Annotated in this window: 53 protein-coding genes (2 of these 53 running past the window's edge); 14 read left to right on the forward strand and 39 right to left on the reverse strand. The window is 33.5% G+C overall.

Translation table 11 applies throughout. The features are described from left to right. The 3 genes from IPO86_00875 to IPO86_00885 form a co-directional block, all read right to left on the reverse strand. Window positions 1-7, reverse strand: the beginning of a protein-coding gene (locus IPO86_00875; GenBank protein ID MBK9726648.1) for a Fic family protein. The gene continues 524 nt to the left of window position 1, outside the view; 7 of the gene's 531 nt are visible here — the first part of the coding sequence; its start codon is at window positions 5-7; its stop codon lies beyond the left edge, outside the window. Between the two features lie 242 nt (window positions 8-249). Next, entirely contained in the window at window positions 250-1830 is a 1581-nt protein-coding gene (locus tag IPO86_00880) for a peptide chain release factor 3 (GenBank protein MBK9726649.1), read from the reverse strand. Between the two features lie 29 nt (window positions 1831-1859). Beyond that, window positions 1860-2390 (reverse strand): putative metal-dependent hydrolase, encoded by a 531-nt coding sequence (locus tag IPO86_00885; GenBank protein MBK9726650.1) that lies wholly within the window; start codon window positions 2388-2390, stop codon window positions 1860-1862. A gap of 464 nt (window positions 2391-2854) precedes the next feature. Between IPO86_00885 and IPO86_00890 the strand changes: the two genes are divergently transcribed. After that, window positions 2855-3808 carry an OmpA family protein gene (locus IPO86_00890; protein MBK9726651.1) on the forward strand — a complete coding sequence of 318 codons (954 nt, stop codon included), beginning with the start codon at window positions 2855-2857 and terminating at the stop codon, window positions 3806-3808. 89 nt (window positions 3809-3897) lie between these two features. Here IPO86_00890 and IPO86_00895 read toward each other — a convergent pair whose 3' ends face one another. Next, complete coding sequence (locus IPO86_00895) at window positions 3898-4335, reverse strand: hypothetical protein (protein MBK9726652.1); 438 nt, start codon at window positions 4333-4335, stop codon at window positions 3898-3900. Between the two features lie 260 nt (window positions 4336-4595). Here IPO86_00895 and IPO86_00900 point away from each other — a divergent pair, with 260 nt between their 5' ends. From IPO86_00900 to IPO86_00925, 6 genes are all read left to right on the forward strand, one after another. Then, window positions 4596-7007: a cbb3-type cytochrome c oxidase subunit I gene (locus IPO86_00900; protein MBK9726653.1), complete on the forward strand. Its 2412-nt coding sequence runs from the start codon at window positions 4596-4598 to the stop codon at window positions 7005-7007. 349 nt (window positions 7008-7356) lie between these two features. Next, window positions 7357-7788 (forward strand): Rrf2 family transcriptional regulator, encoded by a 432-nt coding sequence (locus IPO86_00905; protein MBK9726654.1) that lies wholly within the window; start codon window positions 7357-7359, stop codon window positions 7786-7788. A gap of 243 nt (window positions 7789-8031) precedes the next feature. After that, window positions 8032-10134, forward strand: coding sequence for a ribonucleoside triphosphate reductase (locus tag IPO86_00910; GenBank protein ID MBK9726655.1), 2103 nt, complete (start codon window positions 8032-8034; stop codon window positions 10132-10134). A 1-nt stretch (window position 10135) separates the two neighbouring features. Beyond that, the gene (locus IPO86_00915; GenBank protein MBK9726656.1) at window positions 10136-10303 is read left to right on the forward strand and encodes a hypothetical protein; all 168 of its coding nucleotides are present in this window, start codon (window positions 10136-10138) and stop codon (window positions 10301-10303) included. Then, window positions 10296-10973: an anaerobic ribonucleoside-triphosphate reductase activating protein gene (locus IPO86_00920; protein MBK9726657.1), complete on the forward strand. Its 678-nt coding sequence runs from the start codon at window positions 10296-10298 to the stop codon at window positions 10971-10973. Before IPO86_00915 ends, IPO86_00920 begins: the two co-directional genes overlap by 8 nt. A 154-nt stretch (window positions 10974-11127) precedes the next feature. Further along, window positions 11128-12516 carry a vanadium-dependent haloperoxidase gene (locus IPO86_00925; protein ID MBK9726658.1) on the forward strand — a complete coding sequence of 463 codons (1389 nt, stop codon included), beginning with the start codon at window positions 11128-11130 and terminating at the stop codon, window positions 12514-12516. 560 nt (window positions 12517-13076) lie between these two features. Here IPO86_00925 and IPO86_00930 read toward each other — a convergent pair. From IPO86_00930 to IPO86_00945, 4 genes are all read right to left on the reverse strand, one after another. Next, the gene (locus IPO86_00930) at window positions 13077-13685 is read right to left on the reverse strand and encodes a hypothetical protein (GenBank protein ID MBK9726659.1); all 609 of its coding nucleotides are present in this window, start codon (window positions 13683-13685) and stop codon (window positions 13077-13079) included. 18 nt (window positions 13686-13703) lie between these two features. Further along, on the reverse strand, window positions 13704-14585 hold the full coding sequence (locus IPO86_00935; GenBank protein ID MBK9726660.1) for a hypothetical protein: 882 nt from the start codon (window positions 14583-14585) through the stop codon (window positions 13704-13706). Between the two features lie 242 nt (window positions 14586-14827). Further along, window positions 14828-15913 carry a site-2 protease family protein gene (locus IPO86_00940; GenBank protein MBK9726661.1) on the reverse strand — a complete coding sequence of 362 codons (1086 nt, stop codon included), beginning with the start codon at window positions 15911-15913 and terminating at the stop codon, window positions 14828-14830. Window positions 15914-15921: 8 nt separating this feature from the next. After that, window positions 15922-17091 (reverse strand): acyl-CoA dehydrogenase, encoded by a 1170-nt coding sequence (locus tag IPO86_00945; GenBank protein ID MBK9726662.1) that lies wholly within the window; start codon window positions 17089-17091, stop codon window positions 15922-15924. 408 nt (window positions 17092-17499) lie between these two features. Between IPO86_00945 and IPO86_00950 the strand changes: the two genes are divergently transcribed. Continuing rightward, window positions 17500-18072 (forward strand): hypothetical protein, encoded by a 573-nt coding sequence (locus tag IPO86_00950; GenBank protein MBK9726663.1) that lies wholly within the window; start codon window positions 17500-17502, stop codon window positions 18070-18072. Between the two features lie 116 nt (window positions 18073-18188). Here IPO86_00950 and IPO86_00955 read toward each other — a convergent pair whose 3' ends face one another. The 25 genes from IPO86_00955 to IPO86_01075 all read right to left on the reverse strand — a co-directional run bounded on the left by IPO86_00955 (window position 18189) and on the right by IPO86_01075 (window position 44212). After that, a complete protein-coding gene (locus IPO86_00955; GenBank protein MBK9726664.1) occupies window positions 18189-19307 on the reverse strand; it encodes a patatin-like phospholipase family protein in 1119 nt (372 codons plus the stop codon). Window positions 19308-19316: 9 nt separating this feature from the next. Then, window positions 19317-19934, reverse strand: coding sequence for a DUF3575 domain-containing protein (locus IPO86_00960; protein ID MBK9726665.1), 618 nt, complete (start codon window positions 19932-19934; stop codon window positions 19317-19319). Window positions 19935-19939: 5 nt separating this feature from the next. Then, a complete protein-coding gene (locus tag IPO86_00965) occupies window positions 19940-21580 on the reverse strand; it encodes a toll/interleukin-1 receptor domain-containing protein (GenBank protein MBK9726666.1) in 1641 nt (546 codons plus the stop codon). Window positions 21581-21676: 96 nt separating this feature from the next. Continuing rightward, a complete protein-coding gene (gene ric, locus IPO86_00970; protein ID MBK9726667.1) occupies window positions 21677-22402 on the reverse strand; it encodes an iron-sulfur cluster repair di-iron protein in 726 nt (241 codons plus the stop codon). Window positions 22403-22466: 64 nt separating this feature from the next. Further along, window positions 22467-23180, reverse strand: coding sequence for a sulfite exporter TauE/SafE family protein (locus tag IPO86_00975; protein MBK9726668.1), 714 nt, complete (start codon window positions 23178-23180; stop codon window positions 22467-22469). Continuing rightward, window positions 23177-23620 carry a FixH family protein gene (locus IPO86_00980; GenBank protein ID MBK9726669.1) on the reverse strand — a complete coding sequence of 148 codons (444 nt, stop codon included), beginning with the start codon at window positions 23618-23620 and terminating at the stop codon, window positions 23177-23179. The genes IPO86_00975 and IPO86_00980 overlap by 4 nt, the downstream gene beginning before the upstream one ends. A 6-nt stretch (window positions 23621-23626) precedes the next feature. Then, window positions 23627-25030, reverse strand: coding sequence for a cytochrome c oxidase accessory protein CcoG (gene ccoG / locus IPO86_00985; GenBank protein MBK9726670.1), 1404 nt, complete (start codon window positions 25028-25030; stop codon window positions 23627-23629). 8 nt (window positions 25031-25038) lie between these two features. Then, window positions 25039-26181 (reverse strand): c-type cytochrome, encoded by a 1143-nt coding sequence (locus IPO86_00990; protein ID MBK9726671.1) that lies wholly within the window; start codon window positions 26179-26181, stop codon window positions 25039-25041. A 5-nt stretch (window positions 26182-26186) separates the two neighbouring features. Then, window positions 26187-26357: a CcoQ/FixQ family Cbb3-type cytochrome c oxidase assembly chaperone gene (locus IPO86_00995; protein ID MBK9726672.1), complete on the reverse strand. Its 171-nt coding sequence runs from the start codon at window positions 26355-26357 to the stop codon at window positions 26187-26189. A gap of 6 nt (window positions 26358-26363) precedes the next feature. Next, window positions 26364-28487: a cytochrome-c oxidase, cbb3-type subunit I gene (ccoN, locus tag IPO86_01000; GenBank protein ID MBK9726673.1), complete on the reverse strand. Its 2124-nt coding sequence runs from the start codon at window positions 28485-28487 to the stop codon at window positions 26364-26366. Next, window positions 28484-28645, reverse strand: coding sequence for a cbb3-type cytochrome oxidase assembly protein CcoS (ccoS, locus tag IPO86_01005; GenBank protein ID MBK9726674.1), 162 nt, complete (start codon window positions 28643-28645; stop codon window positions 28484-28486). The genes ccoN and ccoS overlap by 4 nt, the downstream gene beginning before the upstream one ends. 52 nt (window positions 28646-28697) lie before the next feature. After that, window positions 28698-31133, reverse strand: a complete 2436-nt coding sequence (locus tag IPO86_01010; GenBank protein ID MBK9726675.1) for a heavy metal translocating P-type ATPase metal-binding domain-containing protein — start codon at window positions 31131-31133, stop codon at window positions 28698-28700. Between the two features lie 405 nt (window positions 31134-31538). Then, a complete protein-coding gene (locus IPO86_01015) occupies window positions 31539-32606 on the reverse strand; it encodes a PrsW family intramembrane metalloprotease (GenBank protein MBK9726676.1) in 1068 nt (355 codons plus the stop codon). Between the two features lie 58 nt (window positions 32607-32664). Further along, a complete protein-coding gene (locus IPO86_01020; GenBank protein ID MBK9726677.1) occupies window positions 32665-33057 on the reverse strand; it encodes a hypothetical protein in 393 nt (130 codons plus the stop codon). 88 nt (window positions 33058-33145) lie between these two features. Further along, window positions 33146-34420, reverse strand: coding sequence for an MFS transporter (locus IPO86_01025; protein ID MBK9726678.1), 1275 nt, complete (start codon window positions 34418-34420; stop codon window positions 33146-33148). Continuing rightward, window positions 34404-34733, reverse strand: coding sequence for a DUF4286 family protein (locus IPO86_01030; protein ID MBK9726679.1), 330 nt, complete (start codon window positions 34731-34733; stop codon window positions 34404-34406). Before IPO86_01030 ends, IPO86_01025 begins: the two co-directional genes overlap by 17 nt. A 119-nt stretch (window positions 34734-34852) precedes the next feature. Next, window positions 34853-36436 carry a protein BatD gene (locus IPO86_01035; GenBank protein ID MBK9726680.1) on the reverse strand — a complete coding sequence of 528 codons (1584 nt, stop codon included), beginning with the start codon at window positions 36434-36436 and terminating at the stop codon, window positions 34853-34855. Window positions 36437-36468: 32 nt separating this feature from the next. Then, complete coding sequence (locus tag IPO86_01040) at window positions 36469-36942, reverse strand: BatD family protein (protein ID MBK9726681.1); 474 nt, start codon at window positions 36940-36942, stop codon at window positions 36469-36471. Window positions 36943-36958: 16 nt separating this feature from the next. After that, on the reverse strand, window positions 36959-37702 hold the full coding sequence (locus IPO86_01045; GenBank protein ID MBK9726682.1) for a tetratricopeptide repeat protein: 744 nt from the start codon (window positions 37700-37702) through the stop codon (window positions 36959-36961). Next, window positions 37692-38684 carry a VWA domain-containing protein gene (locus tag IPO86_01050; GenBank protein MBK9726683.1) on the reverse strand — a complete coding sequence of 331 codons (993 nt, stop codon included), beginning with the start codon at window positions 38682-38684 and terminating at the stop codon, window positions 37692-37694. Before IPO86_01050 ends, IPO86_01045 begins: the two co-directional genes overlap by 11 nt. Before the next feature lies 1 nt (window position 38685). Then, window positions 38686-39696, reverse strand: coding sequence for a VWA domain-containing protein (locus IPO86_01055; protein ID MBK9726684.1), 1011 nt, complete (start codon window positions 39694-39696; stop codon window positions 38686-38688). Next, window positions 39693-40976, reverse strand: coding sequence for a hypothetical protein (locus IPO86_01060; GenBank protein ID MBK9726685.1), 1284 nt, complete (start codon window positions 40974-40976; stop codon window positions 39693-39695). Before IPO86_01060 ends, IPO86_01055 begins: the two co-directional genes overlap by 4 nt. A gap of 31 nt (window positions 40977-41007) precedes the next feature. After that, complete coding sequence (locus IPO86_01065) at window positions 41008-41874, reverse strand: DUF58 domain-containing protein (GenBank protein ID MBK9726686.1); 867 nt, start codon at window positions 41872-41874, stop codon at window positions 41008-41010. Window position 41875: 1 nt separating this feature from the next. Next, a complete protein-coding gene (locus tag IPO86_01070) occupies window positions 41876-43204 on the reverse strand; it encodes a hypothetical protein (GenBank protein ID MBK9726687.1) in 1329 nt (442 codons plus the stop codon). Window positions 43205-43213: 9 nt separating this feature from the next. Beyond that, window positions 43214-44212, reverse strand: coding sequence for an AAA family ATPase (locus IPO86_01075; GenBank protein MBK9726688.1), 999 nt, complete (start codon window positions 44210-44212; stop codon window positions 43214-43216). Between the two features lie 102 nt (window positions 44213-44314). On the opposite strand from IPO86_01075, the gene IPO86_01080 reads away from it, so the two are divergent. Further along, entirely contained in the window at window positions 44315-44995 is a 681-nt protein-coding gene (locus IPO86_01080; GenBank protein MBK9726689.1) for a hypothetical protein, read from the forward strand. A 159-nt stretch (window positions 44996-45154) separates the two neighbouring features. Here IPO86_01080 and IPO86_01085 read toward each other — a convergent pair whose 3' ends face one another. Beyond that, on the reverse strand, window positions 45155-45799 hold the full coding sequence (locus IPO86_01085) for a DUF937 domain-containing protein (GenBank protein ID MBK9726690.1): 645 nt from the start codon (window positions 45797-45799) through the stop codon (window positions 45155-45157). A gap of 152 nt (window positions 45800-45951) precedes the next feature. Between IPO86_01085 and IPO86_01090 the strand changes: the two genes are divergently transcribed. The 5 genes from IPO86_01090 to IPO86_01110 all read left to right on the forward strand — a co-directional run bounded on the left by IPO86_01090 (window position 45952) and on the right by IPO86_01110 (window position 51208). Further along, window positions 45952-46605, forward strand: a complete 654-nt coding sequence (locus IPO86_01090) for an NAD(P)-binding domain-containing protein (protein ID MBK9726691.1) — start codon at window positions 45952-45954, stop codon at window positions 46603-46605. Between the two features lie 363 nt (window positions 46606-46968). Then, window positions 46969-48273: a hypothetical protein gene (locus tag IPO86_01095; GenBank protein ID MBK9726692.1), complete on the forward strand. Its 1305-nt coding sequence runs from the start codon at window positions 46969-46971 to the stop codon at window positions 48271-48273. 294 nt (window positions 48274-48567) lie between these two features. Beyond that, on the forward strand, window positions 48568-50001 hold the full coding sequence (gene asnS, locus IPO86_01100) for an asparagine--tRNA ligase (protein MBK9726693.1): 1434 nt from the start codon (window positions 48568-48570) through the stop codon (window positions 49999-50001). Window positions 50002-50019: 18 nt separating this feature from the next. Then, window positions 50020-50607, forward strand: a complete 588-nt coding sequence (locus tag IPO86_01105) for an OmpH family outer membrane protein (GenBank protein ID MBK9726694.1) — start codon at window positions 50020-50022, stop codon at window positions 50605-50607. A 19-nt stretch (window positions 50608-50626) separates the two neighbouring features. Beyond that, the gene (locus tag IPO86_01110) at window positions 50627-51208 is read left to right on the forward strand and encodes a DUF1211 domain-containing protein (GenBank protein ID MBK9726695.1); all 582 of its coding nucleotides are present in this window, start codon (window positions 50627-50629) and stop codon (window positions 51206-51208) included. 342 nt (window positions 51209-51550) lie between these two features. Here the strand turns inward: IPO86_01110 and IPO86_01115 are convergent, their stop codons facing one another. The 5 genes from IPO86_01115 to IPO86_01135 form a co-directional block, all read right to left on the reverse strand. After that, window positions 51551-52474 carry a TerC family protein gene (locus IPO86_01115; protein MBK9726696.1) on the reverse strand — a complete coding sequence of 308 codons (924 nt, stop codon included), beginning with the start codon at window positions 52472-52474 and terminating at the stop codon, window positions 51551-51553. 230 nt (window positions 52475-52704) lie between these two features. After that, window positions 52705-55113, reverse strand: a complete 2409-nt coding sequence (locus IPO86_01120) for a TonB-dependent receptor (GenBank protein MBK9726697.1) — start codon at window positions 55111-55113, stop codon at window positions 52705-52707. An 84-nt stretch (window positions 55114-55197) separates the two neighbouring features. Beyond that, window positions 55198-55731, reverse strand: coding sequence for a hypothetical protein (locus tag IPO86_01125; GenBank protein MBK9726698.1), 534 nt, complete (start codon window positions 55729-55731; stop codon window positions 55198-55200). Between the two features lie 644 nt (window positions 55732-56375). Continuing rightward, on the reverse strand, window positions 56376-57449 hold the full coding sequence (locus IPO86_01130) for a class I fructose-bisphosphate aldolase (protein ID MBK9726699.1): 1074 nt from the start codon (window positions 57447-57449) through the stop codon (window positions 56376-56378). A gap of 159 nt (window positions 57450-57608) precedes the next feature. Next, on the reverse strand, window positions 57609-57671 hold the 3' portion of the coding sequence (locus IPO86_01135) for a DUF4920 domain-containing protein (GenBank protein MBK9726700.1). 372 nt of this gene lie beyond the right edge of the window; only the last 63 of its 435 coding nucleotides appear in the window; its start codon lies off the right edge, out of view; it ends in the stop codon at window positions 57609-57611.

A 57671-nucleotide genomic window follows, 5' to 3' on the forward strand; every position in this document is an offset into this window, starting at 1 on the left:
CATTCATGATCTTATTTTTTGCGAATTTCTGTTAATAAAAAAATATTAAAATGGCGATTCGTTCAGTGGTTACAATTCAGTTCGTTTCTTTGTATTCAATTCAGGTCTTCTTAAATTAATAAAAAACAAAAAATAAATTATAACTCCTTAAAACACATAACAAGAAAAATATAATTAAATAAGCTTTATTCAAATCTGGTCGATTCTAAAAATCTCTTTTTTAGATTTAAAATCTTTATTTCAGAATCCTTAAAATTCCGAACTCATATGAAATTTTAAATCTGGAAAATTCTCTTGTACTAATTTTAAAGTCCATGCAGATTCTGCCAGAAAAATTAATTTCCCATCCTTATCACGGGCAAGATCCTTCTTTCTTCTGGTAATAAATTCATCTAATTTTTTTACATCTGCACATTCAACCCAGAGGGCTTTATGTAAATTAATAGGATCATAATTGCAAGCCGCATTGTATTCATGCTCCATCCGGTATTGGATTACATCAAACTGCAAAGCTCCCACAACACCTATTATTTTTCGCTGACTGTCTTCTTTTATAAACATTTGAGCTACCCCTTCATCCATAAGCTGATCCAAGCCTTTTGCAAATTGTTTAAATTTTGAAGGATCTGCATTGTTTACATATCTGAATATTTCTGGTGAAAATCGAGGAATTCCTTTAAAATGTAATGATTCTCCCTCTGTTAAAGAATCACCGATTTTGAAATTTCCACTATCAAATAAACCAACTACATCTCCAGGATAAGCCTCTTCAACAACTTCTTTTCTGGCCGCCATAAAAGAAGTCGGATTGGAAAATTTTAATTGTCTGTTAAGTCTGACATGAAAGTAATTGGTATTTCGCTTAAATACGCCTGAACAAATTCTAAAAAAAGCGATTCGATCCCGGTGTTTCGGATCCATATTTGCATGAATCTTAAATACAAATCCACTTAATTTTTGTTCTTCTGGTTGAACAATTCGTTCTTCTGTTTCTCGATATAAAGGCTCTGGTGCAATTTCAACAAAACAATCCAATAATTCCCGCACACCAAAATTATTGACAGCCGAACCGTAGAAAACCGGACAAATTTTTCCAGATAAATAATCTTCTCTATGAAATGCTGGATAGACAGATTCTACGGTATGAATTTCATCTAATAATTGGTGGTGAGGCCTGGCTCCAATGATTTGTTCCAGTTTAGGATCTTTAAGATCATGAATTGAAATTACTTCTTCCGTGTCTTGTTTGCCATGTGGTTTAAAGTGAATGATTTTTTTTTCATATAAACTGTAAACACCTTGGAAGCTCTGACCCATACCAATTGGCCAGGAAAGTGGGGTCACTCTTAAATTAAGTTTTGTTTCAATTTCATCCAACAAGTCAAAAGCATCTTTGCCTTCTCTGTCAAGTTTATTAATAAAAACGATGATTGGAGTATGACGCATTCTACAAACTTGAACCAATTTTTCAGTTTGCTCTTCAACCCCTTTTGCTACATCAATTACCACAATAACACTATCAACCGCTGTTAAAGTTCGGAAAGTGTCTTCAGCAAAATCTTTATGGCCGGGCGTATCCAAGATATTAATTTGTAAATTCCGATAAGGAAACGCCATGACACTGGTTGCTACTGAAATTCCTCTTTGTCGTTCGATTTCCATAAAGTCGGAAGTCGCATGTTTCTTTATTTTATTGGATTTAACAGCACCAGCCGTTTGAATTGCACCCCCAAATAAAAGTAATTTTTCAGTAAGTGTAGTTTTTCCCGCATCTGGATGAGACACGATACCAAAGGTTCTTCTTTTTTTTAATTCTAATATAAAACTCATGAGGTCGCAAAAATAACTTTATTGCAGGATTAATATGGATTCGTTACAGCATTTCGAATATGTGCAAGATGATGCCGACCATGCCATGAATACATACCAATAGATTCTTGTAAAGTTATAAATCGTTGATGTTCAGGATGATAATAGCATTTCTCCAAATCTGAATTTGAAACTGAATCTAAAAAAACCGCCCATCTTTGATGTAGTGCTACAATCAAATCTAATGAAATTTGCAATGGAAGCCGCTTCACATCTTCTAATTCTGCCCAGGAAGCTTCCAAATATGGATTTATGGTAGGTTGATGCTGTGTCACTGTTAATTTATGCCTGATATAACCATTTACATGACTATCTGCTATATGGTGGATTATCTGCTGAATAGTCCAGGAATCAGGCCTATACTTATTATTATAGACCGATTCGTCCATCTTTTGGACCATTTCTTTCAATAGATATGGGAGTTTTTGAATGTCTTCGATCCATTTTTGAATGTCCTCCTGTTTATAAATTAATTGTGATTTCCATTGTCCAATAGGGTACTTTAATAATTCCTGGTCCATTATGATGTCTAATTTTATCAAAAATAAGCATTCACTTGGCAGGAATTTATTCTTTCAAAGACAATAACAAATGATTTAGGAATTCCAACGCTTAGCCTATTAAATTTGTGGCATAAATTGTCTGTCGTAAAATTATTACTATGCAAGCATTAGATTCAATAAAAGCGTTCATTTCCAGGGAATTAATCTTAAAACTAAGTTCTTATTTGGGAGAATCAGAATTTGCATGTTCCAAAGCCTTTGATGCCTCGGTTTCTAGTTTATTGTTAGCATTAAGCGGTGTTGGAGAAAACAAAGAGGATTTAATGGCAGCCTGGGAAATTATTCATAAAGAAGACAATCCAATTGAATTATTGGATCACTTAGAAGATTTATTTCAAGGAAAATCAGCCTATAGCATGCCTGGACATGCAGGATCAAATGTATTAAATCAATTATACGGTGGCAATAACAAACTGCTACAAATGCTCTCTGATTATGCAGGTTTTACAAAATCAAATGCTGCCTCAAAATTAGTATCTGTTGTATCCCCTTTTGTTATTTCTTTTCTAAAGAAAAAAATGCAAACGGATCATTTAAAACAAACTGAATTAGTTCAATGGGTAGCAGCATCTAAAAATGATCTGGAAAATGCACTCCCCTATGGATGGTCTGGTCTTTTAGGCATTTCAATCGGTAATCAGGAAACTAAATCAAAATCTATACATATATCAGAACCTAGTTATTCAGAACAAAAAAATTGGTGGATATGGGTAATTGGGGTGATTGCATTAATAGCCGGATTATGGTTTTTGATGAAAGGTTGTAATAAATCTGAATTAATGGATCGCGCAAATAATGCGATTGAAGGCGTTGCAGCCGTAGTTGATTCTGCAAAAATAAAGGCAGAGCTCGCTACTAAATCGGCAATTGAAATGATGGACTCATCTGCTATCGAATTTAAAAAGCGCTGGTATTCTTTAGGATCCTTGATAAATGTTAAACTTGGTAATATTGAATTAAAACTTCCAGAAAAAGGAGTTGAATTAAAATTATTAGAATGGCTTCAAAATACGAGTTCGGTAGTTGATAAAAACACCTGGTTCAATTTTGATCGAATTTTATTTGAAACTGGTAGTGCGCAATTGAACGCTATATCAAATGAACAAATATCCAATATTGCAGGTATTTTAAAAGCAATGCCAAATGTTGAATTTAAAATTGGCGGTTACACCGATAATACTGGAGATACAAAAGCGAATATCCAATTATCTCAAGAGCGGGCAAATGCAGTAATGCAAGCTCTTATTGATTTAGGAATCCCCAGCAATCGCTTAACTGCTGAAGGATATGGACCGGAACATCCAGTTGCTGATAATGGTACTGCAGAAGGTAGAGAACAAAACAGACGAGTCGCAATTCGGGTTACGAAAAAGTAAATTTTGATTCTTAAATTAGTATCCTAAAATTGAATATCTACTTTTTCTATGGGTACAATATGCAAAATAGTAAACTGGCAATATTTAATTTATTCAATAAATAATTTATTTGAATATATGATTTTCCCAAGCTTTGTTATACGCATCAAACAAAATTGATTCCTATATTTTTCTAAATTTAAAACGAATTCTGGAGAAAATATCTCCTCACTTAAAAGCAATTTACCTTGCAAATTATAAATTTGGAGATTGATGTAAGCATGGTTTACTTGATATTGCTCGATGTGTAAAATTCCAGCACACGGATTAGGATAAACATGAAGGAACTGTTTGATTTCTGGATTACTCAAGGAGGTGGTAAGATCCTGATACTTTAATAAATACGCTCTGTTTGGAATAGCATAATCCGAAATACCTAAAATTCCAACAGCATAACAATTCCCTTTTGAATCTATTTCCAAACCATATGAAGCACTGCCTTCATTGTGAAGAAAGGTTTTTTCTTCCCAAATTTGGTTTCCTTGCAAATCGATTTTTTAAAAAACCTATTGAATTCTATTTTTTTGAAGACCATCACTCAATTTTTTTATAGCAAAAGTGATACAATTATAATCCTTATATATATGATTTATAGATTTATACATATAATTTTTTATTAAATGTATAAAATAAATCATAAAAATTGTACAATCATTCACATTTAAGATAAATTTGCCTTTAATTATTTAAGATAATTTTGTCTTAAATAAAGCATTCACATGGTTTATTCATCTTAAACATTTACACAATGCAATCAACAGATCAAAATGACCAAAATGGACACAACGGAGCCTCAGGTACAAAGAATATTAATTATATTATGAATACTAAAAACTGGAAAGGGCCCCTGCTATTTATTCTGATCATCAGTCTCTTGGGAGTCGGTATGATTGGATTTCAAACCTACGTGGATGCACCCCCAATGAGTGGATTTAAAGATTCCCAAGGTAAAATTATTATAGACCAAAAAACCATTGAACGGGGACAAGAAGTATTTCATAAAAAAGCCTTAATGGAATATGGTAGTTTTTTTGGGGATGGTGCACAAAGAGGTCCGGATTTCACTGCAGAAGCATTGCACTTGATGACCGGTTATATGAATACATTCTATTTAGATGAAATCAAAATCAAAACAAATACGGAACCTGAAGAATATCAAATTATACAAATCCAGGAAAAAGTAAAAGCGGAATTAAAACAAAATAATTATAACGTTCAAGACAAGCTGGTCAAACTTTCTACTGCACAAATTTTTGCACTCGATCAAATAAAAAAATATTACACTGATCTATTTATAGACAAAAATAAAGGTGAAGGATTCCCCCCAAAAGATTACATAAGTAGCCGGGATGAAACAGCAGATTTAGCATCCTTTTTTTATTGGGGCGCATGGGTTTGCGTAACACAAAGACCCGGAACTCTTTATAGTTATACACACAATTGGCCTTTTGATCCGAGTGCAGGCAATACGCCTACTTCACCCGTAATTCTTTGGAGCGTTTTAGGCCTTCTAGCATTTGTATTGGCTTGCGGTATTGTACTCTATTTTATAGGACAGTATAATCAACTTCCAAATAAATTTTTTAAACCTGCAAAAAGAGATTTATTTACTATGCGGAGAGTTGATTCATTTAAACCGACTCCAAGTCAAAAGGCAACATATAAATTTTTTTTTGTAGCAATCCTACTATTCTTTTTACAAGTATCAAGCGGGTTAATTACGATCAATGATTTCATTAATTGGTTGAACTATTTAGGTATTAATATTTCTGGTAATGTTCCCGTTACGATTTCTAGAAGTTGGCATTTGATGCTTTCATTATATTGGATTTCAACTTGCTGGATTGCTTCTTCAATTTTTATTCTTCCCATTTTATCAAAGCAGGAGATTGTAGGACAACTCAAATGGATCAACACGCTGTTTGTTTTACTTTTTATTTTGGTGGGCGGTTCTTTAACCGGAATGGTTTTAGGGCCACTAGGCATATTAGGAAAATGGTGGTACTATCTTGGTCACCAAGGCTGGGAATTTGTTGATTTTGGAAAGCTCTTTCAGATTTTGTTAATGGTTATTTTTATACTCTGGGGTGTAATTGTTTATCACGGAATTAAGCCAGCTTTTATTAAAGGTGAACCATGGAATCTTCCCAATTGGATCATGTACTCAGTAATTGGAATTCCATTACTATTTCTATCTGGATTTGTTGCAAGGCCTGAGACGAACTTCGTTATTGCGGATTTCTGGAGATGGATGGTCATACACATGTGGGTTGAAGCCTTCTTTGAAGTATTCATTACCGTAATTGTAAGTTATCTCATGGTCCTTATGGGATTGGTAAGTCGGCAAGCGGCAATCCGGGTTGTATACTTTGCAACAATCCTATTTCTAGGAACTGGTTTGCTTGGAATATCTCACAACTTTTATTGGAACGCAAAACCTGTTGCAACAATGGCACTTGGAAGTGTTTTTTCTACACTTCAATTCGTACCGTTAATTCTTTTAACTGTAGAAGCCTGGAGGTTTAAAAATATGCCTAAAATTGCTGTCGGGGATATAGGAATTAACCAGTTAAATAATTTTGGATTTCCGGAGGTTTTCAAATTCCTAGTTGCTGTTAATTTCTGGAATTTTTTTGGTGCCGGTGTTTTAGGAATTATCATTAATTTACCTATAATGAATTATTTCGAACACGGAACTTATCTAACCGTCAACCATGCACATGCTGCATTAATGGGCGTTTATGGTAATATTTCACTTGCAGCTTTGCTATTTGCTTCACGTCTAATGATTAAAAATATTCAATGGAATGAACAAATCGTAAATTTTTCATTCTGGTCAATTAATATCGGACTTATGCTAATGGTTGTGCTAGATCTTTTTCCTGCTGGCGCTATACAGTTTAAAAATGTGGTTGAACAAGGACTTTGGTTTGGACGATCATCGAAATTTATAGATCATGGAATTTTTAATTCTTTGACTTGGCTAAGAGGTATAGGAGCGACCGTTTTCTTTGTAGGAGGCGTTATCCCACTTACATGGTTCATTGTTAGCCGTATCTATTCTTTAAAAACAAATGCATTAGATATCGATGAAATGGATAGACAAATAACGGAGGAGAATAATACAAAAATTGAATTAGAAGGAAATGCTATAATCTAAAATGATCAAACAAAACATTTTGAAATAAATGTTACCCCGAAACTATTTTCCAGGATTTCAAACAAACGCAGTAGAAATCAATTTTGAAGTGTTCAGTGTTAGATGTCTAAAATACTAAATTCGGATCAGGAATCAGTATTCCATTTAATATTTTGCAAAAGCTGGATACTTTCAAAATTGTACTAATTTCTTGAAAATAATAAATCCAATTATTACAAATAATTGGATAACCATGCTCAGTAAATATATAACAGAATCTGCTTTGTATTAAATTATTTTACTGATAAATAATACAAATTAAATAAATTTCATATATTTGAGTGTTATTACTCTTAAATTAAGTATTTACATGCGTGCTCTTTCAAAATCGACAATATATTGCTTACGAGCATTGATCTATGTTGCATCAAAAAATGAGCAGGAAAATTATGTAAATATTGGCGAGATCTCTGAAGAATTGAATATTTCATTTCATTTTTTAACAAAAACGTTTCAAATCCTTACAAAAAAAGGATTGCTAGAATCTCATAGGGGACCCCATGGGGGAGTTATGTTGAAAAAACCAATAAAAGATATTTATTTGATTGAAATCGTTCATATTTTAGAAGGTGAAGATTTTTTCGAGAAATGCCTTCTTGGATTACCAGGATGCGGCTCCAATGAACCTTGTCCGGTTCATGGATTTTGGAAAAACGTAAAAGGATCCCTTCAAAAAGAATTTGAAGAAACTTCACTAGCCCATTTATCGAAAGGAATTAAAACAAAAAAAATGAGAATTTAAACACGCAAACTTTTTTTAACATTATTTAAGATAATTTTGTCTTAATTGTAGCATTCATTACTTAAATTCAATTTTCTTAAAACTATTAGAATGAAAAATTCACACAAACAAGACTCTTTAATACAATATCTTATTTCATGCATATCTGAAGTCCATGTTAACCAAAAATTTCCAAAAATGAGAATGCTCTGCTTAAAAAAAATAGGATGTAATTAAGTTCACTCAATTCATAAAAAACCCAATATGGACCGTATTGTGATCAAACGAAATGGAGAATATCAAACTTTCCTTCCCTATAAAATAGAGGACGCTCTCCTAAAAGCATTTCAAGGACAACACAAAAAAATAGATTCAATATTAATTAATACTATATTTTTAAAACTAGCCGAAAAAGAAATTTGGTCTGTTGAAGAAATTCAAGATATCATAGAAAAAGAACTCTATAATAGAAACCATTTCCAAACTATGCGTGCCTTTATGCTGCATCGGCATACTCGAAAATTACAACGAGAACATATTCAAGGTTTAAACGAAGACACAACATATATTGATTGCTCCCAAACCATTGAAGAATATATATATCAAAAAGACTGGAGAATAAATGCAAATGCAAATACTTCTTATTCAAGTGCTGGACTTATTAATAATGTAGCTGGAAAAATTATTGCAAATTATTGGTTAGATAAAGTGTATTCCAAAGAAGAAGCGTATGCACATCGCAATGGTGATTTACATATACATGATTTGGATTGTCTCACTGGTTATTGCGCAGGCTGGAGCCTGCGAATGCTTTTAAACGATGGTTTTAATGGAGTCCGAGGAAGAGTTGAAAGTCGCGCTCCATCCCATTTTAGAGAAGCTTTGGGGCAGATGGCTAATTTTCTAGGAATCCTGCAAAGCGAATGGGCGGGTGCTCAAGCATTTAGTTCTTTTGATACGTATCTAGCACCTTATGTTTTTAAAGATGCTCTTTCCTTTGATGAGATTTTAAAAGCAGTCCGCAGTTTTATTTATAACTTGAATGTTCCTGCACGTTGGGGACAATCCCCTTTTACAAATATAACCCTGGATTGGGTTGTACCAGAAGACTTGAAAGAACAGACTCCCAATAGAAATAACAGGCACTTATTCGAAAATATTGAAAATAAGGATTTGCTTTCTACAGCACAATCCAGGGGTGTAAATCAATTGACAGACTTGTGCTACAAGCATTTTCAAAAGGAAATGAACGCCATTAATAAAGCGTATTACACGGTAATGACCGAAGGAGATGCGAATGGACAACCCTTTACATTTCCAATTCCAACGGTAAATATTACAGAAGCGTTTGACTGGTATGGAGAAAATACAGATTTATTATTTGCGAATACCGCCAAAATTGGTACTTCCTACTTTCAAAACTTTATAGGAAGCCAATACACCTATGATGATCAAGGTACTAAAATTGAAAATCCAGATGCCTATAAACCGAATGCAATTCGAAGCATGTGTTGCCGCTTGCAATTAGATCTTAGAGAATTACTAAAACGAGGCAATGGTCTTTTCGGAAGCGCTGAAATGACCGGAAGTATCGGCGTCGTTACGATCAATATGGCAAGATTAGGATATCTTTATAATGGTGATCTAAATAGCTTAATGGCTCGTTTGGATGATTTGCTCCAACTTGCTAAATCGAGTCTAGAAAAAAAACGGTCGTTTATTCAAGAACTTTTTGATCGTGGACTATTCCCTTACACGAAAAGATATCTTCCTCATTTTAGGAATCACTTTTCAACCATTGGAGTAAATGGAATTAATGAAATGATTCGAAATTACTCAAAAGATGAATTGAATATTGCTGACGAGAAGGGGATAGAAATAGCATTAAACATACTGCAATATATCCGTAAAAAAATTATACAATTTCAAGAAGAAACCGGCAATCTATACAACCTTGAAGCCACTCCCGCAGAAGGTACTACCTATAGATTTGCCAAAGAAGACAAAAAACGATTTATAAATATTATTCAGGCCGGACAAAATGAAAACATATATTATACAAATAGTTCTCAGATTCCGGTAAATTTCACGGAAGATCCTTTTGAAGCCTTGATACTTCAAGATGAATTACAATGCAAATATACAGGTGGAACCGTTTTGCATTTGTACATGAAGGAAAAAATCAGCTCACCGGAAGCATGTAGAAACCTTATAAGAAAAGTAATTTCTAATTTTAGATTGCCCTATATTACAATTACGCCTACATTCAGTATTTGTAAAAATCACGGGTATTTAAATGGAGAACATGAATACTGTCCTGCATGTGATGAAATCCTATTAAGGTCAATTACCAATAAATTAAACTAAAATGGAAAATAAACAACAACAGATTTTGGAAAACCATGACGATCAACGTACAAAATGTCTTGTATTCACGCGGGTAATGGGATATCATCGACCCGTCGAAAGTTTCAATATAGGTAAAAAAGGAGAACATAAAGAACGCTTATCATTCATTGAAAGCAAATGTGAGTAAGGCAATTTATCATATTACTCCGTTTACACTTTTAGACTATCCAGATAAAACGGCTTGCATTGTTTGGTTTGCTGGATGCAATATGCGCTGTAGATATTGCTACAATATTGATATCGTGAAAGGAAAAGGTAATTTAGAATATGATAAGGCAATTGCATTTATTAACTCCAGAAAAAACTTATTAGATGGTGTAGTATTAAGTGGTGGAGAATGCATGCTTCACTGCAAAATAGATGGATTTATAAAAGAAATTAAAAAGCTTAATTTTTTATTAAAAATAGATACCAATGGCTCTAATCCCAGAATGCTACAATATCTTATTAAAGAGTGTCTTGTTGACTATGTAGCTCTTGATTTTAAAAGCTTAGCAGACCAATTTTTCTTTATTACCAAATCCGACTTATTTACAAAATTTGAAAAAACATTAGACATCCTTATCGGTTCTTCAATACCATTCGAAGTTCGAACCACCGTGCATTCAAAATTAATCAATATTGAGTATCTGAAAAAAATGCTGCAATACCTCGAAACTAAAAAGTATGCTGGCACCTATTACATCCAAAACTTTTTAAATGATACACCAACCTTAGCAGCGATTGAAAATGACTATCAAAAAATTAAACCCGATGATCTTAGCTCAAATTCGATCAAAATAATTATACGAAATTAATAAATATTTTAAATCGAGACAACTATAAAATTGTATTTCCAATTTAATTTTTAAAAAATTAAATTAGAAAAAAGCCTAAAATGGAAATGATACTTTAGTTTTGTACAATTAAGATTGTTTTGTCTTAAATTAAATCATTTTAAAATTTAGATATATGAAAGTCTCAATTCGTTTATTGTTTTTAGCTGCAATTTTTATTTTTGGATCCACCATTTCCTGCAATAAATCCGATTCCCCGTCAGGAACTGACAACTTGATGGATTCACTAAATAATGATGTTTATCATGAGTGGCTCAATGTATTCCTAGAGCTCGATCGTTATGCTGCATTTTTCCGTCCCGGCCCTGCCCCAAGAGCCCTTGCTTATATGGGCTTAAGTGCATATGAATCGTGCCTGGGTGGAATGCCGGAATATCAAACGCTACAGCATCGTTTTGGCATCTCTGATATGCCATCAATCCAAAAAAATTTGTACTGGCCAGAAGTTATAAATGCTTCCTATGCATACTTGATGTATAAATTTTTTGAAAGTGTAACGTTTAAAGATAAAAATGGAAACATACTTAATAAACAAGAGTTTCTAAATAAAATTACAATTAAGGAAAAGGAATTAAAAGAACGATATCATGCTGAAGCAAACCAAAATCTTATCAATAATTCTGAAGCACACGGATATGAAGTAGCGGCTTCAATTTGGAGATACTCAATTTCTGATAATGTAGGCCATAATGGACATTTAAATCCATTTCCAAATCCCGTTAACTCTCACGGATGCGATTGGGTACCTACTGATCTTGCAATAGCTGATAGAGGATTGTACTCACAATGGGGACAAGTACGTCGCTTTGCAATTTCTTCTTCCGATATGGATGCGTTGATTTCTCCATTTGAATGTGATTCGGATACAAATTCAGTATTATATGCTCAAGCATACGAAATGTATGTATTAGCAAAAATTGCCAAAAAAGACGCACGTGGGGATTTGGAACATATGGCTGAATTCTGGAGTGACGATCGCGTTGGCTGGACTTTCAGTCCACCCGGTAGACTCTTTGCAATTGCCGATCAAATCGTTGAAAATGAAAATTTTAATCTTGAAAAAACCTGCCTATTATACGCACAACTTGGCTTAGCAGAAAATGATGCAGCTGTAAATGCATGGTACAACAAATATAAATATAATGTAGAGCGCCCCGTTACCTATATCAACAGGGTTTTTGATCCAACTTTTAAAATTCCTTGGTTAGGATTTACACCTCCTTTTCCTGCATACCCTTCTGGTCATTCCACATTTGCATTTGCAGGTGTAGGTATTTTGGAAGCCTATGTTGGCAGTAGTTACCAATTTACGGATTATTGCCATCAACAACGAACAGATTTTCTTGGTGCACCCAGAGCTTTTAATAGCTTAAGAGACCTTGCAAATGAAAATGCTTTCAGTCGATTACCATTAGGTGTTCATTATCGTATGGATTATGATGGTGGAAATTTTTGCGGCATTTTATGTGCCCGGAAGGTACTTCAATTACCTTGGAAACGTTAAATCCAAATCAATACGTTAAATAATCTTAAGGAGCTGTTTTAATAAACAGCTCCTTTTTCTTAAATTACAATTCAAAAATATCATCAAAAATCCCTACCCATAAACTCCATAATGATAAACCTAAAAATAATGAGTCAAAAAATAATTCATACCTCTAGATTCGCATCTCTCCTGGAATTAAAATTTTAAGTGCTTCGATTTAAAATCTAAACGACCAGACACCAATAGAATTCCTTATTCATTATATAATATATAGTTACTTATCCTGATTTATAACAACTTTAATCTATTCCTCTAAATAAATTATTCTGAATGCCTAGAAAATATTTACGAGTCCAATTTTATATTAAGCTTTTTTATTAAATTTATTTACTCTGAATATTTTGATTTGAAGCTCCATTGTCAAAATAAGCCTTAACAAAAGAAATCAATAATCCTAAAAAGACAATTATCGCAAGGTGAACACAAGATCTTCACTTTTGCATTTTCAGAAAAAACTTGAATTGTCAATAAAACCATTTCAATTTAGAATTAAACTGAAATGCTTTAAAATTCAAAACCTAGTTACAAGGGCCTTTATGCCTGTTATCAAAAATAAAATATTCAGGTTTGGAAATACATTCCCAGTACACAACATCCATATTTACATACACCGTTGAAAAACCTGTTAGAATCGCTCCTGAAGGAATTGTCCTACCAATCAAATTAAACTTAATGGAACCTCCTTTAAGCACAAGGTTATTTAAAGCTTGATTAACAAAACTAATGGTTTCTAAAGAAATCGGACCCAGCTTAATTTTTTCTTTGCTAAAATCTTTAGATGTAACTCCCTTCTTTATGGCCAGCGTCTTTTTATGCGTTGGAATAAGTGGAATTGCATCACAATATAACTCCAATTTAATGCTATCCGCTTGTGGAAAGTCCTGAAGTAAGTCTATGGTTACGATTGCATCTTTAATTTTTATGTCGCGAATTTCCGCTGAAGATTTCAACTTCAATTTTGATACAATATCATTCTTGGTTATTGTTTTATGAATATTTATACCTGTACTTGTATATTCTCCACGTTCGTTTATGATAAAATTATTCACAAATTCCCATTTGGCTAACTCTTTTTCACAAGAGCTCATCAGGATTAGTAAAGTCAATAAAAATAAAATATTTTTCATGTCTTTATTTTTTAAAATTTAAAATTGTAAACCAATTCCTACGGAAGTTACTAAAGGTTTAAAAACAGATGCTTCTGCGTGTAAATAAAATTTCCAAAGTTTAATTCCACAACCTGCACCGAAACGGATTTCATTTTCACCATTAATTTCAATGGTACCATTGCCATCAATTTCATCTTCATAATAAAACTCATACGGAGTTTTTTGCCATTGTCCATAAACATAATAATTAAATAAACCTAATTGTTGTCCGCCAGTAATCTGAGCTAAGATGTTTTTACCTAAAAGATAGTCACCTAATTTGAATTGATTGTAAGAACCGCCAACACTGACAAAGTAATTTTTTGCTTTCCAATAATCACTGATAAAATGATTAAACCCAATTCCATAAACTTCAATTCTTTTAAAATCACCTCCAACGTCCATTGCAAGAAACCGCCCACTAAAATTCGTATGAAAAAAAGTTCCAACATGAATTATAGGAAACACCAGATTGATTTGTTTGATATCAAAACCACCTGGAAAGGTATATGCATTTCCAGATTCATCATAAATGATTTGAGTATTATTATCTCCAAAAATGGTTGGGGCTTTTTGTGTTTTTGTTGGGGAAAATGGAGCTTCTGTAATCCCATTAAAAGATTTCATGCTTTCTGGAATAAATGCAGCAGTTCCATATATACCTATATATAAATGAAAATTCCTTGTGGTATCTGGATGCACATAGGATAGTGAGGATGCATGTATAGATGAACCCATTAAATCCACTAACGGACTCATATATGCTTGGGCATTGCCATTTCGCAAATAAGAATGAGCTGCATATTCATTTATACCTTGTGCGGACAAAATACCAATAAAAAGAAATTGAAAAATCAGGCTAAATATTGATTTGTACATGGCGAAATATTAAATTTTTGAATTTATAATCAACAGCACAAAGTTCCTCAAAAGTCAAGGAACCACTTTCAAGTCTAAATTTATTACAATTTAACTGAATTTATATTACAATTTAATTAAATTTTCAAATTTATCAATTTCGAAGGGTCGATAATTATAAAGCATTGCAAATAGTACATTGCTAAAAAAGAATGCTTTTCCGAATTCCTGAATATCTAAATATGTTAATTTAAAACCATTTTTCAGCTATTTAGGTCTATATATTGCTGGATCGAATCAAGGTCAACCACTCCTATAACCTCCTCTTCTTCAGTAACTAATACTAGTTCTGATTGGCCTCGAAGACTGTACAAAACATTTAAAATGGCAGTAGAAGAATCTAAACTTAATAATTGCCGATTATAAATTTCAGTCAATCGGGTTTGAGGATTTTTCTTGTATGCAATTTGAATTTGTTTAGCAGATACACTTCCACAAAATTGGCCTAATAAATTTATTACCACAAAATATCGTTCCCGGCAATGCATTAAAAATTCGTAGGCTTCCTGTACTGTCGTATATTCTGTAAAACTATGATACTCTTTCCTGTAACAATCTTTAATGGTTTTGTTTTTAATAGCTGAATCCAAAGCAACACTTTTATACTCTTGAGTTGCATTAATAAAAATAAACACTCCTATAATAGCAAGTGTATAAGCTTCATAATAGATCCCAGCAAGAATTAATAAAACACAGATAATTTGTCCGACGATGGAGGCGATTCGGGTTGCCTTTAACTTCCCAAAACCCATGGCTAATAATGCTCGTAAAACACGACCTCCATCCATTGGAAACGCAGGAATCATATTAAAGACTACCAACATGATGTTAGATATCATCAGCAATGGAAGAAAACCAGCCCAGCTAGAAAAATTAAGTTCTTGAAAATTTTCAATACTAAAAAAAGATCCTCCAAAACTAGTGATCAAATAAATAAAAACCAGGATTGCAATCCCAACATTTACCATAGGACCCATGACCGCAATAATTAATTCCTGAATTGGTTTTTCGGGCATATTTCTAAGTCTGGCTACGCCACCAATTGGAAGTAAAATAATATCTTCTGTACGAATACCATATCGTTTTGCAGTAAGAGCATGACCAAATTCATGAAGAACTACACAAAAAAACATAGCTAATACAAAACAGATTTCAATTAAGATTGACATCCAATCAGCACCCTGAGATGCACTTGTAAATCCGACATAGATTAAAATTAATAGAAATGTCCAGTGGATCTTTACGGGAATATTGGCAAAGGTCCCTACATGCCATGCGCGTTCAAACATAATATTATTTATTCTATCCACATAGGCTGGTACAATTGGCCTTGCAGAATAGCTCTCGATATAACAATTCTTTGCACCTCAGAAGTTCCTTCATAAATTTGGGTAATCTTAGCATCCCGCATCAAGCGTTCCACATGATATTCCTTTACATAACCATAACCACCATGGATCTGAACCGCTTCTACGGTATGTTTCATAGCAACATCCGAAGCAAATAACTTAGCCATGGAGGCTGCAGTTCCAAAATCCATCCCTTGATCTTTCATCCAGGCTGCACGCAATACCATTAATCTGGCAGCTTCTACCTCCGTTGCCATGTCAGCCAATTTAAATGCAATAGCTTGATGGTTTGAAATAGGTTTGCCAAAGGTTTTACGCTCTTTACTATAATTTAAGGCCAACTCATAGGCTCCCGCGGCAATCCCTAATGCTTGAGAAGCAATTCCTATGCGCCCTCCCGTTAATGTTTTCATTGCAAATTTAAAACCATCACCGGCAGGACCCAATAAATTTTCTTTTGGAATCTTAACATCAGTATACATTATACTATGGGTATCTGATGAACGGATGCCAAGTTTATCTTCTTTAGCCCCTATACTTACACCTGGCCAGGAGGTTTCTACTATAAATGTACATATTCCTCGACTTCCTGCACTTGGATCTGTTTGAGCCATTACGAGATGCAAACTAGAACTTCCACCATTCGTGATCCAATTCTTTGTTCCATTTAAAAGGTAATGATCGCCACAATCAATAGCTACAGTCCGCTGACTAGTTGCATCACTACCTGCTTCCGGTTCTGATAAGCAAAAGGCACCCAACCATTCTCCAGATGTCAAACGTGGTAAATATTTTAATTTTTGTGCTTCTGTGCCCATTTTTTCAAGTCCCCAACAAACCAAGCTATTATTAACGGACATAATCACGGAACAAGAATTGTCTATTTTGCTAATTTCTTCCAGAGCCAATGAATAAGATATAGTGTCCATGCCTCCTCCTCCATAATCTGGAGATACCATCATGCCAAGGAAACCTAATTCCCCCATTTTCTTCACTTGTTCCTTTGGAAACTGCATTTTTGCGTCCCGTTCTATGACACCAGGTAACAATTCAATCCTTGCAAAGTCCCTGGCAGCATCCCTTACTGCTAAATGTTCTTCACTTAAAGAAAAGTACATATTCTCAAAATTTCTGCGAAGATAATGACAGGATTCAAGGAATAACAGGAATACAAGCTTTTTATCACAGCTTTATGAGAATAGAATCGTTGAATAATTTCAGGATTCATTTATAGGCGACAATTGAACAATGACCAAACGGAAAATTTTAGCCTTCATATTACCTATATAAGCTACCAAAACACTATTTAATGATCCTCAAATTAAATAAATCAGTGAATCGTAAAACTTCCTATAATATCCATAGGAATCACCTTGAAATCAATTGAAGATATCCTACTCATGATAACGGATTCCAATGCTTACATGCTGACAAAGTCAAAAGCCTTTGATCGGAATCATTTCGATAGCTTCACATTACTAAACTCTCAATCCTAAATATGATATTTGCGCTATAAAACAGAATACATGACCAAACGCAAACTAATCAATACCATTATATTTTATACAATCATGTATTCCATATTTGTAATTATTGGGCTCGCAATGTATTATTTGGATAACACAACAAATAAAATACATTATCATTTATTTAAAGATTTATTTCCAATTTTGATCACCATACCCTTGGCATATTTAGGCTTTTGTTTCCAAAGAAGATCCAGTTTTATGCAAGCTCTACGTTTATTATGGGGCAATCTTATCTATTCTGTTAACAAAGCTATTTCATATACTCAAAATCAAAATAATTCAAAAGATAAATATCTTGATGTATTGTTTGAATTAAGCAAATCCATTGATGAAGTAAGAAGTGTTTATAAAAATCTTGATGAAGGAGAAAAACAAACTGGACATTACCCATTTGAATCCCTTAAGACAATTTATAAAATTATTGAATCCATTGGGTATGGTGAATTAGATCCACAAAAACTGAAAAAAGAACGCACAATAATACAAGCCAACTGGAAACAAATTCGAAAAACTTTTTTGGCTGAATTCGATCGTTCAGAACCTACTGTATTTGATATTAAAGAAAATTAACATGCCCCTAAGGTAAACCTCATGATATCTTCTGAAACACGCCTGCAACAGTATGTTGTTCCAAAAAATATTTGGAGTTTTTAAAGGGTAAATATTTTAATATCCTATTTACAGAACTAAAGAAAAACATCCGAAAAGTGTTCTTCTTTCATATACACTTTAGCTGCAGCTGCACCAATTTTTGCTAATAATTCCATATTTTCAACCAAATCCATTTCACCAATAGTACCGAGTTGTTTTTCGCTTAAATCAAAGCCTAATAAGCCTAAGGTTTCTTTGTCTAAAGTTACATTATATCTTAAATAGGTAAGAGCATATTGTCCAAACAAGTTATCCGATTTCAAATCTCCAAATTCGCTATCAATCTCAACTGCCGTTGGGGAATCACTTAAAACTTGTAATAATAATTGGTTCAATGTATTGGCATCGTGAAAAAAATATTCGGGAAGTTTACCTGCCCAGGATAAAACACCTTTGTTTTCAAAATCGGATGTTTTGAATCGATTTGGTTTGAACCCTGTCCCTACGGATACTAATTGAATGTCATCTTTGCCGGTTTTCCATTTGAATGGAAATCCACTCAACGTTGCAATTAATAAAAGATAAAACGAAGGGTTATTGACAAGACTAATTCCGCCATCAATAAAAACACCTTTCTCACCTTCTGAAATTTCCAATTCTACAGGCATAAAATAAGTTGGAGCTGCAGCGCTTGCACGCAGTAATTTCCAAAGTGGGATATCCTTATTTTTATGAAAGTACTTTCCATCAGGATGATTAAATACAGGCCAGGTGCTGAAGGTATCCGCGCGTTTGGTCATTACACAAAGTCCTGTTTTAATTCGGTCGTCATCCCCGATTAATATATTTCCAGCCTGATCTTGCAAAGCCTTATCTAAAGGTCTTGGATCATACTTTTCGCCTTTTAATAAATAATGAATCAGGTTTTTCTTCTTTCCAAATACACTTCTAGAAAGTTCAAAATAAGATTTCTTAACATCTGAAGCAGATAATCCAATTGCAAGGCTTGCCGCAATAATCGAACCGGTACTAGTACCACCAATTAAATCAAAATAATCGCAAAGTTTTAACTTAGGATTTTTGGTTTTTTCTCGAAGAATGCGTTCCATTTCTTCCAGGAATCCCAAAGTCAAAATTCCACGTATTCCACCACCATCTAAAGACAAAATACGTTTTGGACCTATGGCTTTAAATCGCTCTCTTAATTTGGACATAATAAACTTTTAATCTTTAAAATGATAGGCTAATCCGACACCAAATTTAAAAGCCGAAAACCCATAATTCTCAGTAGAGATCACTCCATCGAAATAGGCACTGGTACTTCCACCAAATGTAGCTTGACCAAAACCGAAAATGCTAACATGGCTATTTACAAAATAATGAATGCCACCTGATAGTCCAACACCTAAAGCAATCATTCGCAAATTGACATTTTCATTTGGATCCAATGCAGAAGGATAATCTTCCCGGTGTTTGCTATAGTTTACATGGACTCCTAAAAATGGCCTCCATTTTTGGGTATTTGGCATAAAAAAATAACGACCTCCAATTTCCAATTCAAAATATGGATAATTGGAATATCCTTCAAAAGGTGACTTTATAGATGCAAATTGAGTTTGTACATGCAAAGACCATTGATGATTAAATCCATAGGCTGAATGAAAACCATAATAAAATCCATTTTCACTCTGGGCGTTTAAATCTTCAGAAGTCCAGGCTAATTTTCCAAAATATCCACCTAATGAAAGACCTTTTGTTTGTGATTCAACGGAATATACATCCTGACTGATTCCTTTAACCAAAACCAAGAAAAATAAAACCAAACTTACAATAATTTTCATATGAACTATTTTTCAATACTTAATGATTGTGCTGTTTTAACTTTAAACTGTTGCCCTTTTGAAATAACAAGTGGGTTATCTTGCGGTGCCTTTAATAAAAAACTACTCGATTTTAAATTGATGGTTGACCCATCTGATAAAATCAATTTTGATATTACAAATTCAAGAATTCCAGCTCTTTTATATTCACTCCGCTTAATCCTGGTAAATTTTAACTCTACCTTATCGTTTAATTCAATAGCTGCCAATCCATTTATCATAAACGGTTTTACAACTTTAAAATAATATAAATTATTGATTTGTAAATTTCCATCACTGCTAAATTCTTCCACTGCTGCTACTGTTATTTCTGCATTTAAAGGAATCGTTAAGGTCTTTAACTTTCTTTCTGCAGGGAGCACGGAACCAGACTCTGTCTTGTTAAATTTTTTTTCATCAACAATGTCTACCGTTGAAGGCGTATTCTTAAGAATCAGTTTTGGATCCGTTGGTTTAGAATTTTGAACCAATATATCTGGTTTTCCTTGGGCTGAAGATTTATTCCCAGGAGTATAAACCAGACTTGGAATTTCGCTCATTTTATCTTTGCCTTTGGCTACCCTGTCAAAAAGATTTTGAATTTGAGAATTTCCTGGATCAAGTTCCCGAACTTTGTGAACTAGAAGTTGCGCATCAAAAGGTAAATCGGCATTTAAAAGATTCTCCGCTTGATATATTAATTGCAATACTAATCCTTGCTTTAAGGCTACAATATTCTCATAATTTGGATACATTCTTTCCAATTGCCGATAAGACTTCCAGGCACAGTCTTTATCAGGTGAATAAATATTCCCGGAATTTAAATAAGCTTTTATTCTTCCATTAAAAGAATCTGCACTTACCGCTGGTGCGGACGTTTCTTTTACCAGTTGGCTTGTCTTTGGTTTAAAATCGCTGCCAAATATTATTTTTCCAATACCTAAAAGAAAAAAAATAGCTATTAATGAAAGCCCTGCCCATTGTAACAATTGCTTTGAAGTATTGACACTTGGAAGTATATTTATAAATGGTTTCTGTCCCTCCTTTGTAGTTGCAAGCAACATTTTTGACTGAATACTTTGGCATAGTATTTCAAAATCATTTTCAGAATGCATTCTTAAATTTAAAGCATTAATATCCTTCAAAATACTTGTCAGTTTAGCGATATTATTTCTGATTTCTGTATATAGATTCAGATCCTCTGTAATTCCTTCTATATGACTTAGAGAATGTAATTCCTTTAATTTAGATTGCAATTGTTCAATTTGATCTTCCCAATACCTCACTAATTCAATTCGCTCTGTTGATTTGGAAATATTTACTTCATCTAAAACTATAGGATAAATCCTGTCCGTGAGTCGTTCATTTTTATATATTTGAATCAACTCAAACATACAAAATTCAGATCTAAGATATTTATTACTCAATATAATGATGACCCATTCTGCCTTTCCCAATTGGAGCATAAAATCCTGAATACTACCTCGATAGTCCAAATGGCTTTTATCAATAATAAAGGGTATCTGTTTCTGTTTGAATCGAATTGTCAAAGCATCCACAACCTTATCCGATGCTTCTTCCCAAGCATGAGATATAAAAACACCATAATTATTGGAATTCTTAGCCATTTAATTAGTGCAAATCTTGCACTAAAATAGTATATATTTACAAAAATCTCAGATCCCTACCAGGTCAGCTTCGACTATGGATTGAAATAGCAGGTATTAGTTCAGGTTAATAACTTGAGCTTCAAGATCCATAGCCTTCTGAAACAGGATATTATTTTCAAGATGAATATGCTTATGTAAATCGGTTTCATATTCTTGTAATAAAGCATAGGCCACTTTATAGGTATTACATGCATCCGGTGGTGGTGTATAATGATTACTGCGATCTGCTATCAGCTGAAATCGGTTTCCCTCAACCGCATGATCCAACTCCAGCATATGGATGGGATGCTGAATACTACCAAACGGTGGATGCTTCAATTTAGTGCCGTTTTGATGCGCTTCTGAAAGTTGTCTTACGAACGGAAATAATACCAATTCTTCTTTTCGCATATGGGCTTTTAAGTCATCACAGGATGCATTAAATTGTGCAGCAATTTCTATCAACTCAGGGTGTTGACCTCCGTGAACCAAACAAAGTTTTTCCAGATATTTTTTAATAACCGGCATCGTTTGTTCAACATATCGATGGTGCTTTTTTTCAATATAATCTGCTAATAAATCCATAGGCCAATCTTTAAAATCTATATACTCTGCTATTTTTGAGTCCATCACATGGTCAAGTTCCGCTTCTATAAGAACTGGGTCTAATTCCTTTTGTGCACAAACAGCCTGAAGTGTTGCATTCCCTTTACAACAAAAGTCGATTCCATATTTTTCAAAAACAGAAGCCGCCCGATAATCATCGGCAACATATTGTCCTACACTTTTATTGGTATTCATTTCCTTTTATTTAAAATAATTAATTCCTTTAAAAATTTATAAACTCATTTTACAATATAATAATTTATCTATGACAGCAATTTTTTACGCATTTTCCTTGCACATCTACCATCGGACTTACATATGGAATTCCTAAATTCATACCTCTTAAGATTAATAGTGAAGAAGTGACTAAAATAAAAACTGGTATTAATCTATTAATTTTTGCTCTTAGAGAAATTGACATATATTTTCCTAACATCATAACACTTATCATTAAAGGCATCGTACCTAAACCGAAAAAAAACATCAAGATCGTACCTGAAATCAAACTCCCGGAAGCAAGTGCTGAAGCAATAGCGATATATACTAATCCGCAAGGCAACCAAGCATTTATTATTCCAACTTCAAGGTGATACAAAATAGTTTTAGGCTTTTTCATTACATTGTATAATGCCATTTGAACATGACGATCCCAGGAAGCGAGAAATTTAATTTTCCTAAAATTTAAATATTTAGCAGCCATGATAACCAAAACAAAAACGCCCGCGACAATAGACAATATTTGCTGATATCCTGAGAATGCAAATTGATTTCCAATGATCCCTAAAATAAATCCCATGGCCGTATAAGAAAGTGTTCTTCCAAAATTATACAACAAAATCGTATACATCCGCTTTTTAAAATCTTCTTGTTGTCCTGTAAACCCGAGTGCGATCGGACCACACATTCCAATGCAATGCAGGCTTCCTAATAAGCCTAAACTCAATCCGGCAAATGCAAAACCGATTACATTCATGTTGCTAAATATTTAAACTCATCCCGATAAACATAAGGCACTCCTTGATGTGTCCACTTCATCCTGAGTTGATAAATTCCAATACTTAATAAACTCCGGTCTATATGAATAGTCCCCGTTGAATCTGGTTGAACTTTAAGCCGCACATCTTTTTGCTCGTTTGATAATTTTAAAAACTCTATTTGCACCCAAGTGTCAACAGAAAACGAGCTGCTTGGCAAATTCAATTGAATCTTTTGGTCCAGTACAAGTATGTTTAGACTTTGATCTAAAGCATATAAATTTTGACTCCCTGTAATAACACTTTGGTATTGAAGCTCTTTTTCATAATAGTGATCCTCTATTAATTCATTATTTTGTTGAAATGCAACATATAAAAAATATCCAATCATAAGTACAAATACTGAATAAACACATACTATTTTATATCCCCAACTCATGATCATTTATTTAAAAGGGCCCAAAAAAGCAGAGGATATAGTCTGGATTTTTTCGCCATTCTGATACACTCCAATTTCAATATTATTATTTCTTTGAGAAACATCCTTGCTATTCAAAACTATAAAAAATTCAAAATCATGAATTGCTTCTGGTTTTAATTTGAGGCTTTGATTCCCAATCATTCGAATTTCACCAGCAAGGTGCTCTAACTTAATATTTACCTGCTGTTGTTTTGAGCTTTTATTTATAATTTTTCCTGTATATAAATTGCTAATTTTTGAATCTTCCATTTCCTGATAGAGCTGGCCATGTGCTCTTTGTACATAGGTATCAATTGTTTTTCGGGTAGCTATTAAAACGGCCATAAATAAAATCAGAAAAGAAAGCAATGCAGTATATGCTTTCATTCTGGTATTAAATTTAAATTTACCCTTACCTGAAACTTCATTTTCTGAAGCATATCGTATTAATCCTCTAGGATAGCCTACTTTATCCATGACATCATCACATACGTCAATACATGCTGTGCATCCCACACATTCCATTTGTACACCATCCCGAATATCAATCCCGGTTGGACACACCTGAACACATTTTTTACAATCAATACAGTCTCCAAAATTTCGCTCCTGGTTCTTTTGAATTTTACCTCTGGGCTCACCTCGGGTATAGTCATATGCAATTTGCATGGTATCCTTATCAAACAAAACACTTTGCAACCGACCATATGGACAAACGGTAGTGCAAATAATATCTCTTACATAGGCGTATACGCCATAAAATAAAAATGTAAAAAAGACTAAGCCACCAAGTAAACTCAAATGTTGAGAAATTGGCTCTTTAATTATTTTATACAATTCATCAATTCCTATAATATAAGCTAAAAAAGTATTTGCAATTAAAAAAGATATAAACAAAAAAATACCATGTTTAAGTAGTTTTTTATATACTTTGTCAAAATCCCACGGTTTATCATTTAATGCCTTTTGCTGATTCGGAGAACCCTCTATCAACCATTCAATTTTACGAAAAACCATTTCCATAAAAATGGTTTGAGGACAAGCCCAACCGCAAAATAATCTACCATAAATAACTGTAAACAATGCAATGAAAATGATAAACGTGATCATTGCAACTGCAAAAATGAAAAAATCCTGAGGCCAGAAAATTTTAGTAAATAGAATAAATTTTCCTTTTGGAAAATTCAACATAAATAAGGGCTCGCCAGATACCCAAATAAAAGGAATTACAAAAAATATAAATAAATAAAAATAGGAACTATAGGTTCTTAATGTATAAAATTTACCAGCCGGTTGCAATGCATGAATCCATTTTCTTTTTCCACCTTCAGTTACCGAACTAATCCGATCTCTAAAATCCTTTGGCTCTTGCAATTCATTTAAATTCATTTTTTATTTTACTTTATAGAATCAACCGCCTGCTTAGCTACTGGTTTTGATTTTATTGTATCTACCACCGTCGGTTCCTTATAGAGTTCACCTTGAGCTGCTTTTGGGTTGGGTGGATTTGTACCCCTTAAGGATTTAATATAACTCGTCAATTGTGCTATTTGATTTGGAGAATAATCATCCTTCCAGGATTTCATTCCTTTATCAATCACTCCATATTTAATGGTCGAAAAAATAGCTTTCAAACTTCCTCCGTTAATCCAATAATCATCTGTCATATTGGGCCCGACGATACCTTGTCCTTTATCACCATGACAAACTACGCAGGCTGTCTTAAAAATAGCCTTCCCTTCTTCAAATTGACCATCTGGTAATAACGCTACTGAATTTTCATCTACCTGGTCTGCTTGTCCACTGAGATACAATATACGTTCTGCATCTGCTTCCTTCATTGTAATTTCATATTCTAAAAGTTGTAAAGGAGCCGACTTTGCAATATGATATCTATATAAATAAATTGCAGCAAAAACAATAGTACCCATAAAGGCTGCTGTAAACCAGGGTGGTGTAATATTATTTAGTTCTCGGATTCCATCATAATTATGTCCAGTATCAATATCTCCTTCCTGTTCGATAGATTTAAATGCATTCATTTTATCCCAAAGACTAATTCTTTGCTTCACATTTCCTTTTTCAAACGCTTCAATTCCGGTATAATAACGAATCCATTTTCGGATATAAATTAAAATTAATATCTCAATAAGTATAATGATCAACATAAACCATCCTTGCAAACTAAAAATAAACCGTATAGAAGAATTGGTCGCTGAAGGAATTGTCGACTGTGCTTGAGAAATCTCTAGTCCAAAAAAAAGAATCAAACCTATTAAAAATAATTTTAGTGTATCATTCACTTTCTTTGGATTAAAATGAAACTTAATTGCTGAACGCAATACCCCAGTAAGCGATATAATCACGATAGCCAATGTGAATGCAATACAATAAAGGGCTGTATCTGGATCGAATGGCAATTGTTTATTTACAGTTGGAGTTGCCAGGGAAGGTGCTACTTGCCCTGATAAGTATACTGGAATAAAACATAAAATTCCAAGTAAACGATTCAGAAATATATGAGAAAATAAATTTTTCATTGTTTTTAATTTTCTTTATTGTCTAATGGTAAATTTTCCATTCTTTTAATCATGCCATCATTCGCTTTAAAAGCCCATATTGTAACAGCAACAAAAAATACCACAAATAATAATAAGGAGATTAATGGATAAATTTCTACGCCTGCTATTTTTTCCAAATAATTATTGAATTTCATAATCTATTATCTTTTATTAATGGTTCTGGTATCTTTTCCTAATCGTTGCAAATAAGCAATTAATGCTATGATTTCTTTGTTCGAAGAAATTTCAATTTTGTCACCTTTCAAATTATTTGCAATAAGGTTTGCTTGTTTGTTAAGATCTTCATTTGCTTTTGATTCATAACCTTCAGCATATGGAACTCCCATTTTTCTCATAGCATGAATTTTAGAATTTGTAGTACCTATGGCAATTTCTTTTTCAAATAACCAAGGATATTTTGGCATGTTGGAACCTGGTGAAATAGACCGGGGGTCCAGCATATGATTAAAATGCCAACTATCTGGATATTTACCACCCACTCTGGCGATATCGGGTCCGGTGCGTTTACTACCCCATTGGAAAGGATGATCATAAACAAATTCTCCAGATTTTGAATATTCACCATACCGCATCACTTCATACCTGAATGGACGAATCATTTGAGAATGACAATTATAACAGCCCTCGCGTATATATATATCGCGACCTTGCAACTCAAGCGGTGTGTATGGTTTTACACTTGAAATCGTAGGAACATTGGATTTAACTAAAAATGTAGGAACTAATTCAACCAAACCTCCAATGCCAACAACTACCAAACTTAACACCAACAATAAGATCGGTTTGCGTTCAATAACACTATGCCAAAAGCTAGATTTCGGAGCTGCCAATTCACTTTTTAATGCAGGTGCTTGTGCTGTTTCTGACTCCACAAATGTTCCTTTTTTTGCGGTTTTTATTAAATTGTAAATCATTATAAAAACACCCACAAGAAAAATAGTACCTCCAATTGCTCTTAATAAATAAAATGGCATTACGGTTTGAACAACATCCATAAACTGATATTGCAATTGCCCTTCAGGTGTAAAGGTTTTCATCATAAAATAACTCCTAAATGCCGACCAATACATTGGAATTGCATATAATATGATACCTAATGTGCCTATCCAAAAATGAGTGGAAGCAAGTTTCTTTGAGTATAATTGTGTATTGTATAATTTTGGGATTAACCAATACATCATACCAAATGTTAAAAATCCATTCCATCCTAGGGCACCAATATGAACATGTGCTACCGTCCAATCACTATAATGGGAAATAGCATTAACACTTTTCAATGACATCATGGGTCCTTCAAATGTGGACATACCATAGCAAGTAATTGCAACAACAAAGAATTTTAATACTGGGTCTTCTCGCACTTTATCCCAAGCGCCTCTTAATGTAAATAAACCATTAATCATTCCACCCCAGCTAGGCAATATCAACATAATTGAAAAAACAGTTCCTAAAGATTGTGCCCAATCCGGTAGCGAAGTATATAATAGGTGATGTGGGCCTGCCCATATATAAAGAAAAATTAAGGACCAAAAGTGCACGATACTTAAACGATATGAATATATCGGTCGGTCAGCAGCCTTAGGTAAAAAATAATACATTAAACCGAGATATGGTGTTGTCAGGAAAAATGCAACTGCATTGTGACCATACCACCACTGCACCAAAGCATCCTGAACCCCAGCATACCAAGAATAACTTTTAAATAAACTTACTGGAATTTCTATTGAATTTACAATGTGCAACATTGCTACGGTCACCCAAGAAGCAATAAAAAACCAAATTGCAACATATAAATGTCGTTCGCGTCGAGTCAATATCGTACCAAACATATTAATACCAAAAACAACCCAAATCAATGTAATCAATATATCAATAGGCCATTCAAGTTCTGCATACTCCTTTCCAGTAGTAAATCCAGATAGGATCGTTACCGCAGCTAAAACAATAATTGTTTGCCAACCCCAAAAATGAATTTTACTTAATTTATGACTCCACATCGATGTTTTCAATAATCTCGGAAGAGAATAATAAATTGCTGTAAATATTCCATTGCCTACAAAAGCAAAAATTACTGCATTCGTATGAACTGGCCGAACCCTTCCATACGTGAGAAATTGAAGATCAAAATTTAAGGCAGGAAATACGAGTTGAAATGCAATTACAACACCAAGTAGCATCCCAACTGCTCCCCAAAAAATGGATGCCATAGCAAACAACTTTGGCATCTTGTTATCATACTGAAAAGTTTCTAATTGATTATTCATTCGTTTGCTTTAGTTTTATTTTTTTGGTCAAATAAAATTCGCCGGGGAGGTGAGTATACATCATCAAATTGACCATCTTTTGAACTCCAAATAAAGGCTATTAAAAAGCCACCGGCAATTAAAATACTGACTCCTATTAATAGAATAATTACACTCATAATCGAATATCGGCAAAATTACACAGGGCTAAAAGTTGAATCCAGACCTTGGTCATCCTTCAATATGATTTTTATCACTAGTGACTAACCGGTTCACCAAGGCAATTCCATGGATAGATCCATACGATAATAAAATAATACTTATGGAGCTGCACGGCATTAGAATCGCAGCAATAACAGGGGAAAGTATCCCTTGTAATGCAAAATAGCCACCAATAATATTGTAGATAACAGAATATAAAAATAAAAACTGAACCACTCTTCGACTTGAACGAACAAATGATAAAATAGCCGCTAAATTATGAAATGAAGACCCATCTAAAATAGCATCGCAGGCTGGTGTAAAATTGTTCTTATGCTCTGTAATCGCAATTCCCACATCACTTTGTTTAAGTGCACCGGCGTCATTTAAACCATCTCCAATCATAAGTACTTTTTGATTTTTAATTTCTTGAAGTTCTTGTATAAATTTTAATTTTTCTAATGGCTTATAATTAAAAAATAAACTTTTAACAGGAGAAAATATTTTTTCCAAAATGGAAACCTCCCTATTATTATCTCCGGATAGCATCGATATTTGATACTTTGATTTTAAGGAATTTATGAGTTCCCGCAAACCTTTTCGGTATTGTTGCTGGACAGAAAGTGCACCATAGTATTTTCCATCCTCCATAAAATGTATCATAGAGGCATTCTGATTTTTTAATTCTTTCCTTCCGATAAAAGTAGCGGATCCCATTTTTAAGTGATGATCATCAATCCAGGCTTCAATACCATCACCTAGAAATTGCTTAAAATGGATGACATTTAATTCTTGCTGTTGATTAAAATAATTTTGAACGAATTGACTCAATGGATGGGTCGATTGCATAGCCAAAGAATAAATTCTATCCTTTAATCCAGAATTCATCTCCATACCTCTGTATTCTATGGTTGGATTTGAATGCGTTGTCAATGTACCTGTTTTATCAAAAACGATATGCTGAATTTTAGTCATTTTTTCCAACACATCAGCATGCCGAATGTATAATTTATTCTCCGCTAAAATGCGAAGAACATTGCCATTGGTATAACTACTTGCTAACAATAGCGCACATGGACAAGCGACTATTAAAATTGTTGTAAGGGAATTCCACATCAGGTCCATGCGGTTTTGAAATACCCAATAACTTGCTGCCAACATTGCAATTAACAATACTCCTAAAGAGAAATACTGGCCCAATTTATCCAGTTGCATTTCTTTTGACTTTGGTTCCGTATTGAAAATGTCACGATTCCAAAGATTTGTCAAATAACTCTGTGACACAGGCTTGATTGTCATCACTTCTATATTACTTCCAGTTTGCTTTGCACCAGCATATACAGGTTCGCCATACATTGGATAGCATACGGAGCTTTCTCCGGTTACAAAACTATAATCCAATGCAGCTGTACCTTTCATAAGAATTCCATCAATTGGAAGAATCTCTTCATTATGGATTCTAATTCGATCGTTAATTTCAATTTTTTCAATTGGCGTTGCAATCGCTTTTCCATTTTTGATGAGTTCTACAGCAATTGGAAAAAAAGATTTATAGGTTCGATTAAAGGATAAAGATTGATATGATCTATCCTGTACATATCTTCCGATTAACATAAAAAAAACAATTCCGGACATACTATCTAAATATCCATTTCCCAGACCGGATTGCATTTCGTAAATACTTCTACCAAAAGTTAATAAAATTGCTAAAGCAATTGGAAAATCAATATTTATAAATTTAACCTTTAATCCCTTCCATGCACTTTCAAAAAACTCAATGGCACAATAAAATAAAACTGGAAGAGATAAAAGAAAAATTAGCAATGTAAAAACAAAGCTTAAATCTGTTTCATTGAGTTTTTCACCTGATAAATATTCTGGCAAACTCAGCATCATTATATTCGCAAAACAAAAACCTGCAATACCGATTTTTAAAATTCTCTTCCGATTGTTTCCTGATTTTTTATTCCGTTGAATTCCGATCTGTTCAAAATGTGGTTCATACCCTATCGTAGCTAATAATTCTACAATTATTCGGAGGGAGGTATCCTGCTCATTAAATATTAAAAAGATCTCTTTATCTGTAAAATTTACTCTTGAATATCGTATCCCAGGATTCATTTTAGGCAGATTCTCAAGCAGCCATAAACAAGAACTGCAATGCATTTGTGGCAGGTACAAATGGAGGTGGCTTTCCATACCATTTGTAAATTTTATTAAATCTGCTTTTATTTCTTTATGGTCTAAAAATGCATAGCGGTCACTCCAGATATTCTGACTTTGCGTTAAACCTGGAAATTTATTGAGATCATAATAAGTACATAAATCCTTCTGGTTAAGAATCTCAAAAACCATTTTACAGCCTTCACAACAGAAATACTTCTCATTCAAAAATATATTTTGATCTCTGCAATCATTACCACAATGGTAACATTTTGTATGTATAAGCTCCTTTGATGCTGCCATAGATTCCAATCAGAATGCAAAAGTGCTTACAATTACCCAGGCTAAAATTGATGAATATCATACTTAAATATGACTTCAATCAACACCCTTGGTATCCTTAACAAATAATAAATTAAATAAAGATGTGCAGCGATACAGACTGCTCTCGAAATAATTACAGAATTGCCATGATGCCATATTAAAATTTGATTTACAAGTGTTTACACTTTTCTATAAACAACTTGAGTCTCCTATCCAATTCCAAACAAAGAATTATAGCGGCAGGTCAGCCTTATTCGTGGGCATCCTAAAATTGATCTTTTAACAGCACGTTTAAGTGTAAATAAAATACACAAGGGATATTTTTTGAATTGTAATGAATGTTTGAACTTTAACGCTCTAGTAAAATAAAAAATGAAGCTTTTATTAAAGAATAAGTCGTCTCTCTGAATTTTTAAGCTTGATCAAATAACCATAAAATAATGCAAATGACAAGCCTGCAATCAAAGCAGCAATAGTTGGCTGAATTCCTGCAAACCAATCATAAAATCCATGTAAAGTAGCAGCTACCATAAAACCTAATACAATCAAGGCTCCCATTTTCTCTTTCCGAATTAAGGCCGTGGTGATAAAATAAGCTACAATTCCAGAAAAAACAGCATGACAAAATACAAGAGACAAAGATCGCAACATTACCGTGACCATAGCATTCTGAACACCAGATACTAAACCTTCTACACCATAATTCATGGCTTTAGCATATGTTGAGTTGATAGCATTATCTCCATAATGGAGATTTTCAAAAGCTGCAAAACCGAGACCACTAAATACTCCAATTGTAATGAGTGATAAATGACCGATATCTTTTTTAAACCATTTGATCGCTATAAAAATTGGCAAAGATTTGATGAGTTCTTCACAAATTCCTACTTGCAGCACATAACCCAGCAATGAAATTAATAAATTAGAACTATCTGCAAGTTGCAAAATAAAATCAGGCAAAAAACGATATATAAAAAGTAGACTTCCGATTCCAACAATGCCCGTAAAAAAGAGAGCCGGGATAGCCAGATTCTTCGTGCCGTTATCATTAATAATAAAGCGTTTAAATATGACGCCCCAAACAAAAGCAAAAAACAAAGCAAACATTGTTAACTGAGCTGAAGGTTGTCGTACTGTTATAATCAATAAAGGAATAATTCCCAAAAGTGTTACAGCCCAAAAGATAAAATCCTTCAATAGTAAATTAATATTTGTATGATCTATGGGGATCACTTCTTGTCTTATTGGAATTGCTTTTAAATCAGCAAATAAACTTCGGGCATGCTGTGCACTGCTTTCAAATACATTCGATTCTGATCTTGCTGAATGTATTGCAGATGGCACCATGAGCAATTTACCACAGGAAGAACAATAACGTTCACTTCCAAAATCTGCATCGCCAAATTCTAAATTTTGTTTACATCCAGGACAAACAATTTTAATAGTTAACATATTGAATGATTTTGAATGAAAAATATCCCAGGATAAAATTAGTAAGGATTTCTAAACACTACTTCTTTAATTCTAACTTAACACACGGAAGTCCCCAAATATGAATGCGCTTTGCATTCTTTTTAAATTCAACCGTCTTCTTATCAATTATCTTTACTGATCTATGCTCATTTAGGCTTGGGTCAAACAAAGCATTGATATCTGGTATGTCGTTTTTACTCAATTTAAATTCAAGCCGGATCGATTCTCCTGCCTCTTTCCAGTGACCTTTAAAGAGATAGGTTTTAGGAGGCACTTCGTCAAAATCTTTGAAATTGACGCCAAACCTATGATTTTTCTGCAAATACAAATCAATTAATGCTACATCATTTGGAATTGTTTTATAAATTGCCAATTTAGGGGAAGCACATGAAACCCACAAAATTGAAATCAAAAGCAGATATTTATACATTTTAAGAAAATTTAAAGCATGTAAATATACGAAGTAAGAGATTTAAAAGCAATCATCATTTAAGAATTTATATCTAAGGCGCTTTCTGTTATTCAGTTTTTAAATTATCACCTTGTCTTTTATATACAATCCATAATATTACAAAACATAGTAACAAAAAGATGCCAAGAAAGATCAAGCCAAATTGAACTTGCATGGAGGGACCAAATAAGGGAATTGAAACAATACCTGTTAAAATGATTCTGGTAAAAATATTACTTAAATTAAAAATACTACTTACTCTTCCCATAAATTGATTTGGAATCACACTAAATAAATAGCTCATCCTTTGAATTCTTGTACCTGCATTGCACAATCCTAAAATAACACTATAAACAAAGAGTAGTAAGGTACTTTGAAATATTGCTACCAAAATATATCCTACTGCGGTAATCATGGTCATTATTAAAATGGAAATCGGAACCTTTATTTTGTGAAACAATTTTCTGATAATAAGCCCAGCGGTTAATGCGCCTACTGCATAATATATTTCAGCAGCTGCAAATACGCCTGCACCCTGATCTAAACAATATTTAACATAGGCAGGTAAAAGTGTAAAACTTTCAACCATAAGTGTTGCAAAAATCCCTAAAGAAAAAATTCCAAACCACAATATATGTTTTCGACCCCATAAATAATGCCACCCATCTGCCATCCTTATGAATACCGGACTATGATCTATCTGAAGTTGCACTAAAGGCTTAAATTTTAATTTTGTCAATATCAATGCAGCTAAAAAATAAGTGATTGCATCCACGATAAATATCCATTCAATTTTCCAAGGTTCAAATCGAAAGAATGACCCTAAGTGAATACCCAAAATCTTAATATAGCCATCACTGCCATCCAATAAGATCGCGCCTAATGCACCTGCAACAATCGTAGAAAATTGGCCTTGAATTTCTAGTATTGAAGTAAGTTTCCCATATTTTTCTGCAGGTGTTATTTGCTGAATTAGTGCATAAAGATTAGGATAATGTATTGAATAACTAAGAAATGTCAGTAAAAAAACCAGATAAATAAAAGGAAATTTTATACCTCCAGATTGCAAAGCAATTGCTGAAATGCTCAATTCAATAATTCCAATGAAAAGAAATAAATAGATAAAAACTTTTACCCGATCATACTTATCAATGAGGACTCCACTAAATGGAGCAACAAACAGCATAAAAATATTTGCTAAAAAAAATGACCAACCAAATAAATTTGCTTCCCCTGATTTTGCAAAATACCAGGGTATCGCCAACATACTAATCCCTTGTGCGATTCCTGAAATAGTATTTGCAATCATGAGCCATTGAATGGCTCTACGATTTTCGTTCATGCGGAAAAAGCTCTTCAATTACTTCTAAAACCGTTCGGAATGCAACAAAGCGATTTGCATAGCGTTCGATATGCTCCTTTTGCAATGCTGGTGCATATCGTATCATATAATTATTTAATGCCTCTTGCGAAATAGCATCATATTGAATGATATAGGTTATTCCGTCGTCTTCCTGTATGTCCAACCTTGAAATTCGAGATTTTAAAAAACTCCCAGTAGATAAGACTCTGGGTATATGATGCAGGCGCATCCAAGTTAACCATTCCTCATGAACTTGAGGGTCGATTTTAACTGAAACATTGTATATTACCATATAGAGAACTAAAGGTAGTAAATACAGTCAAATTTTCAAACACCATTGCCTGAATTGGACTAATTTTTAATAAATCAAAATACTCTTCTTTTAAAAATTAATTTATTTGCTACTATAAATTAAATAGTTTCGATGTCTGTTTTTAATTGCAACAATAAATCTGCTGAATAAGCGCCGCTATACTTTATAATTTCCAACTGATTTACTATTTTTAAAATAGAACTACCATCTTCCATAGAATTCATTTCAGCATTCAAAAATTGCTTAGCAGTATTCAAATCATTACCCTCAAATTTTCCATCAGATACCTGTCGCATCTTTTGGATTACTAAAAATTCCAAATACTCCAAGGTAAGTGATTTATCAAGTTGCATTCCGGGCGAAATCTTTTTAGCATTTCTATGAATACGAAGGTTTTCTGAATACTTTTTTAAATAGCCCAATAATAAAATACAGATTGGAAATAAAGCAACTAGCCAGGTTTTGATCTGAAAAAATAATTGTGTAGGTTCATACTCAAGTTTTACCTGATCAACGAATCCATGAATATCCTCTTCTATTCCAATTGCTGTAGTATTTTTTGTGCCTTCAACAATGTTTATCTTAAAACTATCCGTTTGTTGCACGAATTTCTTAAGCGCTGGATTAAAATAACAAAAGCCAGGGCATAAAATAAATGCACCAGGTTTCTTAGGCACTAGCAGAAAATTATACATACGAGTATTCGTCATCGCAGGTTCATCAGTCACTTTAATAATATCACCTGATTTAGTATCAGAGATTTCAAAACTACTGTCTTTTTGAATAAAATTAGATTTGATTGTATTGAAATTTCCATTTCCGTGAATTTGGATTTTTAGATGAATAGCATCATTCATGGAATACTCTGCTAATAAACCAGTTGCTTGAAAACTCATATCGCCAACCGCACCACTAAAGTTATCAGGTACTGGTACCGGTAATTCTTTAATTTTTATTCTTAATTCGTTTGTAACAATATTTTCAACTTGAGCATTAAACAAGGATGGCATGCCAAATCCAAAAGGATCATCTTCCCCTTTAACAATGCGATACACCGTGGGGTCTAAAATATAGGTTCCTGTTTTGATAGGATACAAAACCGTTTTAGAAAGTATTTTAGTAGTATATTCTCTTCCATTAAAAATTTCACGCCTTACTGGATTGTTCAACATATTTACAGCCTGATCCTGAAAAGCATCTAATGATGGTTTTGATCCCAATTCAATGTTCTCGATGTTAACACGCGTGTATAATTTGTAACTGAGCGTTAATTGTTCTCCCAAAAAAACCTCTGTCTTATCTAAACTTGCCTGGATTATTACATCTGCAGATGCCTTACTGCTCTGCATTGCCTTTACAATTTTTATACTAACAGGTTTGGTATATAAGGTTTTACCTTGTACTTGAATACTAGCCTCCTTAATCAAAAACGTGCCAACCTGATTACAGGTCAAAACATAAACAAATCCTACTGAAGATCTCATGGCTCCATTGATAATTGAAGTTTGCATAGATCTGGAAGGCCCGGAGACAATTTGAAAAGGACTAAAATCAGGTGGCCTAAAATTTGTTCCTTGTGCATTCTTTAATTCAAAACTAATTTGAAACGTACTACCTTGCAAAACACTTTCTGCATCAATGCTCGTTTCAAAGCGCACTTGAGAAGCAAGGATTCCTGGCAAAAAAAAGAAAAAAATATAAAATTTCGCCCGCATCAGATTTTTGTTGCTTTTCTCTTTTTCTTCAAACCTTCTTTCTGAATTGGTTCTGGCAGATTTATACGCTCATCTAATTTAAACTTTGGATGCTGCCTAACGCCTTCAGGATTTTGATAAACTACTATTTTTAAACTTGGTGTTTTAAGTTCTATATCCTCCGTTTTAAGTTTCGCAACACCAATTTCAAAAATTCCATCAGACGGAGCTTCCAAATAGTAAGTATACGAACTGCTTTGATTCACTTGCCCATTCATATATGAATAACTGGAAGCAGTATTAGGCCCCGACACAATGCTCCATCCAGAAAAATCTGGTGCCTGAAATGTTCCATTGCCATTTTTAATCTCAAACTTCACTTCCAGGTAATTGCCCAATAACAATGTATCATTATTTACAGATACATTAAATTCAATTTCCTGCGCATGCAAGATGTTTAATAAACCTAAAATTATGCAACATACTTTTTTCATAATACGAAATTTTTAGTTACCAATCTTTTGCCTTTTTAGCTTTTCTGCTTTGATTTTTTTGAATGCGTTCTCTAATTTTTCTATCTTGATCATCCACCATTCTCATTAACTGTTCAGCTTCCTCTTTCCTCAATTTGTCGCTTTTCGTTTCCTCTGATTTCTCTTTTTGGTCTTCCTCGTTTTGATCTTGTTTTTGCTTCTGGGCTTCATTCTCTTTTTTCTCTTTGTCTTCTTGGTTCTTTTGTTGCTGGTTTTCCTGTTTTTGGTTCTCACGATCTTGTGTATCCTTGTTTTGATCTTTCTGCTGCTGTTTTTGCTCCTGTTGTTGTTGTTGAATTTGCTGCTGCCTTTTTGCCAACACCAGATTTTGTTTTGCTTCCTGATCTTTAGGATTCCGTTTTAAGGATTCCTGATATGCCTGAATACTTTTTTCATAATTTTTCTGTTCAAAGTAGGCGTTTCCTAAGTTATAAAAAGCTTTAGATTTGGCTTTATCTGATTCTGCTTCCTGCAAACTTTTTTCATAATAATCTCCCGCTTCCTTGGTTCGTCCTTGCTGATATAAACTATTTGCAATATTGTATTTGTTTTTAAACTCAGGCTTAAGATCATTTGCCTTTCTATAGGACTCCTCTGCGTCGGTGTAATTTGAATCCTTATATAGCCTATCCCCTTTCGTTGAGAAAAATTTAGAATCCTGTGCAATTAATCGTGCACAACATAAATATAAAAATGCGATTAGTAGGAATTTAAATTTCATTTTTCTTTCTGGTCAAAAAACTTTCAAAAATCAATAATCCAAATGCGATCAATAAAAAATATTGAAAATAAGATTGATAACTACTAAATGATTGATATGTAACATCCTTTCTTGCAAGCAAAGAAAATCGTTTTTTTAAGGTTTCAAAACTCAATTCGCCATTTTGCATATCCAGAATTTCTCCTTGCCCAGCTTCTGCAATTTCAGCCAATAATTTTCGATTTGGTTTGGTGATAATAAGCTTGCTTTCTTCATCGACTCTATAATTTTCTGCTATTTGATTCGGGATCGGGCCACCTTGTTCAGTTCCTACAGGCACTGTGAAAACAGTAATTCCCTTTTGAGCAGCTTTTTTTGCAGATTCAATAGCAGCACCTTCATGATCTTCTCCATCCGAAAGTAAAAGAATTACTTTATGAAATCCTTCTTTCTCACCAAATGATTTCATTGCCAGTTCAATCGCTTCTGAAATAGCCGTTCCCTGGGTTCCAATATTTTTAGGGCCCGCCATGCTAGTCATTAACTGAATTGTCGGCATATCCGTTGTGAGCGGTGAATGTAAATAAGCACTGCCAGCAAATGATATAAATCCTATCCGTTCACTTCTAAATCGGTCTAAAAATTGTTTTATCCAAATTTGAGCTCTTGACAAACGATCAGGTTTAATATCTGTACATAACATACTTTGAGAAACATCCAAAGCAATAAAAACATCTATATTCTGAGATTTAATTTTCTCAGTTTTCTTTCCAAATTGAGGATTCACAAGTCCTAAAATTGAAAATAACAAAATAAAGCAAAATAAAAGAAACTTAAAATTCAGTTTGTCATTTGGTACTAAAATAAAATTCTTTAAAGTTGAATAAACACCTAATTTTTTCCAGGTCTCCATTGAACTTTTTTTATAATTCAGATATAAAATATAAAATACCGGTAACAATACCAGTAAAATCAAGTAATTATTTTCTTCAAATTTAAACATGTTAATTTAAGATTCTTAAAAAAACGAATCTGAATACCCACTCTATGCATAATAAAAATAAAGCTGCCAAAAGAAAACTTCTAAATTCTTCAGAATACCTTTTTATATAACGCACTTCTATTTTTGTTTTCTCCAGTTGATCAATCTCTTGATAAATTTCCTTTAGCTTTTCCGCATTGGTAGCCCGATAATATTTACCTCCCGTGGAGATGGAAATTTGATTTAACAATGGTTCATCTATATTCACTGGTGCCATTCCAAAAACATATTCACCATGCTGACTGCGACCAATTGGAGAATAGGCTTCCCCTGTGGTTCCAACTCCGATAGCATAAATTTTAATCTGATATGTTTTTGCAAGTTCCGCTGCAAGTGCCGGTGAAATATCACCTGCATTATTAACTCCATCAGTCAATAGGATAATAATTTTACTTTTTGCTGAATCCTCTTTTAATCTATTAATCGCTGAAGCAAGCCCCATACCAATTGCTGTTCCATCTTCAAGAAAACCACAGTTCAACTCACTTAATAAAACAGTCAAAGCTTGATGATCTGTTGTCAATGGACATTGCGTAAAACCTTCACCAGCAAATGCCGTCAATCCAATACGGTCATATTCACGCTTTGATATAAAATCAATTGCAACGGACTTACTCACTTCTAATCTATTTGGATTAAAATCCTGACTTAACATACTTGATGAAAGATCCATTGCTAAAAAAATAGCAATTCCTTCGGCACTCATTTTCTCTTCTTTTAAAATCCATCGGGGTCTAGCCATTGCCAAAATAAAAAATGATATTGCCAACAATTTTAAATAAGGTAAAACTTTATAAAATGAAATCTTCCAATTTGTCTTTATTGGAAAATTATTCAGGCTTGGAAAAACTAAAGCATTTGTTGTTTTTTCTGATTTGCGAATCAAATGATACCATATCCAGGGGACTATTAAAAACAAAATAAAGAACCAGGGTGATTCCCATTCAAGCCGATCTAACCATTGTAAACTCATTTGATCTCTTTATTTAAAACCAATTTTTGATTTTTTGAAATTGAAAAGATTCCTCTTGAAAAAAGGGATTCTTTCTTCCAAATACTCAAAATAAATATAAAGGGTAAAAAGATAGATATAAATGGGAGCACAAATAAAAACAAGAGCACTTGAATAAACTTATGATTCGAAATATTTAAAATGGTATGCTGCCAACGATAAAATAAACCAGTCTTTGACAAATGCATCTGCACCCAAGATTCCGGAAGTTTAAAGGATTTTCTAATAAGCAAATATTGAATTAAACTAAACTCTTGCATGCGCTTATTATCATAAACTTGAATCCATAAAAGAGGAACCGATTCCATAGGATTCTCAAATTGAGCTGCTATGGTTTCCCCCAATAAAGCACGCCAATGAAGCCGTTTTTCCTCTAATACCTTCTCTGAAAGTTCTTTATTTAATCGAACAAATTCGATGGCAAATTGCATCCATTTTTCATTTACAGAAAAATTAGGATTTGCATTTGCAAATTTGACTAAATCGCTATTTGTAAAACACTCCTTTAAAGTATCAACTCCTTTTAAATCTGGATATTGATCTGCAATCGTTTCCATAATTTCAGCAGATGTATACTCTAAAGCTGGAATCTTCATTCCATAAAATAAATAATTTCGCAATATTAAATTTAACTCATCGTAATAAGGCTTTACTAAATTCTGCTGCCACAACTTTTTCGCTTCCAGTGCATATAAATCATCAAGACATTTCTCCCATATCTTCCGCTCTACTTGAATATGAAATTCTTCAGGCTTCATTTGATCCGCTTTGAAAAATTGCCATAAGACAAATAACATTCCAAATAAAACCAGAATTCCAATTCCTGCCAAATATAAAAACCGGTATGGTTCCTCCGTCTCTTCAATATTTTTGATTGGCCGTAAAGCGGAAACACTATCTATTGGATATTGCACGTCTATAAATAGTGGATTACCCAAAGCCTGCATAGAGTCCATTTTTTGAAAAATCCCTAAGGCCGGAATCTTAAAATAACCACTATCAAAAACTGTAAATAGAATTTTCCGTTCTTGAATCAGATCTTTTGCATTCCAGCTCCCTTTGTCAATTGTCTGAAACCACACCATGGTATCTAAAATTTCAAATAAAAAGTCTCCAGGATTTTGATTTGTAGTCTGTAAAGTCAAATACTGCTGATCCCCGATTATCATCATTGTTGAATCCAGGCTTTGCTTAAATGTTTCCTGTGCTTTAAGCGGCATCGCTAGTAAGCCTATACTCAAACAAAAAATGAATTTAATATAAGATCCCAAATCAGTGCCTTTTTTTAAAAAAATTCAACAAATTTTTAATATAACTTTCATTTAAATCTAAATGTAATAAATCTGCATTCGCTCGATTAAAAACCTGCTTCAGTTTCAAATTATGATTTTTCTGATTTTCGGAAATTTGTTTTACCCATGTTTTATCCGAACTATCAAACAGAATTTCTTTTCCATTCTCTGAATCCTGTAATTGAATCAAGCCAACATTTACCCAATTTTTTTCTAAAGGATCTAGCATCTGTAATCCGATCACATCATGTCTTCTCGACACAATTTTCAAGCTCGGTTCATTGACTGGATCATTAAAATCAGAAATTAAAAAGCAAATTGTCTTCTTGGTTTGTACTCTATTTAAATATTGCAAGGGTAAATCATATCTTGTTTTACCAGCATCCGATCGTTGGACTAATAATTCCCGAATCATACGCAAAATATGCAGCTTTCCTTTTTTAGGAGGGATGTATAAATGAATTTTGTCACTAAACAATATCATCCCAACCTTATCATGATTTTGAGTGGCAGAAAATGCGAGCACTGCACAAAGTTCAGTCATCCACTGTGATTTGGTTTGATCTAATGAACCGAAATTAGTGGATCGGCTAATATCAACTAATAGCATTAAGGTTAATTCGCGTTCCTCTTCAAAAACCTTGATTTGAGTTTGTCCGGATCTCGCGGTAACGTTCCAATCAATATGCCGGATGTCATCACCAAACTGATATTCTCGCACTTCTGAAAAAGACATTCCTCTTCCTTTAAAAGTACTGTGATACGCACCAGAAAATAAATGCTGCGTCAATCCCTTGGTTTTAATTTCAATCTGCCGAACTTTTTTAAGAATATCCTGGGTTTCCATCTTAAAATAATTTTCTTAAGGGTCCACTTTTCTTTATATGTTCTTGTATCAAAGCATAGGGTACAATAATTTTTCGCGTACCCCAAATAAAATTCCATTCAGAAGTGAAACAAAATCCTTCTGGTCTTAATGTCCAGGGTGTGAAAAATTCCAATTCCATATAGGCTTTAAATCGATTGGATGTATTCATCGACATCATTTCCTTTTTCTTCCAACTGATGTAATCATTAAAAAATGTTTTGTAGTCAAAGGTTTTATCAAATATTTCTTCGATACTTATAATCCGGTTTAGTTTACGATCATAGGTAAAACCTAAACTTCGCTCATCAAGACTCCAGGGTTCTGTAAATTTAAAGATTCCACTTACCCAATCGAGACTGATCCAGTCAAGATCCATTGTTACGTTTGCTTGTTTTTGCTCCCGTAAAGGCCCCACCTGATAAAATGAAACTACTTGCTCAGTCCACTTAGTGATAAATGATTCAATCCAGTTATCAAAATCACGGTCTGCAATCTGAATATATTGAGCATACATTTTTAACCCTGGAAAACTTAAATTTTTACATTTAAAGTTATACTTATTTTGAGAAGTCCAGGTTTCAAATATTTGAAATTTGTCTTTATAATTTTCTTCTACCTGAATTTGATTTAGAGCGAGCGGTGTGGATTTATACTCCTTAAACCGTTCACCAAAAAAATCATGCACCCGCAAATCCATTTTCTCACATGGAACATCATCACAATTACCAGAAACCATATAACCCGTTAGTTTATCTGGCACACTTATACTTCCATAAATTCGTTGGTCAAAATCCTTTTGCAATTGAATTATCACCGGGTTTCTGTCCATGATACCAGCAAAAGATTGATACCAAACCTGTACCGGACAATCAAAAACTTTAAATCCTTCTCGTGTCATTTTTTGAAACTCAATATATTTTCCTTTTTCTTTCCTTCTATCTAAAACTTGAATGAGTATACCATTTGGTTTCACTTCACCAAATAAAAATCCTGCGATTTCAAGTAGGGAATCCTGGAGGACTAGTTTTATATTTTCAAAATGATAATTCCCTTCAGCATTTAAAGTTTCCTTGCTTGTTAAATTTTGAAGGATGGCTCTATATTCTCTACCATTATGCCCAAGGCTCAGAATATAAGAGTCCCCATTTCCGGATACACCTGAATAATGTTGTATCCAAATTCCTCCTTGTTGAGAAGGACTAAATAAATCCATCAGTTCCTGCACTTTTAAAGAAAATACTGGAGCCTGACTTTGAAGTAAATCAAAGCTTAAAAGTTGAAAAATAAGAATGAGAAACTGTTTTTGCATTTTAAACTCTTAAGGCACTTCAACTCTAGATAAAATTCTAGAAATAATTTCATCCTGATTAATATTTTCTGCTTCCGCTTCATAACTTAAGCCTATTCGATGTCGAAGAATATCCCTGCAAACATTTTGGACATCATCTGGAATTACAAATCCGCGATGTTTCATAAATGCATAAGCCTTACTTGCTTTCGCCATAAAAATACTTGCTCGTGGCGATGCACCGTATTGAATCCATTGTGAAAGTTCTTTAATACCATAGTTTTCAGGCCTTCTGGTAGCAAAAACTAATTGGACAATATATTTTTCAATTCGTTCATCCATATATACTTTGCTAACTGCATTTCGGGCTTTGAGAATGTCTTGTGGATGTATAACGGCTTTAACTTTCTCATGAATCTGATCATTTAAATTTCTTCGCATGATTTCACGCTCTTCATCAGGTGTTGGATAATCTACAATTACTTTCATCATAAACCGATCGGTTTGTGCTTCCGGTAAAGGATAGGTTCCTTCTTGTTCAATTGGATTTTGGGTTGCCAATACCAAAAATGGTTCATCCAAAAGAAAGGTTTCTTTTCCTATCGTAACTTGACGTTCTTGCATCGCTTCCAATAAAGCAGATTGCACTTTTGCTGGAGCCCGATTAATTTCATCTGCAAGAATAAAGTTTGCAAATATGGGTCCTTTCCGCACAGAAAAATTCTGATTGGATGGATTGTATATCAGCGTACCAATAATATCGGCAGGTAATAAATCAGGGGTGAATTGAATTCGGTTAAAACTAGCATCAATAGATTGCGCCAGGGTTTTAATAGCGAGGGTCTTGGCAAGTCCGGGTAGACCTTCTAATAAGATATGCCCATTTGTCAATAATCCCAAGATCATTCGATCCAACATATGTTGCTGTCCAACTAAAATTCGCTTTTGTTGTTCGATCAAGGTGTCCAAAAATGCACTTTCAATAGCAACTTGCTGATTGAGTGCTTCAATATCAAGGTATTGCGACATAAAATAAAAATATACAGTTTAAAGCTTACGAAATTGTCATTTTTGCGTTTTATATAAGATAAAAGCAAGGCTAAAAACGTAAAAAAACATCAATTTGGATATATGAATCAGCTTCATTTTTACATTATTAACATTTTGTTATGTTTCCAATTACAAGCACAAGTTGCACAAAATAAGATGATTAATGAAACTCCTATCCGGATTCTGAAATCTGGGGTTTTATTAGTTCGATTGGAATCTATGGAAAATAAGATTCAACACCTTATAAAAGCTTCCTTACAAGAAGATTGTAAATCAAAATGCAAAGAAAAGATTGAAAAACAAATTTTGCAACTTACTTTGGATCGGGATGCATTCAATACTGAATTTATTAAAGCCTTTAAAAACAATTTTAAATTTTGTCCGGTATTTTTTTATTATGACAAAGATCAAATTGCTTTAGCACAGACAAATTATAGCCGAATTTACTTTCTGGACTCAACACAAAATAATAAATTCTTAGCTAATATACCGAAAGATAGTTTATTGATATTGAAAAAAGATGAAACCCCTAATTCGTCAAATGAAGGATGGTTATTTCAAACTGCAGATGGCGTTTTATTACAAAATGGATTTCCATACATCACTGTAAATAATTTTAAAACACTGATGAATAGACTTGCATCAACAGACCATCAGAAAAAAAATTGCATTTATCTGGTTAAAAAATTAAATAAAAATCTACATCAGTATTTGTACGAATCCGATGTTAGAAAAATGGAAATAGAAGTAGACATGCAATGAAATGAATTCTATTCTAAAATAGAAAATAGAATACAAAATTTTGTGAGTATCCAATGAACGCTCTGTTTGAACTATAAAATGAATTCATTCTATAGAGCATTCATATAGGTCGTTATAAAAGTAAGATAGTACCGCTCTTTTTTATAACTATTAAGACTCCTATTTCTTAAAAATGTTACCGAAAATAGTGCCTAACAATCCTCCAGAATTTTGTTGGGTATTTTGAACTTGAGGTTCCTGAGAACCACCCAGCACACCACCTAGAACAGTCCCTATTAAATCTCCAAATCCACCACTTTGTGCGGATTGAGCAGAACCCATTAAAATACTGGCTAGGTCTCCTAATCCACCACTACTTCCTGCTTCATTGGATGAAGAATTACGCAATTTACCAATAACAGCCATTACAATGGGTGCAAGTATTGGCATCAACTTCATGATTTGACTCATATTTAATCCTGAAGATTGGCTGACTTGTTGAGCAACTTGATCTTGCTTATCGCCAAGAATATGTCCTAGCATACCGATTCCATTATTAGCCCCGGTAACCTGCCCTTGCATCATAGTGCCAACCATTCCCATCAGATCATCTAATACACTTCCATCATGGTCTCTGTCAAGTGCGGAAGTTAAAGATGACAAACCATTAGTGGTGGAAGCATTATTAGCTAATCCCCCGACTAAAGCAGCAAAAATACCGTTTGTAGCGATTTCCGTTTGTTTTTCATCAGCTCCGATAGTCTGACTAATTTGATTTAATAAGTCACCATTTAATTGACCTTGAAGAACTTGCATTAAATCCATAGAATATGTTTTAAATTTAAATTAGAATTGATCTTTAAGTTTATCGATTCTGTTAACAATTTTAATCGTAAAAAGTTCAATATTAATTAATCATTTTATTTTGAACATTTTTTGCGTTCCTGAATTAGTTATTTATCATTAAATACTAAAACATGAATATTGCAGTATTAGGTACCGGCACAGTCGGAGAAACAATTGGTTCTAAACTCATTGAATTAGGGCACACTATAAAAATGGGAAGTCGTACAAATACCAATGAAAAGGGGCTTGCCTGGGTTCAAAAAAATGGAAGTCAAGCCAGTCTTGGTACTTTTGCAGAAGCCGCTACTTTTGCAGAGGTTATTTTCAATTGTACCAAAGGAGTTGAAGCTGTTGGTATTTTAAAAAGTATAGATCCAAATGCCCTGCAAAATAAAATCCTCATTGATTTAACGAACCCTTTGGATTTTTCTAATGGAATGCCACCTTCTCTTTCAATATGTAATACAAATTCCCTGGGAGAAGAAATTCAACAAAATTTTCCAGAACTAAAAGTTGTAAAAACTTTGAATACTATGTGGTGTGGTTTGATGGTTAACCCTTCTTTAATAGGAGATGAGTTACATGTAAATTTTATCTGCGGCAATGATGAAGATGCAAAATCCTGGGTCAAAGAACTTTTAAGATCTTTTGGGTGGAAAAATAATCAATTAATTGATCTTGATGATATATCCGCAGCTCGTGGAACCGAAATGTACCTGCCTCTTTGGTTACGAATTTATGGTGCAACTAAAAATGGAGCTTTTAATATTAAGATTATCAGTTAAAAGCTATTTCTAAAATCTTCGAATTACCGTAATTACCTAAAACCTAGTCTATAAAAACAGGTTCCTGGGATTTATAAGGATATTTCATTCAATAATTTCTATAATTAAGTCGAAAATTGCCTTGATTTTGAATAATCCTTTAAAATCCATCTAAAATTCGCTCTTTCTTAATAAAATGGCAAAATGTTTGCAGCAAATTATCGGTCTGGTCATAGAAGACTTGGCCTTATATAAAATATGCCATCTTGCTTTACTTTTCCAGTTCTTTATATCAGCTTCTTTAAGAATAAAAAGTTCGAACTAAGGACATGGTCTATGCCAATAAAGACTCTACTTTTGATATGGATTTATTGTTTTCAAATAGTGAATCTGCATTCACAAGCAACAGATCAGGATTTTAAAGATGTTTATAAAAGCATTAATTCAAAAAAGGGAAATGCAATTTATTTAAATCCACTAGATTCAAATTTTACATCCAAAACTGCCATCATAAAAGAAACATTTCAATTACTTGATTTCCTGAATGAATTCATGGATAACGAACACCGTCTCAATGGAAAAGGCAGTTTCAGTTTTTCAGGAAATGAAACAACTTCAGGTAATCTTTACAAAGTTGGTGCAGGTGTGAATATAGACCAGGGGGTATATCCCTATGAATTGGATTTTTCAACCAATGTACAAACGCTTTTAAAAGATGGTATTTTACAAGAAAATGTGTCAGATATTGATATTTCATTCGATTTCCATCCACATACACCAAGTGCCGATGCTAGAATAGCAAAATATAATGCAAAAATTGATGCGCTCCATAAAGAACAGCCTGTTGATCAAATTGGACAAGAAAACAAGCAATACCTTCTTGAAAAGTATCTCAAAAAAATAGAACAATCGGAGCCTCTTAATGGCTTATGGCTAGAAAATTATATAGTAGGCAAACGTTACAGCGATGGTTTTTTGGGCATTGATGAACGATATGAATTAGGTGGTGGATTTATTTTTAGCTTTTTTAGCAAGGCACTCACACAAAAAGGAAACCGAAATCGGGATGAACTAAATAGAAAACCGAGCTATTCATTTCAAGGAGAAGATTTAATCCGATGCCTAACAAGTTGTGCACCCATTCATAATGTTTTGATGTTATCGAATGCTGAAACACAGGTTTTATCGGAAACAAGAGCCCGCTATTTGGTTTCAAATCAAAAGCAATACAGTCAATTGCGCCTTTCATTCCTAATTGGAGCATATTATGAATTGGAAAAAGTTACCGCAACCAATACGATTCTATTCAATGGAAAGGATACAAGTCTAAGTTACGATTTTAAACCCACAAATAAATTACGTGGAGAAATCAGACCCGGATTTGTTTGGAGGCCTAAAGACAAATACAAACTAAAAATATATCCCTTTATGAAATTTCCGTTAGACCGGATCCATAATATTGTAAGAGAAGGTAATCTAATAGATGACAGATTGGATTATTACATGGATTTATTTACCTCCCTGGATATTCAAATTGAAAATAACTTTTCAATAAATATATTTTATCGAATGATTTATGATAATGCACCAAGTAGAATATTTTTAAAACAACTTGATAATAGTTTTGTCCTTCTTTCTGCAGAAAAAAAAAGAAGTAGTTTTGGTATTGGATTAAGTTTTGGATTCTAATTTTTAAAATATAGAAATCTATAAAACGACACAAATAAATTCATAGATTCTCAAGCGTATTAAAAGCAAAATTTAAAATGAAAGGATAAAGCATAAATTTCAAAAAGGGAAAACCTACATTCTAAATGTCCCCTAAATTGAATCCAGCAATCGTTTTTAAAATCAAGTAGAATTGCAATTTCAATTATTTAACAATTTAAGCTAAATTAACAGTAAGCTTTTGTTTCCATAACAAGCTTTTTAAGCACTTGTAAAATCGTTTTGATCACTTATCTTTGCCTTTTAAATCAAATCATGCAAAAAATTACAATAGCAGAAGTACTAAAATCTGAACCGCAAAACCAAATTACTTCTTTTATGGGTTGGGTGAAAGCATTCCGGAATAGTCGCTTCATTGCATTAAATGATGGTTCTTGTCTTTCCAATTTACAGGTAGTAATTGATCCCACTCAATTTGATGAATCTATTCTTAAACGCATTACGATTGGTGCGGCAATAAACGTTCAGGGTACCTTAATTACTTCTCAGGGTGCTGGCCAGAAAATGGAATTACAGGCTACTACAGTAGAAATCTTAGGGGATTGTGATGCATCTACTTATCCATTACAGCCTAAAAAACATAGTCTTGAATTTTTACGCCAGATTGCTCATTTGCGATTTAGAACAAATACGTTCAGTGCGATTTTTAGAATCCGGCATATGCTTTCATATGCTATTCATGAATTTTTTCATAACCAGGGATTTTATTATTTACATGCACCAATAATTACAGGTTCTGATGCTGAAGGGGCAGGAGAAATGTTCCAGGTCACCACTTTAAATTTAAATAATCTCCCGAGAACAGAGGAAGGTCAAATTAATTTTAAGGAAGACTTTTTTAGCAAAGCAACAAATTTAACGGTATCCGGACAACTTGAAGCAGAATTGGCTGCAATGGCCTTAGGTAAAGTATATACTTTTGGACCTACATTCCGGGCTGAAAATTCAAATACACCAAGACATCTTGCGGAGTTTTGGATGATTGAACCAGAAGTTGCATTTGCGAATCTTCATGATAATATGGATCTGGCAGAAAATCTATTGAAATATGTTATCCAAAAAGTAATGCAAAATTGTGCAGAAGATTTGCAATTTTTAAATGATCGCGAACAAGAAGAAGATAAACAAAAACCACAAATTGAGAGAAATGAACTTAGCTTAATAGAACGTCTTAAATTTTGCATTGATCATACTTTTGAGCGTATTAGCTACACAGAAGCCATTGAAATATTAAAAAACTCAACACCTAATAAGAAAGGTAAATTTCAATTTCCTATTGAAACATGGGGTGCTGATTTACAATCTGAACATGAACGTTTCCTCGTTGAAAAACATTTTAAAAAGCCTGTAATTTTGACAAATTATCCAAAAGCCATAAAAGCTTTCTATATGCGCCAAAATGAAGATCAGAAAACGGTAGCCGCAATGGACATATTGTTTCCAGGAATTGGTGAAATTGTAGGTGGATCACAACGAGAAGAACGCCTTGATAAACTAGAACAACGAATGCATGAAATGCATATCCCAAAAGATGAAATGTATTGGTATTTAGATACTCGCAAATATGGAACTTGCCCACATGCTGGATTTGGATTAGGTTTTGAACGTCTGGTACTTTTTGTAACCGGAATGACCAATATTCGGGATGTAATACCCTTTCCAAGATTTCCTGGTAACGCAGAATTTTAAATTAATTAAATATAAATTATGAAAAATTTAAATTGGATTTTACACGCTATATCCTTAATTGCAATAATTTTTCTGTTTGTGCAAAATAGAAATTGTAAGTCTCATTGTAAAACAGATGGTTCAGCACAAAATACAAGTCTTATTTCAAATTCCGGTACCGCTGCATTTTTTAACTCCGATAGTCTTCTTGGACAATTAAAGTTTTTTAAAGATAATGAAATTATGTTTAAAAAGAAACAGGAATCTATGATGAAAGAACTTCAGGCTAAAGAAGAAAACATGCAAAGAGAATTTCAAAAATTACAAAAAAATGCTGAAAATATGACTCGAAATGAAACTGAAAATGCTCAAAAAAAGTTAGCTGGCATGGAGCGCGATCTTATGGAACGCAAAGAAAAATTATCGAATCAATTTGCAGAAGAAACAGCAGAATTTAATGAAGCCCTTCATAAAAAAGTAATTTCATTTTTACAGGAGTACAATGCTGATAACAGATATAAATTTATTTTCTCTGTAGCCAGAGATGGAAATATTTTCTATTCAGATCCTTCTCTCGATATTACAGCTGAAATGGTAAAAGCTTTAAATGAAAAATATAGTCAATAATTAAACGCTTTTACATTGTATGAATAAAACCAGAATTGAAGCATTCAGTGATGGGGTCTTAGCGATTATCATCACCATCATGGTACTTGAAATCAAAATTCCGCATAGCAGCAATTGGGATGGATTAATCCATTTAATTCCAATTATTATTTCCTATCTATTGAGTTTTATATACATTGGAATCTATTGGGTAAATCACCACCACTTATTCCATTCAATTTCTAAAGTTACATCAGGCATATTGTGGTCTAACCTTAATTTACTTTTCTGGTTATCCTTGATCCCATTTTCAACAGGATGGATGGGTGAAAATCATTTTGAACCAAATACTATCGCTGTTTACGCAGTTTCGCTTTTAATGCCAGCCATAGCGTATTATATTCTTCAAACTGCAATTATGAATTGCCAATTATCTCCTGAGGCATTTGCTGAAGCTCATCAAAAACAAAATACAAAAGGAAAAATTTCATTGGTTTGCTATATTCTTGCAATTCCTTTTGCATTTATATATAGCTATCTTTCAGGTTTCCTTTTTATTCTGGTAGCATTTATGTGGATCATTCCGGATAAAAATATTGAAAAAGTATTTAAAGACATGTAATTTATATTTTCAGTATCAAGAAAATGATTTTTACAAAATACTATCTGCTAAAATTCAATATTCAAGTACATTTAATAAAAAAAATTGTTCGTCCAATATAATGATCTTTTAACAGGTTCCGGCCTGGATCAAAACTCATAATACTGGAACAAAAAACTCCTTAATAGTTTTATTTTATTTGATCAAGACAGGATTAAACTATTTATTTGACTCGCTGATTCCTTTTTTGAATGCGCATTTTAACAAGCTAAAATTACATCCTTAAAAGATTCAATACGAATTAAGGAATCCTTCATTTAACAGTCATCAACTCATAAAATCTGTAAACAATTAAAGCTCCATTTACTGACTATCTTCGTTTCTTGCTGCAATCATGGAACCCAAAATAGAAAGCGATAACATGGTCAATATAACCAATAATGAATATAATGGATCTATCTTATAATAATCTGAAAGGAGCATCTTAATACCTACATAACTCAGTATTGCTGCTAATCCATATTTTAAATATACGAAATATCTGGCGGCTGCAGATATCGCAAAATAAAGTGATCGCAAACCTAAAATTGCAAAAACATTTGAAGTAAATACAATGAAAGGATCAGAGGTAATTGATAATATTGCAGGAATGCTATCTACTGCAAAAATCAGATCAGAAATTTCAATCAGCAGCAGAACAATAAACATTGGTGTTGCATAAGTCTTTGCATTAATTTTTACAAAAAATTTATCTCCATGATAGGTATCTGTTACATTAAAATATTTATGAAATAATTTGATTATCGGATTGGCTTCTGGGTTAAAAGAAGTTTCTTTTGAAAATGCCATTTTGAAACCCGTAAAAATTAAAAAAGCTCCGAAAATATAAATTATCCATTCGAATTTTTCAATTAATACAATCCCCGATAAAATAAAACTTATTCGCATCAACATCGCTCCAAGGATTCCCCAAAATAAAATTTTGTGCTGATATTTTGGTGGAACCTTAAAGTATGTAAAAATTAAAATAAAAACAAAAACATTATCAATCGAAAGAGACTCTTCAATCAAATATCCAGTCAAAAACTGCAATGCTTTTTCACTTCCCATAAAATGGTACACTCCGATATTAAATAATAAGGCAAGTGATAGCCAGAAAAAAGTCCACATAAGAGCTTCTTTCACTTTAATTTCATGGTTTTTTCTATGAAACACGCCAAGATCGAGCGCCAACATGCATACTATAAACAAGATAAAACCACCCCAAAGTAAGATTTCATGATTCATACTTAATGCTTAATATTTATACTTTATTTTCAAAAATTAAAGTCGCGGCTTTTACAATAACAGCATGATTTCAAGAAAGGTTTTTTCCTCATTCCTAAAACTAAAATATTCCTGTAGTTCTGTGGACTTTTCTTGCCCATTTTAATTTGGATCCGTGTTTTAATGATCCATCTGTAATGCTTAAAAGGAAACCACCGTCAAGTTGATAACAAGACGGTGGTTAATAAAATTTAAAACTGCGCTTTAAAGGACAGAATGAAATTCCTTCCAGGTGCAACGAGCCCGGAACTGTATGGGCGATACCGTTGATCCGTTAGATTTTCTATACCTGTACTTACAGACAGATGTTGATGGAACTGATACATAGCTTTGAAATTTAGTGTGTACCAAGCTGGAGAATAAGGGTCACCATTACTATCTTTTGCATAGAGGACTGGTTTTTGCCGTTCTTCTTCGTTCAAATTAGCATAACTCACCGCTGCACTGTACATAGCATTTAATTGCATAAATAGTTTTTCCTTCTGATAAGATAACTTGGTTATTCCAAATGAAGGTGCTGCATGTCTCGAACGGCTTATATCGCCGTTGTCCAATTCTTCTTCGCCGAATTGATAATTAAAACGAGAAGAAATATTAAAATCAGAAGAAAGTTTAATTTCTATTCCCGCATGGAAGCCATAAACCTTCGCAAAAGCAGCATTCTGAATAGCATACACTTTGCTCATTTGATCATTATACAAAATGCTATCTTGTCCATTTACCTTAAAAGCTCTTCGAACCATGGCATCCTCAAGTCGGGTATAAAATGCGCTTACATCAATTTTCACAACATCACCCCATATCTTAGAAATATTGAGTTCTCCATTATATGCATATTCAGTATTCAAGGAAGTATTCGGAACAACCACTTCGCCAGAAGCAAAATCAAATATTTTACCAACATCATCTACATTCGGTGCTCTGAATCCAGTGCTCGCATTGAGACTGATTTTCCAGGTTTCTTCTGGTCTAAATACAAAGCCTAAACTTCCTGTTGTTGCTGAATTTTGCAAAGTAGAACTCGTAAAATTAAAAGGGAAAAATTCGAGATGCCTGGTGAAGTCAGATTCCACGTTGAATGCGCTGAATCTCACCCCTGCCTGGATAAGAAATTTTACTGAAGGAATGAATTGGTAATTTAAATATCCCGCATAACTACTCCATTGTGAAGCCGGATATCTGTCAGGCACAGGGATTGGGCTTCCATCTCTAAGATCAACTGCTGAGCCGATAGAGTTTACATCATTGAGCACATATTCAACGCCATAATAAAAATTATGCTTCTTTGTGTTTTTCTCAAAGTCCGCGTTTGCTGAATATGCCCGGACCTCTTCAAGATTTGTTCTTAATCTGTGATGATTAAACCTTCTGTCTATTCTGCTTTCTTCAAAGTATTGTTGAGCAAGACGTATTGTCATTCGGTCATAAATTTTGTTGCTGTTAATTTGTGTTACAGACAAATTGTGCATGCTCCAAACTTGCGGTCCATAATTCCATACGGCGGAAGTAGGTAAACCATTGCTTTGCGTCTCAATAAGTCTATCATATCTGGAATATTCTGAAGTTTCAGAAAAATGAAATCCATACTGAAGCTCCCAATTTTTAGTAGGATTAAAACTTATTTTTTGCATCAGGTTCATTTGTGAATATCCACTTGGATTTTGTACCAATGGATCAGGATTTTCAAAAACTTTGTCTACATTATCAACTCGTTGCACATAATATGGTTTCAAATATTCATCCGGACCTTTTGTACCCATTCTCAAATCTCCATATTTGGAATGCGTCAAACTCGAGATCAATGCCCACTTTGTCCAACCAAGTTTCACATCAAAATGATTGCTTCTTTCATTATTGGCAGAAGAATACCGGCTAACTGCTTTCCCTTCAATCAAAGTCTTTTTAGATACGGAAAATTTAGGAGTCAAGGTTTGAAAACTCATAACTCCACCAATGGCATCACTTCCATAAATAATAGATCCCGGACCAAAAAAAACTTCTGTATGTTCAATGGCGAATGGATCTAAGGATATTACATTTTGAATATTTCCAGCTCTGAATATAGCCGAATTCATTCTCACACCATCTATGGTATATAATAACCTGTTGGTGGAAAAGCCACGAATCATCGGACTACCACCACCTTGCTGGCTTTTTTGTATAAATACTTCACCGGAAGATCCCAATAAATCTGCAGCAGTCTGAGGATTGCTTAAGGCAACATCTTTTGGTGAAATTATAGAAATTTTTGAAGGAATATTTACCGAAGGCTGACTCCAACGAGTTGCGGAAACCACTACTTCATCAAACTGTGTCAAAGAAGAATTAAGGGATACTTCAAAATTCAAGTTTTCTAAATCAAGGTAACTGATTACTTCCGTCTTGTAACCCAGACTCCGGATTTCAATTTTATCTGCACCTTTGAATGCTGTCACATCAGCTTGACCTTGGGTATTGGTATTTGCAAAAGCTCTGGGCGAATTACTAAGAATTGATACGACTTCAAGAGGTTCCCCTGTATTGTGATCTTTAATGGTTATTGTTTGAGACTGTCCCATATGGGTCACACCTATCAACAACAATAATAGAATTTTTTTCATCAGAAAAAATTAATAGATTAACAAAATAATTTTATTCCGCATCAAACGCATGGAGACAGAATAATTGAAAGTTTAATTATTTGTTTAAGCTATTTTCGGAGGAGGAACAAGTGGAGCATTGCACATTGAATGATAAAAATGCTGTGGATAAAAGTATTTTAAATCCACTTCCCGGATAGAAATTGTTCCTACTTTATAAAATTCTGAAAAATAGAGGGCTTTAAAAAAATCATAAAGTCGTATTTGATTTTCCTGATTTTTAGGATTGTCTCCCATTGCGGAGGAAACCAATTCATTAAGTTGTCTATTGAGCTTTGTTTCTTCGTGATCCCACCAACACCAGTAATAGGATGTATCTCCCTTAAATTCGGATTCAACGATGTCAAACATTTCGTCTTTGTACTCAAATTCCTTCTCGTGTTCCCATTTTAATTGGGCTTGTTTTTCACGATCCGTAAATTTTAATAGAACCAATTCAGCTTTGTCAATTGCAGCAATCATTTTTCGTTTCACTTCTCTTTTGACTTGTTTTTTTTGTAAATGAAGTGCAACGAATGTTGTTACAACCGGCACTACCAAAATAAAAAACAACAATATGCCAAAAAATGGACGTTTCAAATGATTCGTTTTTATTTACTAAACTTGAGCGATAATGGTTCCTATTAAATTGACAATTTTACAAAACTGGCACAAGATATTGAATTTTGCAGGTATCCATATGCTCTAAATATAACTTGAAAAGATTTTTAAAAATTCAAATCGGAACCTTGCAGTTTCCGCTGACCTATAAGTCATGGCTATCCTTGCCCAAATAAAGGGTCGGTAAGGCCTTTATTGCATGTTGAAATGTACATGGTATCTCCTTCATTCAGTTCATTCCATGGATCGTTGGAATCGATTAATACAAACCTAAATATTTGTTTTTCAGCTAAGCTCGCTTGGACCTTAGGAATCTGTCATTTTTAGCTGTACATAAATATAATTATAAAAATCCGAGGTTCAGCTATAACGCACTGCCCAATTGCATTCATTCGCTATAATGTGCATCTGAATGCACTTGTTGCAGTAGACGAAATCCAATTCTTTCAAGTTTTCTTTTTGCTTATTTGTCTTAATTAGGTGACAATTTTAAGTTTATCTGGAAGCATTCCATGTTTCAAATTATACAACATGAACAGATTATAGGTAGAAATATTTCCATACTTAATTTGAAAAAAGTATTGCAATTTAGACTATCCTACTAAAATAAAATTCAATAAATTTTAGGCAATTGTAACTTTTCGATCTAAATAAACATCTTGAATGGCATTTAATATTTCCATGCCTTCTTTCATTGTTTTTTGGAATGCTTTTCTGCCAGATATTAAACCCATTCCCCCTGCGCGTTTATTAATAACGGCTGTGGTAACTGCTTCATTTAAATCTGTTGCTCCTTTGGATTCACCACCGCTGTTGATAAGGCCAACCCGACCCATATAACAATTTGCAAGCTGGTAGCGGCATAGATCGATTGGATGATCTGAACTTAATTCACTGTACATTTTCGGATTTAATTTTCCATAACTAGAACCGCCCATGTTCAATGCAGAATATCCTCCATTATTAGTTGGAAGTTTCTGTTTAATAATATCTGCCTGTAATGTTACGCCTAAATGATTTGCCTGACCTGTTAAATCGGCTGCATTGTGATAATCAACGCCCTCTTTTTTAAACGCCGCATTCCGAAGATAACACCACAATACAGTGATCATACCTAATTGATGTGCGTGCTCAAATATTTCTGCTATTTCTACTATCTGTCTTGTACTTTCATCAGATCCAAAATAAATAGTAGCTCCAACCCCTACAGCTCCCATGTTCCATGCATCTTCTACCGTGCCAAATAAAATCTGATCTGCTTTATTTGGATAGGACAATAATTCATTATGATTTACTTTAACAATATACGGAATTTTATGAGCATATTTTCTGGAGGTGGATGCTAAGACTCCGAAGGTAGATGCAACTGCATTACAACCACCTTCGATTGCAAGCTTAATAATATTTTCCGGATCAAAATACATCGGATTTGGAGCAAAGGAAGCGCCTGCACTATGCTCGATCCCCTGGTCTACAGGTAAAATAGAAATATATCCTGTACCTCTTAATCTACCATGATCTAAAATGGATTGAAAACTTCTTAAACTTTGATTGCTTCTATTGCTTATAGCCCATGTTTTATCAATAATATTTTTATCTGGAAGGTGAAGTTTTGATTTATCAATAGTTTTACAATGATGTTCCAGATAATACGAAGCCTTATCACCCAAAATCTGTGCTGTAGATAATTTTGCCATATCAGAAACTTTAAATTACAATTTTAAAATTTTAAAAACTATTAAAATAGTACGAACCAAAAGAATATAATCCAGGCTTACTTTTCAATATTGCATGAACTCAGAAGCAACTTCTAAACCTTCTAAATTTCATAGCTTCAAGCCAGAAAATTTAAAAAATTACTTCTTTAAAACTGCAACTCCGTGTGCAAGAAATTTCATTTCTTCCGTTGGTTGCGTGAT

The sequence above is a fragment of the Saprospiraceae bacterium genome (assembly GCA_016717265.1).
GTDB lineage: Bacteria > Bacteroidota > Bacteroidia > Chitinophagales > Saprospiraceae > Vicinibacter.

Coding starts and splice junctions, on each gene's coding strand:
- IPO86_00880 (MBK9726649.1), bottom strand. CDS start 1,830: ATGAGTTTTATATTAGAATTAAAAAAAAGAAGAACCTTTGGTATCGTG.
- IPO86_00885 (MBK9726650.1), bottom strand. CDS start 2,390: ATGGACCAGGAATTATTAAAGTACCCTATTGGACAATGGAAATCACAA.
- IPO86_00890 (MBK9726651.1), top strand. CDS start 2,855: ATGCTCTCTGATTATGCAGGTTTTACAAAATCAAATGCTGCCTCAAAA.
- IPO86_00900 (MBK9726653.1), top strand. CDS start 4,596: ATGCAATCAACAGATCAAAATGACCAAAATGGACACAACGGAGCCTCA.
- IPO86_00905 (MBK9726654.1), top strand. CDS start 7,357: ATGCGTGCTCTTTCAAAATCGACAATATATTGCTTACGAGCATTGATC.
- IPO86_00910 (MBK9726655.1), top strand. CDS start 8,032: ATGGACCGTATTGTGATCAAACGAAATGGAGAATATCAAACTTTCCTT.
- IPO86_00915 (MBK9726656.1), top strand. CDS start 10,136: ATGGAAAATAAACAACAACAGATTTTGGAAAACCATGACGATCAACGT.
- IPO86_00925 (MBK9726658.1), top strand. CDS start 11,128: ATGAAAGTCTCAATTCGTTTATTGTTTTTAGCTGCAATTTTTATTTTT.
- IPO86_00930 (MBK9726659.1), bottom strand. CDS start 13,685: ATGAAAAATATTTTATTTTTATTGACTTTACTAATCCTGATGAGCTCT.
- IPO86_00935 (MBK9726660.1), bottom strand. CDS start 14,585: ATGTACAAATCAATATTTAGCCTGATTTTTCAATTTCTTTTTATTGGT.
- IPO86_00940 (MBK9726661.1), bottom strand. CDS start 15,913: ATGTTTGAACGCGCATGGCATGTAGGGACCTTTGCCAATATTCCCGTA.
- IPO86_00945 (MBK9726662.1), bottom strand. CDS start 17,091: ATGTACTTTTCTTTAAGTGAAGAACATTTAGCAGTAAGGGATGCTGCC.
- IPO86_00950 (MBK9726663.1), top strand. CDS start 17,500: ATGACCAAACGCAAACTAATCAATACCATTATATTTTATACAATCATG.
- IPO86_00955 (MBK9726664.1), bottom strand. CDS start 19,307: ATGTCCAAATTAAGAGAGCGATTTAAAGCCATAGGTCCAAAACGTATT.
- IPO86_00960 (MBK9726665.1), bottom strand. CDS start 19,934: ATGAAAATTATTGTAAGTTTGGTTTTATTTTTCTTGGTTTTGGTTAAA.
- IPO86_00965 (MBK9726666.1), bottom strand. CDS start 21,580: ATGGCTAAGAATTCCAATAATTATGGTGTTTTTATATCTCATGCTTGG.
- ric (MBK9726667.1), bottom strand. CDS start 22,402: ATGAATACCAATAAAAGTGTAGGACAATATGTTGCCGATGATTATCGG.
- IPO86_00975 (MBK9726668.1), bottom strand. CDS start 23,180: ATGAATGTAATCGGTTTTGCATTTGCCGGATTGAGTTTAGGCTTATTA.
- IPO86_00980 (MBK9726669.1), bottom strand. CDS start 23,620: ATGAGTTGGGGATATAAAATAGTATGTGTTTATTCAGTATTTGTACTT.
- ccoG (MBK9726670.1), bottom strand. CDS start 25,030: ATGAATTTAAATGAATTGCAAGAGCCAAAGGATTTTAGAGATCGGATT.
- IPO86_00990 (MBK9726671.1), bottom strand. CDS start 26,181: ATGAAAAATTTATTTTCTCATATATTTCTGAATCGTTTACTTGGAATT.
- IPO86_00995 (MBK9726672.1), bottom strand. CDS start 26,357: ATGAAATTCAATAATTATTTGGAAAAAATAGCAGGCGTAGAAATTTAT.
- ccoN (MBK9726673.1), bottom strand. CDS start 28,487: ATGAATAATCAATTAGAAACTTTTCAGTATGATAACAAGATGCCAAAG.
- ccoS (MBK9726674.1), bottom strand. CDS start 28,645: ATGAGTGTAATTATTCTATTAATAGGAGTCAGTATTTTAATTGCCGGT.
- IPO86_01010 (MBK9726675.1), bottom strand. CDS start 31,133: ATGGCAGCATCAAAGGAGCTTATACATACAAAATGTTACCATTGTGGT.
- IPO86_01015 (MBK9726676.1), bottom strand. CDS start 32,606: ATGTTAACTATTAAAATTGTTTGTCCTGGATGTAAACAAAATTTAGAA.
- IPO86_01020 (MBK9726677.1), bottom strand. CDS start 33,057: ATGTATAAATATCTGCTTTTGATTTCAATTTTGTGGGTTTCATGTGCT.
- IPO86_01025 (MBK9726678.1), bottom strand. CDS start 34,420: ATGAACGAAAATCGTAGAGCCATTCAATGGCTCATGATTGCAAATACT.
- IPO86_01030 (MBK9726679.1), bottom strand. CDS start 34,733: ATGGTAATATACAATGTTTCAGTTAAAATCGACCCTCAAGTTCATGAG.
- IPO86_01040 (MBK9726681.1), bottom strand. CDS start 36,942: ATGAAAAAAGTATGTTGCATAATTTTAGGTTTATTAAACATCTTGCAT.
- IPO86_01045 (MBK9726682.1), bottom strand. CDS start 37,702: ATGAAATTTAAATTCCTACTAATCGCATTTTTATATTTATGTTGTGCA.
- IPO86_01050 (MBK9726683.1), bottom strand. CDS start 38,684: ATGTTTAAATTTGAAGAAAATAATTACTTGATTTTACTGGTATTGTTA.
- IPO86_01055 (MBK9726684.1), bottom strand. CDS start 39,696: ATGAGTTTACAATGGTTAGATCGGCTTGAATGGGAATCACCCTGGTTC.
- IPO86_01065 (MBK9726686.1), bottom strand. CDS start 41,874: ATGGAAACCCAGGATATTCTTAAAAAAGTTCGGCAGATTGAAATTAAA.
- IPO86_01070 (MBK9726687.1), bottom strand. CDS start 43,204: ATGCAAAAACAGTTTCTCATTCTTATTTTTCAACTTTTAAGCTTTGAT.
- IPO86_01075 (MBK9726688.1), bottom strand. CDS start 44,212: ATGTCGCAATACCTTGATATTGAAGCACTCAATCAGCAAGTTGCTATT.
- IPO86_01080 (MBK9726689.1), top strand. CDS start 44,315: ATGAATCAGCTTCATTTTTACATTATTAACATTTTGTTATGTTTCCAA.
- IPO86_01085 (MBK9726690.1), bottom strand. CDS start 45,799: ATGGATTTAATGCAAGTTCTTCAAGGTCAATTAAATGGTGACTTATTA.
- IPO86_01090 (MBK9726691.1), top strand. CDS start 45,952: ATGAATATTGCAGTATTAGGTACCGGCACAGTCGGAGAAACAATTGGT.
- asnS (MBK9726693.1), top strand. CDS start 48,568: ATGCAAAAAATTACAATAGCAGAAGTACTAAAATCTGAACCGCAAAAC.
- IPO86_01105 (MBK9726694.1), top strand. CDS start 50,020: ATGAAAAATTTAAATTGGATTTTACACGCTATATCCTTAATTGCAATA.
- IPO86_01110 (MBK9726695.1), top strand. CDS start 50,627: ATGAATAAAACCAGAATTGAAGCATTCAGTGATGGGGTCTTAGCGATT.
- IPO86_01115 (MBK9726696.1), bottom strand. CDS start 52,474: ATGAATCATGAAATCTTACTTTGGGGTGGTTTTATCTTGTTTATAGTA.
- IPO86_01120 (MBK9726697.1), bottom strand. CDS start 55,113: ATGAAAAAAATTCTATTATTGTTGTTGATAGGTGTGACCCATATGGGA.
- IPO86_01130 (MBK9726699.1), bottom strand. CDS start 57,449: ATGGCAAAATTATCTACAGCACAGATTTTGGGTGATAAGGCTTCGTAT.